Source organism: Stenotrophomonas sp. TWI273 (assembly GCF_039674765.1).
GTDB lineage: Bacteria > Pseudomonadota > Gammaproteobacteria > Xanthomonadales > Xanthomonadaceae > Stenotrophomonas.
This window is the reverse complement of record NZ_JBDJOA010000005.1, coordinates 112,814-168,074: the sequence shown is the minus strand read 5'-3', so window position 1 is coordinate 168,074 and position 55,261 is coordinate 112,814. Positions and strand designations below refer to the sequence as shown.

52 protein-coding genes (2 of these 52 cut by a window edge) are annotated in these 55,261 nt (G+C 67.7%); 33 read left to right on the top strand and 19 right to left on the bottom strand.

Going from position 1 to position 55,261, the window contains the following annotated elements; all coding sequences use genetic code 11:
* The 5 genes from ABE571_RS08980 to ABE571_RS08960 form a co-directional block, all read left to right on the top strand.
* Positions 1–404, top strand: the 3' portion of a protein-coding gene (locus tag ABE571_RS08980; RefSeq protein WP_346482596.1) for a hypothetical protein. It extends 1 nt beyond the left edge of the window; 404 of the gene's 405 nt are visible here — the last part of the coding sequence; only part of the start codon is in view: it crosses the left edge, with 2 bases visible at positions 1–2; it ends in the stop codon at positions 402–404.
* An 83-nt stretch (positions 405–487) separates the two neighbouring features.
* Positions 488–1,546, top strand: a complete 1,059-nt coding sequence (locus tag ABE571_RS08975) for an ATP-binding protein (protein ID WP_313211225.1) — start codon at positions 488–490, stop codon at positions 1,544–1,546.
* Positions 1,539–2,990, top strand: a complete 1,452-nt coding sequence (ntrC, locus tag ABE571_RS08970) for a nitrogen regulation protein NR(I) (protein WP_346465363.1) — start codon at positions 1,539–1,541, stop codon at positions 2,988–2,990. The genes ABE571_RS08975 and ntrC overlap by 8 nt, the downstream gene beginning before the upstream one ends.
* 93 nt (positions 2,991–3,083) lie before the next feature.
* Positions 3,084–3,650 carry a superoxide dismutase family protein gene (locus tag ABE571_RS08965; protein WP_346493577.1) on the top strand — a complete coding sequence of 189 codons (567 nt, stop codon included), beginning with the start codon at positions 3,084–3,086 and terminating at the stop codon, positions 3,648–3,650.
* A gap of 53 nt (positions 3,651–3,703) precedes the next feature.
* Positions 3,704–4,339: a superoxide dismutase family protein gene (locus ABE571_RS08960; protein ID WP_102788809.1), complete on the top strand. Its 636-nt coding sequence runs from the start codon at positions 3,704–3,706 to the stop codon at positions 4,337–4,339.
* A 134-nt stretch (positions 4,340–4,473) separates the two neighbouring features.
* On the opposite strand, the gene ABE571_RS08955 is transcribed toward ABE571_RS08960, so the two are convergent.
* On the bottom strand, positions 4,474–5,361 hold the full coding sequence (locus ABE571_RS08955; protein ID WP_070472014.1) for a hypothetical protein: 888 nt from the start codon (positions 5,359–5,361) through the stop codon (positions 4,474–4,476).
* Between the two features lie 92 nt (positions 5,362–5,453).
* Here ABE571_RS08955 and ABE571_RS08950 point away from each other — a divergent pair, with 92 nt between their 5' ends.
* Positions 5,454–6,749 (top strand): acetyl-CoA C-acetyltransferase, encoded by a 1,296-nt coding sequence (locus ABE571_RS08950; RefSeq protein WP_346493576.1) that lies wholly within the window; start codon positions 5,454–5,456, stop codon positions 6,747–6,749.
* 177 nt (positions 6,750–6,926) lie between these two features.
* Here the strand turns inward: ABE571_RS08950 and ABE571_RS08945 are convergent, their stop codons facing one another.
* The 3 genes from ABE571_RS08945 to ABE571_RS08935 all read right to left on the bottom strand — a co-directional run bounded on the left by ABE571_RS08945 (position 6,927) and on the right by ABE571_RS08935 (position 10,158).
* Positions 6,927–8,291 carry a heme biosynthesis HemY N-terminal domain-containing protein gene (locus ABE571_RS08945; RefSeq protein ID WP_346493575.1) on the bottom strand — a complete coding sequence of 455 codons (1,365 nt, stop codon included), beginning with the start codon at positions 8,289–8,291 and terminating at the stop codon, positions 6,927–6,929.
* A gap of 3 nt (positions 8,292–8,294) precedes the next feature.
* Positions 8,295–9,272 carry a hypothetical protein gene (locus tag ABE571_RS08940; RefSeq protein ID WP_346493574.1) on the bottom strand — a complete coding sequence of 326 codons (978 nt, stop codon included), beginning with the start codon at positions 9,270–9,272 and terminating at the stop codon, positions 8,295–8,297.
* A 109-nt stretch (positions 9,273–9,381) separates the two neighbouring features.
* Positions 9,382–10,158, bottom strand: coding sequence for a uroporphyrinogen-III synthase (locus ABE571_RS08935; protein ID WP_346462732.1), 777 nt, complete (start codon positions 10,156–10,158; stop codon positions 9,382–9,384).
* A 43-nt stretch (positions 10,159–10,201) separates the two neighbouring features.
* On the opposite strand from ABE571_RS08935, the gene ABE571_RS08930 reads away from it, so the two are divergent.
* From ABE571_RS08930 to ABE571_RS08910, 5 genes are all read left to right on the top strand, one after another.
* Positions 10,202–10,672 carry a YiiD C-terminal domain-containing protein gene (locus ABE571_RS08930; RefSeq protein ID WP_026070058.1) on the top strand — a complete coding sequence of 157 codons (471 nt, stop codon included), beginning with the start codon at positions 10,202–10,204 and terminating at the stop codon, positions 10,670–10,672.
* A gap of 30 nt (positions 10,673–10,702) precedes the next feature.
* Complete coding sequence (locus ABE571_RS08925) at positions 10,703–11,137, top strand: hypothetical protein (RefSeq protein WP_121044462.1); 435 nt, start codon at positions 10,703–10,705, stop codon at positions 11,135–11,137.
* 78 nt (positions 11,138–11,215) lie between these two features.
* The gene (locus ABE571_RS08920; RefSeq protein WP_121044459.1) at positions 11,216–11,653 is read left to right on the top strand and encodes a rhodanese-like domain-containing protein; all 438 of its coding nucleotides are present in this window, start codon (positions 11,216–11,218) and stop codon (positions 11,651–11,653) included.
* A gap of 105 nt (positions 11,654–11,758) precedes the next feature.
* Positions 11,759–12,274 carry a protein-export chaperone SecB gene (secB, locus tag ABE571_RS08915; RefSeq protein ID WP_019184891.1) on the top strand — a complete coding sequence of 172 codons (516 nt, stop codon included), beginning with the start codon at positions 11,759–11,761 and terminating at the stop codon, positions 12,272–12,274.
* Between the two features lie 17 nt (positions 12,275–12,291).
* The gene (locus ABE571_RS08910) at positions 12,292–13,317 is read left to right on the top strand and encodes an NAD(P)H-dependent glycerol-3-phosphate dehydrogenase (protein WP_121044455.1); all 1,026 of its coding nucleotides are present in this window, start codon (positions 12,292–12,294) and stop codon (positions 13,315–13,317) included.
* A 342-nt stretch (positions 13,318–13,659) separates the two neighbouring features.
* On the opposite strand, the gene ABE571_RS08905 is transcribed toward ABE571_RS08910, so the two are convergent.
* Together ABE571_RS08905 and ABE571_RS08900 are read right to left on the bottom strand one after the other, a co-directional pair.
* The gene (locus ABE571_RS08905) at positions 13,660–14,232 is read right to left on the bottom strand and encodes an Ax21 family protein (protein WP_346493573.1); all 573 of its coding nucleotides are present in this window, start codon (positions 14,230–14,232) and stop codon (positions 13,660–13,662) included.
* A gap of 259 nt (positions 14,233–14,491) precedes the next feature.
* Positions 14,492–15,130 (bottom strand): response regulator transcription factor, encoded by a 639-nt coding sequence (locus tag ABE571_RS08900; protein ID WP_313212641.1) that lies wholly within the window; start codon positions 15,128–15,130, stop codon positions 14,492–14,494.
* Positions 15,131–15,204: 74 nt separating this feature from the next.
* Between ABE571_RS08900 and ABE571_RS08895 the strand changes: the two genes are divergently transcribed.
* Positions 15,205–18,777, top strand: coding sequence for a transporter substrate-binding domain-containing protein (locus tag ABE571_RS08895; RefSeq protein WP_346493572.1), 3,573 nt, complete (start codon positions 15,205–15,207; stop codon positions 18,775–18,777).
* A gap of 15 nt (positions 18,778–18,792) precedes the next feature.
* Here the strand turns inward: ABE571_RS08895 and ABE571_RS08890 are convergent, their stop codons facing one another.
* Together ABE571_RS08890 and ABE571_RS08885 are read right to left on the bottom strand one after the other, a co-directional pair.
* The gene (locus ABE571_RS08890; protein WP_313212639.1) at positions 18,793–19,182 is read right to left on the bottom strand and encodes a c-type cytochrome; all 390 of its coding nucleotides are present in this window, start codon (positions 19,180–19,182) and stop codon (positions 18,793–18,795) included.
* Positions 19,183–19,280: 98 nt separating this feature from the next.
* Positions 19,281–20,957 carry an electron transfer flavoprotein-ubiquinone oxidoreductase gene (locus tag ABE571_RS08885; RefSeq protein ID WP_346493571.1) on the bottom strand — a complete coding sequence of 559 codons (1,677 nt, stop codon included), beginning with the start codon at positions 20,955–20,957 and terminating at the stop codon, positions 19,281–19,283.
* 273 nt (positions 20,958–21,230) lie between these two features.
* On the opposite strand from ABE571_RS08885, the gene ABE571_RS08880 reads away from it, so the two are divergent.
* Positions 21,231–22,394 (top strand): acyl-CoA dehydrogenase family protein, encoded by a 1,164-nt coding sequence (locus tag ABE571_RS08880; RefSeq protein ID WP_313212637.1) that lies wholly within the window; start codon positions 21,231–21,233, stop codon positions 22,392–22,394.
* 123 nt (positions 22,395–22,517) lie between these two features.
* Here the strand turns inward: ABE571_RS08880 and trmL are convergent, their stop codons facing one another.
* Positions 22,518–22,997 (bottom strand): tRNA (uridine(34)/cytosine(34)/5-carboxymethylaminomethyluridine(34)-2'-O)-methyltransferase TrmL, encoded by a 480-nt coding sequence (trmL, locus tag ABE571_RS08875; protein ID WP_346481118.1) that lies wholly within the window; start codon positions 22,995–22,997, stop codon positions 22,518–22,520.
* 43 nt (positions 22,998–23,040) lie between these two features.
* Positions 23,041–23,520, bottom strand: coding sequence for a hypothetical protein (locus ABE571_RS08870; protein WP_313212635.1), 480 nt, complete (start codon positions 23,518–23,520; stop codon positions 23,041–23,043).
* A 344-nt stretch (positions 23,521–23,864) separates the two neighbouring features.
* Between ABE571_RS08870 and ABE571_RS08865 the strand changes: the two genes are divergently transcribed.
* From ABE571_RS08865 to ABE571_RS08850, 4 genes are all read left to right on the top strand, one after another.
* A complete protein-coding gene (locus ABE571_RS08865; protein WP_346493570.1) occupies positions 23,865–26,765 on the top strand; it encodes a pitrilysin family protein in 2,901 nt (966 codons plus the stop codon).
* A gap of 127 nt (positions 26,766–26,892) precedes the next feature.
* The gene (locus ABE571_RS08860) at positions 26,893–27,210 is read left to right on the top strand and encodes a DUF4156 domain-containing protein (RefSeq protein WP_046272272.1); all 318 of its coding nucleotides are present in this window, start codon (positions 26,893–26,895) and stop codon (positions 27,208–27,210) included.
* Positions 27,211–27,322: 112 nt separating this feature from the next.
* Positions 27,323–28,339: a 3-oxoacyl-ACP synthase III gene (locus ABE571_RS08855; protein ID WP_019184878.1), complete on the top strand. Its 1,017-nt coding sequence runs from the start codon at positions 27,323–27,325 to the stop codon at positions 28,337–28,339.
* Between the two features lie 81 nt (positions 28,340–28,420).
* On the top strand, positions 28,421–29,311 hold the full coding sequence (locus ABE571_RS08850) for an alpha/beta fold hydrolase (protein ID WP_346462726.1): 891 nt from the start codon (positions 28,421–28,423) through the stop codon (positions 29,309–29,311).
* Positions 29,312–29,425: 114 nt separating this feature from the next.
* Here ABE571_RS08850 and ABE571_RS08845 read toward each other — a convergent pair whose 3' ends face one another.
* Positions 29,426–29,854 (bottom strand): YkgJ family cysteine cluster protein, encoded by a 429-nt coding sequence (locus tag ABE571_RS08845; RefSeq protein ID WP_152154128.1) that lies wholly within the window; start codon positions 29,852–29,854, stop codon positions 29,426–29,428.
* 118 nt (positions 29,855–29,972) lie between these two features.
* Between ABE571_RS08845 and oleC the strand changes: the two genes are divergently transcribed.
* From oleC to ABE571_RS08830, 3 genes are all read left to right on the top strand, one after another.
* On the top strand, positions 29,973–31,628 hold the full coding sequence (gene oleC / locus ABE571_RS08840; RefSeq protein WP_346462725.1) for an olefin beta-lactone synthetase: 1,656 nt from the start codon (positions 29,973–29,975) through the stop codon (positions 31,626–31,628).
* The gene (gene oleD / locus ABE571_RS08835) at positions 31,625–32,635 is read left to right on the top strand and encodes a 2-alkyl-3-oxoalkanoate reductase (RefSeq protein ID WP_346465397.1); all 1,011 of its coding nucleotides are present in this window, start codon (positions 31,625–31,627) and stop codon (positions 32,633–32,635) included. The genes oleC and oleD overlap by 4 nt, the downstream gene beginning before the upstream one ends.
* Before the next feature lie 63 nt (positions 32,636–32,698).
* Positions 32,699–32,854, top strand: a complete 156-nt coding sequence (locus ABE571_RS08830) for a DUF1328 domain-containing protein (RefSeq protein WP_019184873.1) — start codon at positions 32,699–32,701, stop codon at positions 32,852–32,854.
* Between the two features lie 81 nt (positions 32,855–32,935).
* On the opposite strand, the gene ddlA is transcribed toward ABE571_RS08830, so the two are convergent.
* Positions 32,936–34,042 carry a D-alanine--D-alanine ligase gene (gene ddlA / locus ABE571_RS08825; RefSeq protein ID WP_313208913.1) on the bottom strand — a complete coding sequence of 369 codons (1,107 nt, stop codon included), beginning with the start codon at positions 34,040–34,042 and terminating at the stop codon, positions 32,936–32,938.
* Positions 34,043–34,168: 126 nt separating this feature from the next.
* Between ddlA and ABE571_RS08820 the strand changes: the two genes are divergently transcribed.
* Genes ABE571_RS08820 through ABE571_RS08810 form a run of 3 tightly spaced genes read left to right on the top strand, consistent with a single transcriptional unit; the run spans position 34,169 to position 37,208 of the window.
* The gene (locus tag ABE571_RS08820) at positions 34,169–34,810 is read left to right on the top strand and encodes an SCP2 sterol-binding domain-containing protein (RefSeq protein ID WP_019184871.1); all 642 of its coding nucleotides are present in this window, start codon (positions 34,169–34,171) and stop codon (positions 34,808–34,810) included.
* On the top strand, positions 34,807–36,465 hold the full coding sequence (ubiB, locus tag ABE571_RS08815) for a ubiquinone biosynthesis regulatory protein kinase UbiB (protein ID WP_259260576.1): 1,659 nt from the start codon (positions 34,807–34,809) through the stop codon (positions 36,463–36,465). The genes ABE571_RS08820 and ubiB overlap by 4 nt, the downstream gene beginning before the upstream one ends.
* The gene (locus tag ABE571_RS08810) at positions 36,462–37,208 is read left to right on the top strand and encodes a pseudouridine synthase (protein WP_313208912.1); all 747 of its coding nucleotides are present in this window, start codon (positions 36,462–36,464) and stop codon (positions 37,206–37,208) included. Before ubiB ends, ABE571_RS08810 begins: the two co-directional genes overlap by 4 nt.
* Positions 37,209–37,263: 55 nt before the next feature.
* Here the strand turns inward: ABE571_RS08810 and ABE571_RS08805 are convergent, their stop codons facing one another.
* Positions 37,264–37,812 (bottom strand): DUF2059 domain-containing protein, encoded by a 549-nt coding sequence (locus ABE571_RS08805; RefSeq protein ID WP_346462722.1) that lies wholly within the window; start codon positions 37,810–37,812, stop codon positions 37,264–37,266.
* Between the two features lie 137 nt (positions 37,813–37,949).
* Between ABE571_RS08805 and arfB the strand changes: the two genes are divergently transcribed.
* The 3 genes from arfB to dcp all read left to right on the top strand — a co-directional run bounded on the left by arfB (position 37,950) and on the right by dcp (position 41,291).
* Positions 37,950–38,381, top strand: a complete 432-nt coding sequence (gene arfB, locus ABE571_RS08800) for an alternative ribosome rescue aminoacyl-tRNA hydrolase ArfB (RefSeq protein ID WP_121044396.1) — start codon at positions 37,950–37,952, stop codon at positions 38,379–38,381.
* Between the two features lie 46 nt (positions 38,382–38,427).
* A complete protein-coding gene (locus ABE571_RS08795; RefSeq protein ID WP_313208918.1) occupies positions 38,428–38,988 on the top strand; it encodes a lysophospholipid acyltransferase family protein in 561 nt (186 codons plus the stop codon).
* Between the two features lie 146 nt (positions 38,989–39,134).
* The gene (dcp, locus tag ABE571_RS08790) at positions 39,135–41,291 is read left to right on the top strand and encodes a peptidyl-dipeptidase Dcp (RefSeq protein ID WP_346493569.1); all 2,157 of its coding nucleotides are present in this window, start codon (positions 39,135–39,137) and stop codon (positions 41,289–41,291) included.
* Between the two features lie 260 nt (positions 41,292–41,551).
* Here dcp and ABE571_RS08785 read toward each other — a convergent pair whose 3' ends face one another.
* Together ABE571_RS08785 and ABE571_RS08780 are read right to left on the bottom strand one after the other, a co-directional pair.
* Entirely contained in the window at positions 41,552–42,001 is a 450-nt protein-coding gene (locus tag ABE571_RS08785) for a 3-dehydroquinate dehydratase (RefSeq protein ID WP_346465407.1), read from the bottom strand.
* Positions 42,002–42,004: 3 nt separating this feature from the next.
* Positions 42,005–42,415 (bottom strand): hypothetical protein, encoded by a 411-nt coding sequence (locus tag ABE571_RS08780; protein ID WP_346493568.1) that lies wholly within the window; start codon positions 42,413–42,415, stop codon positions 42,005–42,007.
* Positions 42,416–42,593: 178 nt separating this feature from the next.
* Here ABE571_RS08780 and lepB point away from each other — a divergent pair, with 178 nt between their 5' ends.
* Positions 42,594–43,223, top strand: a complete 630-nt coding sequence (lepB, locus tag ABE571_RS08775; protein WP_346493567.1) for a signal peptidase I — start codon at positions 42,594–42,596, stop codon at positions 43,221–43,223.
* Between the two features lie 132 nt (positions 43,224–43,355).
* The gene (locus ABE571_RS08770) at positions 43,356–44,627 is read left to right on the top strand and encodes an MFS transporter (protein ID WP_346493566.1); all 1,272 of its coding nucleotides are present in this window, start codon (positions 43,356–43,358) and stop codon (positions 44,625–44,627) included.
* Here ABE571_RS08770 and ABE571_RS08765 read toward each other — a convergent pair.
* Positions 44,617–45,519, bottom strand: coding sequence for a LysR substrate-binding domain-containing protein (locus ABE571_RS08765; protein ID WP_123731080.1), 903 nt, complete (start codon positions 45,517–45,519; stop codon positions 44,617–44,619). The two genes, ABE571_RS08770 and ABE571_RS08765, sit on opposite strands and share 11 nt — an antisense overlap.
* A gap of 10 nt (positions 45,520–45,529) precedes the next feature.
* Entirely contained in the window at positions 45,530–46,495 is a 966-nt protein-coding gene (locus ABE571_RS08760) for a LysR substrate-binding domain-containing protein (RefSeq protein WP_121044373.1), read from the bottom strand.
* Between the two features lie 108 nt (positions 46,496–46,603).
* Between ABE571_RS08760 and aceB the strand changes: the two genes are divergently transcribed.
* The 4 genes from aceB (at position 46,604) to ABE571_RS08740 (ending at position 53,371) form a co-directional block, all read left to right on the top strand.
* On the top strand, positions 46,604–48,250 hold the full coding sequence (gene aceB / locus ABE571_RS08755; protein WP_319624785.1) for a malate synthase A: 1,647 nt from the start codon (positions 46,604–46,606) through the stop codon (positions 48,248–48,250).
* Positions 48,251–48,306: 56 nt separating this feature from the next.
* A complete protein-coding gene (aceA, locus tag ABE571_RS08750) occupies positions 48,307–49,599 on the top strand; it encodes an isocitrate lyase (protein WP_284128539.1) in 1,293 nt (430 codons plus the stop codon).
* A 222-nt stretch (positions 49,600–49,821) separates the two neighbouring features.
* The gene (locus tag ABE571_RS08745) at positions 49,822–50,868 is read left to right on the top strand and encodes a GGDEF domain-containing protein (RefSeq protein WP_313208905.1); all 1,047 of its coding nucleotides are present in this window, start codon (positions 49,822–49,824) and stop codon (positions 50,866–50,868) included.
* Between the two features lie 13 nt (positions 50,869–50,881).
* The gene (locus ABE571_RS08740) at positions 50,882–53,371 is read left to right on the top strand and encodes a putative peptide modification system cyclase (RefSeq protein ID WP_346462715.1); all 2,490 of its coding nucleotides are present in this window, start codon (positions 50,882–50,884) and stop codon (positions 53,369–53,371) included.
* 10 nt (positions 53,372–53,381) lie between these two features.
* On the opposite strand, the gene ABE571_RS08735 is transcribed toward ABE571_RS08740, so the two are convergent.
* Positions 53,382–53,690, bottom strand: a complete 309-nt coding sequence (locus ABE571_RS08735) for an NHLP-related RiPP peptide (protein WP_346493565.1) — start codon at positions 53,688–53,690, stop codon at positions 53,382–53,384.
* A gap of 112 nt (positions 53,691–53,802) precedes the next feature.
* On the opposite strand from ABE571_RS08735, the gene ABE571_RS08730 reads away from it, so the two are divergent.
* Positions 53,803–55,071 carry a putative peptide maturation dehydrogenase gene (locus ABE571_RS08730; protein ID WP_313219874.1) on the top strand — a complete coding sequence of 423 codons (1,269 nt, stop codon included), beginning with the start codon at positions 53,803–53,805 and terminating at the stop codon, positions 55,069–55,071.
* Between the two features lies 1 nt (position 55,072).
* Here ABE571_RS08730 and ABE571_RS08725 read toward each other — a convergent pair whose 3' ends face one another.
* Positions 55,073–55,261: the 3' end of an acetyl/propionyl/methylcrotonyl-CoA carboxylase subunit alpha gene (locus ABE571_RS08725; RefSeq protein ID WP_346493564.1), read on the bottom strand. Its footprint extends 1,794 nt past the window's final position; 189 of the gene's 1,983 nt are visible here — the last part of the coding sequence; the start codon falls outside the window, past its right edge; the stop codon is at positions 55,073–55,075.

Below are 55,261 nucleotides of genomic sequence, written 5' to 3'. Positions count from 1 at the left end.
TGGGCGTGCTGGATGAGGAGGCCAGCCGGGAATGGGCGTACGCCCGGATCGAAGCACGCGATACGCCGGCCATCGAGATCATCGAAATCGCCACCGCGTATGACCGCAATGCAGCTCTGGATGCGCTGCAAGCCGTTACGGCCCATGCCGATTGGCCAGCCGCCGGCCGCTGGCTGCTGGAGGACTTGCTGGCGCAGTTCCAGTCCGGTCAGCGCTCGGCGTTGGACACGTGCCGGACTGCCATGCAGGTGGCGCGTGCGACGCAGCTTCCGGAGGATGTCTACTATGCGTTCGATGGTCTCGAAGACGAGTTGGTGCTTTTGGCCAATGGGATCTACGGAACAGTTGCCGGGCTCGAGGCGGACTTGGTAGACGCACTGAAGCAGCACTCCGGCACCGTTTGATTTGACCTGAATCTCTCGGCGATCTACTCCGTCCACAGTCCTCCTACGCTCAACCCACCTTCGTTTTGCACTACATTGGTGCAATGACCACCACGCTCCCGCCTCCCGCCCTCGACGCCCTCGGCACTCCGGTCGCCTGGGCCGACGCCAGCGGCCGTGTGGTGGGCTGCAATCCGGCCTTCGCCCGCTGGCTGGGCGTGAGCGTGCGCCGCCTGCTGGGCCAGCCGCTGGCTTCGCTGGAGGCCCAGGGCGACGCCTTGGCCCACTTCCTGGCCCGCGATGAGCGCGACACCCTGCGCCTGCACCGGCTGGCCCTGGCGCTGCCGGGCGATGCGCCGCGCTTTGCCGAGGGGTGGCTCAGCCGCTGGGACGAGGGCGGCTGGCTGCTGGAGGCGCATCCGGTCGATGAATTCCCGGGGTTGGACCCCACCCAGGCGCTGCCCAGCGCGCTCAGTGCCGCGCTCAAGGGCCTGGCGCATGAGCTGCGCAACCCGCTGGCGGGATTGAAGGGCGCGGCCCAGCTGCTGGCACGCCGCAACGCGCAACGCGATCCGGACGAGCGTGAACTGATCGAGCTGATCGGCTCGGAGATCGAACGCCTGAACGGCCTGCTCGAGCAACTGCTGTCACCCGCGCCGGCCGCGCCGCATGCACCGCTCAACATTCATGCCTCGCTGGAACGCGTCCTGCGCCTGGCCGAGAGCGAGGGTGGCTGGGCGGTCCGGATCCAGCGCGATTACGACCCCAGCATTCCCGAATTCGATGGCGATGCGGACCGCCTCACCCAGGCCGTGTGGAACCTGGTCCGCAATGCGATCCAGGCCGGTGCGGGCACCGTGACGCTGCGCACGCGCGTGGAGCACGGCGTGCGCATCACCGATCAACTGCATCCGCTGGCGCTGCGGCTGGAAATCGCCGATGACGGCCGTGGCGTGCCCGAAGACCTGGCCGAGCATCTGTTCCTGCCGCTGGTCAGCGGCCGCGCCGAAGGCACCGGGCTGGGCCTGGCGTTGGCGCAGCAGGTCGCGCGCGAGCATCGCGGCACCCTGACCTACCGCTCGCGCCCGGGCCATACCGTTTTCACCGTGCTGCTGCCGATCGGGCAGGGCACCCCCGCCGAGGACACTGCCGCCCATGGCTGACCAGGTCGACACCACCGCCCAGCGCGTCTGGGTGGTCGACGATGACCGCGCGGTGCGCTTCGTGCTGTGCACCGCGCTGCGCGAGGCTGGCTACCGTGTCGAAGGGTTCGACGGTGCGGCTGCCGCGCTGGCGATGCTCGCCGAGCAGGCGCCGCCGGATCTGCTGTTCACCGATGTCCGCATGCCCGGCGATGATGGGCTGGTGTTGCTCGACAAGCTCAAGGCAGCGCATCCGCAGCTGCCGGTGATCGTGATGTCGGCCTATACCGATGTGGCCAGCACCGCAGGTGCCTTCCGCGGCGGTGCACAGGAGTTCCTGTCCAAGCCATTCGATCTGGACGATGCGGTCGCCCTGGCGCAGCGCGTCCTGCCGGCCCCGGATGTCACCTTGGCCGAGCCGAGCGAGACCGCCAGCACGACACCGCCCGATCAGCGTCCGCAGCTGGTCGGCGATACGCCGGCGATGCGCGCGTTGTTCCGCGCGATCGGCCGCTTGGCGCAGGCGCCGCTGTCGGTGTTGATCAATGGCGAAACCGGCACCGGCAAGGAGCTGGTCGCGCATGCGCTGCACCACGAGTCGCCGCGCGTGCAGGGGCCGTTCGTCGCCCTCAATACCGCGGCGATTCCGTCCGAACTGCTGGAGAGCGAGTTGTTCGGCCACGAGGCGGGTGCGTTCACCGGTGCACAGCGTCGCCATATCGGCCGCTTCGAGCAGGCCAATGGCGGCACCTTGTTCCTCGATGAAATCGGCGACATGCCGTTGCCGCTGCAGACGCGCCTGCTGCGCGTGCTGGCCGAGGGCGAGTTCTTCCGCGTCGGCGGGCGCGAGTTGATCCGGGTCGATGTGCGTGTGATCGCCGCGACCCATCAGGATCTGGAAACGCTGGTCGCGCAGGGGCGCTTCCGCGCCGATCTGCTGCACCGGCTGGATGTGGTGCGGTTGCGATTGCCACCGCTGCGTGAGCGTCGCGACGATGTCGCGCAACTGGCCGAGACCTTCCTGGCCGCGGCCGCGCGCAAACTGGATACGCCACCCAAGCGGCTGACCGCGGCGGCGCTGCAGGCGCTGCGCGAACACGATTGGCCCGGCAACGTGCGTGAGCTGGAGAACGTGTGCTGGCGCATGGCGGCGCTTGCCGCGGCCGACAGCATCGGCGTGGCCGATGTGGACAGCGCACTGCACCGCGGTGCCGGCGCACCGCGCTCGCGCAGTGCCGGCGATCCGGGGCAGTGGGAAACGTTGCTTTCGGCATGGGCGCGCCAGCGTCTGGCCGAAGGGGCTGAAGGTCTGCACGCGCAGGTGCGCGACCGGGTCGACCAGGCGCTGCTCGAAGCGGCCCTGCAGATCACCCATGGCCGCCGTGCCGAGGCCGCCGCGCGGCTGGGCATGGGCCGCAACACCCTCACCCGCAAGCTCGGCGCCGGCCGCCGTCGCGGCGGATGAACCGCATGTCCACACCGCGTGTGCGCGATGTCCGGGCCGCTTTCATGGCCCGTGGACGAGCACACGGTTAGTTTGCAACCAAGGAGTCTTCCCATGCGCAGTTCCCAAGTCGTCCTCGCTGCGGTGATCGCGGTCGGTCTGGCCGCCTGCGGCACCACACCGCCGCCGCGCCCCGTCGCCCCCGTCGTACCGGTGGTCAGCACCGCGCAGATGGCCGAATCCAATCTGTCGCCGGCCTCGGCCAGTCTGGTCAGTGGACGCCTGGCGCTGGTGCCGGACGCCCGTGGCGTGCACATCACCGGGGTCATCGGTGGCCTGCAGCCGCTGCAGGTAGCCGGGTTCCACGTGCATGAGCGCGGCGACTGCAGTGCGGTCGACGCGAGCAGCGCTGGCGCGCATTTCAATCCCGCCGGTCAGCCGCACGGCCGCAACAGTGCCGGTGCGCATCACGCCGGTGACATGGACAACCTGCGCGCCGATGCGCAGGGTCGCGTCAACGTCGACATCCGCCTGCCAGCGGTTACGCTTGGCGGCGGCGCAGCCTCCGATATCGCCGGGCGTGCACTGATCGTGCACGCCAACGCCGACGATTACCGCAGCCAGCCGGCCGGCAACGCCGGCGCCCGCATTGCCTGCGGCGTCATCCGGGTCGTGCGCTGATCGCGCCCTCCCACGACGTCGTTTCTTCCAACGCTACCCGCAAGGAGATCCACATGCGCCTGATCCACACCACGCTGTTCGCTGCCATCGCCGCGCTCGGCCTGACCGCCTGCAACAAGCCGGCCGACACTACCCCGGAAGCCACCCCGGCCGCCGAAGCCACTGCCGCCCAGCCGACCGCTGAAGCGACCCCCGAGGCACCGCCGGCGATGACCAGCGAAGCCCATGCCAACCACACCGCCAGTGCCGATCTCGCGGCCACCCAGGGCAATGACGTCAAAGGCACCGTGACCTTCAGCGTCGTTGACGGCAAGGTGCACGTGAAAGGCCAGGTCAGCGGCCTGAAGCCGAACAGCGAGCACGGCTTCCACATCCATGAGAAGGGCGACTGCAGCGCGCCGGACGGCGCCAGCGCTGGCGGCCACTTCAACCCGGGCCAGGAAGACCATGGCAGCGTGGCCAGCGAACCGCATCACGGCGGCGACATGCCCAACATCAAGGCCGACGCCCAGGGCAACGCCGTGGTCGACGCCCCGGTGTCGACCAACGTCAACATCGGCAAGGGGGATGGCTTTGACATCATCGGCCGCGGCCTGATCGTCCATGCCGACGCGGATGACTACAAGACCCAGCCGACCGGCAATGCCGGTGCGCGCCTGGCCTGTGCGGTGATCAAAGCGGCCCCGTAATCCGGGCCGTGTTTGACGAAAAACGCCGGCGAAAGCCGGCGTTTTTTTTGAACGTTGGTAGAGCCACGCCATGCGTGGCTGCAATGAGCGATATCGATTTTCCCGAGGGAGCCGGCCAGCGGCCGGCACTACCGTCAACGCGCCAGCAGCTCGCGCGCGTCCTGTCCGGCCTCGCAATGCACGAACAGCACCGGCAGGCCATGCGCTTCGAGCACGGCGGCCATCTGCCGCTGGCGGATCAGGTACTGGTCGTAGATGCCCTGCAGGCGATCGCAGTCGCCGGTGCCGTGGTTGTAGTACGCACACCAGCCGGCGGGATCGAACAGCGCCATACGCACTTCGCCATCAGCGTATCGAAGCAGCGGCTCCGGCGCGGCATCCAGCCACTCTTCCACGTGCGGTGCCATCAGCGCGGTTTCGATCAGCGGCCACAGAATCGCCAGGCCCTGGTTGTCGTACTGCATCGACATCATCGCGGCGAGATCATTCACCGTGAAATAGCGGGCATGCTCGATCTGCGCGCCGAAGGCGTTCTGCGCCTGCAGCGCGGTATCGGCCTGCGCCATGCCCTGGGCCAGCAGCACCTCTTCCAGTGCTTCGGCCACGGCCTGGGTCTGGACGACTTCGGTGCCGGTCAGCAGGAACGGGACGACCCGCAGGCCACCACCGGTCAGGCTGGCATCGGCCTGGAACGGCAACGGCACATCGCCGTCGGCGCCGGCACCAAAGGCCAGCACGCGCGGGCCCTGGTTGCGGCCCGGGGCGCGCATCTGCAGTTCTTCCAGGCGCCGGTGCACCGGCCAGCCCGGGCGCAGGATTTCCGCCGGATCGAAATGGGCGCCGGCGAACACGAAGTCCAGCCCGCTGACGCCGGGCACCAGCTTGGCCAGATCGCGGCCGACGCGCTCGGCCAGTTCACCAGCCTGTTCGGAGGACAGCGCGGCATGGCGCGGGGCGTCGCCGCCGGCCAGTTCCAATGCCAGTACGCCAATGGCATTCATGCCGTGGTCGGGTTTGCTCATGGTTTCACGGTTGGCCCATCACAGGGCGGCAGCTACACTTGGCCCCATTATGCCTGCTCCTTCGTGCAGGCCATGTTGCAGACACCCCTCCCATGCCAGGTATCTCCATGCCCAACGCCCGTCCCGTCGCCATCCTCGGCGGCGTCCGCATTCCGTTCTGTCGCCAGAACACGGCTTATTCGGACGTCGGCAACCTCGGTATGTCGGTGCGCACCCTCGGTGCGCTGGTCGAACGCTTCGGCCTGCACGGCCAGCAGCTCGGCGAAGTGGCGATGGGCGCGGTGATCAAGCATTCCAGCGACTGGAACCTGGGCCGCGAAGCCACGCTGTCCTCGGGCCTGTCTCCGCTGACGCCCGGCATCACCATGCAGCGCGCCTGCGGCACCTCGCTGGACACCATCATCGCGGTGGCCAACAAGATCGCGCTGGGCCAGATCGACTCGGGCATCGGCGGCGGCTCGGACACCACCTCCGACGTGCCGATCGTGTACGGCAAGAAGCTGCGTGCGCGCCTGCTGGCGGCCAACCGCGCCAAGAGCACCGGCGACAAGCTCAAGGCGCTGACCCGCGGCTTCAAGCTCAGCGAGCTCAAGCCCGAATTCCCCGGCGTGGCCGAGCCGCGTACCGGCAAGAGCATGGGCGACCACTGCGAAGACATGGCCAAGGAGTGGAACATCTCCCGCGACTCGCAGGACGAGTGGGCAGTGTCCTCGCACAAGAAGCTGGCCGCTGCCTATGAGCGCGGGTTCTTCACCGATCTGATCGCGCCGTTCCGCGGCGTGGAGCGCGACAACATCCTGCGCGCCGATACCTCGCTGGAAAAGCTGGCCACGCTGAAGCCGGCGTTCGACAAGGTCTCCGGCCGCGGCACGCTGACCGCCGCCAACTCCACCCCGCTCACCGACGGCGCCTCGTCGGTGCTGCTGGCCAGCGAGGAATGGGCGCGCGCGCGCGGCCACGAACCGCTGGCCTACCTGCGTGATTCGCAGGTGGCGGCCGTTGATTTCGTGCACGGCGAAGGCCTGTTGATGGCGCCGACCATCGCCGTGCCGGAGATGCTCAAGCGCAACGGCCTGACCCTGCAGGATTTCGACCTTTACGAAATCCACGAAGCGTTCGCCGCCCAGGTGCTGTGCACGCTGCGCGCGTGGGAAAGCGAAGACTACTGCCGCAACCGCCTCGGCCTGGATGCGCCGCTGGGCAAGATCGACCCGGCCAAGATCAATCCGCTGGGTTCCTCGCTGGCCACCGGCCACCCGTTCGCCGCCACCGGCGCCCGCGTGATCGCCACGGCGGCCAAGCAGCTGGCCGAACGCGGCGGTGGTCGCGCGCTGGTCTCGATCTGCACCGCCGGTGGCATGGGCGTGGTGGCGATCGTCGAGCGCTGATCGCCGGCTGCATTGAACGAAGAAGGCCGCCCCGGGGCGGCCTTCTTTTTTTGTATCTGGCGGAGATGTGCACCATTGGGCTCTGGTAGTGCCGGCCGCTGGCCGGCTCCTCCACACCGTCTCAGAGGCCCCGCATTGCCGGCCAGCGGCCGGCACTACCGGGTGCCGCGTCGCCCTTTACGGCAGGCGCGGATTGCCGAACTCGTCGCGTTCCACGTGCAGGCGATCTTCTTCGACGTGCACGCGCCCCTGTTCCACGTGCAGGCGATCCTGCACCGGGGCCGGTTCGCCCATCAGTGATTGCTCTTCGATGGTGGCGCGCTCGGGCACGATCGGATCCAGCGGAGGGGTGGCCGATGCACGGGCCAGCGCCACGCTGTCGTCGCCGCGCTGCTGGCGCAGGGCATTGGCGAAGCACTGCGAGGCCAGTGCGGTCTCGCCGCGATCCAGGAACACCTCGCCCAACGCTTCCCACGCGGCCGGGCCGGCGCCGGCGGCGATCGCGCGGTGCAGGTAATCCTCGGCCAGCGTGTGCTGGCGCTGACGGGCGGCAATGCGGCCCAGCGCCAGCAGCAGTGCGGGGCTGGAGGGCTGCGTGGTCAACCAGCGTTGCAGATTGGCTTGGCGCGTGGCCAGCTTTTCCACCGGCATCTGGCCGTAAAGCGTCACCACCGATTCGTCCCAGCGCGTGTCCAGTGCCTGTTCGAGGTTGAGCAGGGCCGGTTCGTCCCAGTCCAGTGCCACTGCGCGCAGCGCATAGGCGGAGACGACATCGGGATCGCTGCGCAGGGCCTTTGGCGTGGCTTCCCACTGTGCGGCCAGCGCGTTGACGTCACCGGCTTCCAGCAGCGACTGTGCGGCCAGGCGGACTTCCAGTTCGGCCACGGCTGCATCCGGCAGGACCTTCTGCTTGCGCAGTGCGCCCAGCTGGCCATAGGCCTCATGCGCGCGATCGGCACGTGCCAGCGCTTCGGTGCGCAGCCACAGGCCACGCGGCGGCAGCGGCTGGATCGCGGCAACGTCCAGCACGTTGATCGCATCGACCGGGCGTTCCTGCACCAGCAGGCGCTCGGCCAGCAGCAGGGCATGGCTGGTGGCATCTTCGGTGGCCAGGCGCTGCAGGTACTGATTGACCGCAGCGTCGTCATCGCGCGCCTGCGCACTGCGCACTGCGGTCACCATGGCGACAGCGCTCACTTCCTTGTCTTCAGCCGCATTGGTCAGCAGTTTTTCCGCACGCTGCCAGTGGCCGTGTTCATGCGCCTGCAGGCCTTCGGTCAGGCGCGCGCGGCCCTGCTTGCGGCGGTAGCGGCCCCAGGCGCGGAACGGCGAGGCCAGCAGACTCCACAACAGCCACAGCACCAGCAGCCCGACCAGCACCATCAGGGCAACCTGGGGCACGGTGGAGCGGTAGTCGGTGCCGCCGTAGCGGTAGATCACTTCGCCGAACTGGCGCAGCTGTTCGGTGCCGAGCCACTGTGAGGCGATCACGCCCAAGGCCACGGCCAGGAGCAGGACCACCAGAGATTGAAAGGGCTTCATCGATTATCTCCCGTTACGCATCGAGCGCAGTTGCTGCAGGGTGCTGCCCAGTTCGGGCAGCGATGGACGCAGCTCGCAGGCGCGTAGTTGCTGCAGTTCAGCACGTTGCTCGCGCAGAGCAGGTGAATCCGGCCACAGCCGCGGCAGCCACAGGGCAACGCGGTCCAGCGCCTGGAGATAGCCCGGCTGATCGCCGCGCTCCACCGCTGCCCGCGCCAAGGTCAGTTCCAGCTGCAGCGAATCCCACGCGGCCACGCGGTCGGCTTCGGTCAGCGGGCCCTGCAGGCGGGTGGGGGTGATGGTCACGAACGGCGCCAGCACCTGGTGCCACCAGGGCGTGGCGCCAGCGGTATCGGCGGGGGCGTCGATCTGTTCGGGCAGGGTGGTCAGGGCCTGGGCGAACCGGGCCAACCGTGCCTGGGTCTGCGCGCGCACCCCGGGGCCGAGCGCGTCCACCGCATTGCGCTCCTGCATCAATGCCTGCCGCAGGTTCAGATACTCGTTCCCCTGCACATCGTCCAGCGAGGCGGCCGCCAACGCGTACAGGCGCTTGGCGCCTTCTGCGTCATCGGCATAGGCCAGCCGCTGGCCGGCCTGGCTCAACAACAGTTCGGCTTCTTCCAGCTGCAGTGCCTGCGCGCCGTGGCGGGTGCTGTCGGCCAGCTTGGCCAGGTTCTCTTCAAGCAGCGCATTGCGCTGGCTCAGGCCGAGCATTTCATCGCGCAGCACGCGGTTGGTGGCGGCGGCGTCCTGCACGCGCTGGGAGGTCGAACGCTGGTCGCGGCGCAGTGCTTCCACGCTGTCCAGCAGGCCCTGCACCTGCAGCTGGTCGTTCTCTTGCCGCAGTCGTTCCTGCGCCTGTCGCGATTGCCACTGCGTCCAGCCCCAGGCGCCGCCGCCGGCCAACACGACAAGCGCCGTGATCGGCACGATCCAGCGCAGGGGGCGGCTCGGAGAGGGGGGCGAAACAGGGTCATTCATACGGGCATCCTTGTCGCGCGCGCCGGGCAATCCGCTTGGCTGGCGAGCGACGTGGCACACAGCATCGCCCGCCGCCCAAGGCCCCTGCAAGACCGCCCCGGCTCCCTGTTCAGGAAGATGCGGGCGGGATGAGCGCGGCGTGTGCAGCCGCAACCAACTGTGCCGGCATCGGCCCGGCGGCGACCCGCACCTGCCCGAAGCCTGCGGCGCGCGCCTGTGCGGCCAGCCGCTCGCTGGCGGCCACCACGGTGGCCGCGCGCAGCGGTGCCTGCAGATCGTCGGGCAACTGCGCCAGCAACAGCGCCAGGGCCTCGCCGCTGCTCAGCGCCAGCACCCAGGGCATGGCCGCACGGCGCAGGCGCTGCAGGGCGCGCGGGGCCAGCGGCAGCGGCTGGCGCGCATAGACGTTGGCGCGCAGCAGTTGGGCACCACGTTGCTCAAGGGTCTGCGCGATCACCCCGCGGCCGCCGGGGGCGGTGACCAGGCCCGCGCGCAGGCCGCGCAGGTCAGCCAATGCCGGCAACGCAAGCAGGCCCTCGCTGTCCATCCGTGCCGGTGCGGCGATGTCCTGCGCGCCCTGGCGGTGCAGCGCCGCCGCCGTGCCGGCGCCCACGGCAAGCCACTGCCCCGGGTGGGGTGCGGCCAGATCCACCAGGCGCGCGGCGGCCTGCACCGCGGCGGGACTGCTGAAGACCACCCGCTCGGCCGCCAGCGCGGCGGTGAGGTCGGCGTGGGTGGCAGTATCGCGCTGGGCCTGCAGCGCCCACGGCGACAGCGCGATGAGGTGGGCACCCGCCGCCTTCGCCGCACGCCGCAGTGGCGCATGCTGGCCGCGCGGGCGCAGCGAGATCAGGGTCCAGGGCGCGACTTTCGTTTCGGTGTTCATTGCGGGCATTATGCGAGCCCTTCGATGTGACGTGATCAGCCAGATGTCCGCAACCGATTCCCTGCCGGCGCAGTTGTCCGCGCTGCAGCATGTCCTGGATGCCATGCCGCCGGTGGCGGCCATGCAGATCCGGGTCCACGACTACCGCGATGGCGTCCTGCACATCCACGCTCCGCTGGCGGCCAACGTCAACGACAAGGGCAATGCCTTCGGTGGCAGCCTGGCCTCGGCCCTGACCCTGTCCGGGTGGGCGCTGGTGACCCTGCGCCTGCGCCTGGCCGGGTTCGATGCGGATGTCTACGTCGCCGACAGCCATATCCGCTACCTCGCCCCGGTCTATGGCGATCTGCACGCACAGGCCCAGGCCGATGCGGAAACCGACTGGGACAGCTTCCTGGCCACCTTCGCCCAGCGCGGCAAGGCCCGCATCAGCCTCACCGCCCGCCAGCCGGGCGAGGGCGACAAGGCCGCGGCGGAACTGAGCGGCCGTTTCGTGGCCTTCGCCAGGCGGTAGGATGGGCGCCTTGCCTATTGGGGAATTCGCATGCGCCGTACGCTTCAGATCCTGCTGATCGCCTTGTTCGCGCTGACCAGCGTGAGCGCACTGGCTGCCGAGCAGAAGACCACCAGGAAGCAGCGCAAGGAACTGGAGGAGACCCAGGTCAAGTACGACGCCACGATGCGCTGGGGCACCGTCGAGGACGCGCTGCCGTACCTGGATCCCGACTATGCCCGTGCCCACCCGATGACCGACCTGGAACTGCGCCGCTTCGAGCAGGTGAAGATCTCCAGCTATCGCGCCGGCGACAACGTGCCGCTGCCCGATGGCCGGGTCGGGCGCAACGCCGAGGTGCGGGTGATCAACAACAACACCCAGTCCGAGCGGACGGTACGGGTCCGGGAGATCTGGCGCTGGGACGCCGAGGGCAAGCGCTGGCTCCAGGCCAACGGCCTGCCGGACCTCTGGCAGGAACGCTGACCCCCGCCCGCACGGGGCTGGACGCCGATTCGCCCGCATGTGCGACAATCGGCGCCCGCTTATCGACCCGTGATCTTAGTGAATTACGAAGAGTTGCTGGCCTTTGCCGGCCGAAACCCGATGTTGTCGATGGCCCTGGTCGGCCTGACCGTGGCCATCATCGTGACCGAAGTCCGCCGCCTGTTCCGCGGCTTCAAGTCGCTCAAGCCGGCGGAACTGACCCAGCTGATGAATGCCGGTGGCGCCATCGTGGTCGATCTGTCTTCGAGCAGCGATTTCGAGAAGGGCCATATCGCGGGCAGCCGCAACGTGCAGCCGGCGCAGTTCGGTCCGGAGCACAAGCTGGTCGCCAAGGCCCAGCAGAGCCCGGTGGTGCTGGTGTGCCGCAGTGGCAATGCCTCCGAGACGGCCGCCAAGGCGCTCAAGAAGGCCGGTTTCACCCAGGTCAACGTGCTCGACGGTGGCATCCCGGCGTGGCAGCAGGCCGAGTTGCCGCTGGTCAAGGGCCGCAACTGATCCCCATCGGATTGCAGCGCACGCCTTGTACGCGGCGCACAGCGCCCCCATCGCAGGGCATGTAACAATCCGTTTTTACAGCATTCATTTTTGGAGCAACAGGAAATGTCCGAAGAGAACACCAACGGCGCTGTCGCGCCGGTCGACGCCGCAACCGGTCCCTCGTTCACCGTCGAGAAGATCTACGTCAAGGACGTTTCGTTCGAATCGCCGAACGCTCCGGCCGTCTTCAATGACGCCGTGCAGCCGGAACTGCAGCTCAACCTGAACCAGCGCGTGCAGCGCCTGGGCGAGAGCGCCTTCGAAGTCGTGCTGGCCGTGACCCTGACCTGCAAGGCCGGCGAGAAGACCGCCTACGTGGCCGAAGTGCAGCAGGCCGGCGTGTTCGGCCTGGTCGGCCTGGACCCGCAGTCGATCGACGTGCTGCTCGGCACCCAGTGCCCGAACATCCTGTTCCCGTACGTGCGTTCGCTGGTGAGCGAGCTGATCCAGGCCGGCGGCTTCCCGCCGTTCTTCCTGCAGCCGATCAACTTCGAAGGCCTGTACGCCGAAACCCTGCGCCAGCGCCAGGAACAGGGCGAAACCTCGCTCGCCGATTCCGAGCCGGCCGGCAACGCCTGATCGGCGCTGCAGTACGGATGAGCAACCACGCAGACAAAATCGCGGTTCTCGGCGCCGGCTCCTGGGGTACTGCCCTGGCGAGCCTGCTCGCGCGGCACGGTCATCCGACCGTGCTGTGGGGGCGCGATGCGGCGATGGTCGAGGCCATCGACCAGCGCCACGAGAACACCCGTTATCTGCCGGGCATTCCGCTGCCCGAGTCGCTGCGCGCGACCACCGATCTGGCCGCTGCCGTCAAGGACGCTGCCTGGATCCTGGTGGTGGTGCCCTCGCACGCCTTCGGTGAAACCGTGCGTGCGCTGGCACCGTTGCGGCCGGCCGATGCCGGCGTGGCCTGGGCGACGAAGGGCTTCGAGCCCGGCTCCGGTCGGTTCCTGCACGAAGTGGCACGTGAGGTCCTCGGGCCGGACGTGCCGCTGGCGGTGGTGACCGGTCCGTCGTTCGCCAAGGAGGTCACCCAGGGTCTGCCGACCGCGATCACCGTGCACGGTGACGCGCCGGACTTCGCCCAGCAGGTGGCCGATGCCATGCACGGTCCGGCGTTCCGCGCCTACACCGGCGATGACATGGTCGGTGCCGAGCTCGGCGGTGCGATGAAGAACGTGCTGGCCGTGGCCACCGGCGTCGCCGATGGCATGCAGCTGGGCCTCAACGCCCGTGCCGGCCTGATCACCCGTGGCCTCAACGAAATGCTGCGGCTGGCCGCGGCGATCGGTGCCAAGCCGGAGACCCTGATGGGGTTGGCCGGGCTGGGCGATCTGGTGCTGACCTGCACCGGCGATCTGTCACGCAACCGTCGCCTGGGCCTGGCCTTGGGCCGTGGCCAGACGTTGACCGATGCGGTCCGTGAGATCGGCCAGGTGGTCGAGTCGGTGCAGACCGCTGATGAGGTGATGCGCCAGGCGCGCCGTCACGGCATCGACCTGCCCATCTCCGACCGCGTGCGCGCGGTGCTGCACGGTGAGCAGACGCCGGAAGAAGGATTGCGTGCGCTGTTGGCACGCGAGCAGAAGCCGGAGTATCCGGACACGCTGTTCAAGTGAGGCACGAAAAACCCCGGCAGACGCCGGGGTTTTTTTTGGGTTCTTCTTCCATCCGCGTTGCAGGCATGAAGCGCGCTCTGAGTCCCTTCAGGCGCGACGGCGGATGGGTCGGGCGCTGGGCCACGCCAGAACGAAACAACCCGGCACGTGGCCGGGTTGTTTCGTGGCGTACCGACGAGGGTGTCGCCATGCCAACCGCAAAAAAACCGCGACGGCCGTGCAGGTAGAGCCGACCGTTGGTCGGCTGCTGTAAAAGTGAAGCCCGGCGTGAGCCGGGCTTCATGGCGCAGGGGAGAGAGACCGCGCCATCCAACAACGTACCGCGGTGTTGCGTATCGCGTATTACCAGGTGAAGCGCGGACCGACGAACCATTCCTTGTCGCCGCCCTTGGCCAGCTTCACTTCGCCGGCCAGGCCCCAGTTCTGGTTGAGCTTGGCCTGGGCGCCGACGCGGCCGTAGAACTCGCCGTCCGGGTTGATGCCGTGCTTCTTGCTGTAATCCTCGTAACCGGCCATCACGTAGCCTTCGAAGTTCGGGGTGAACGCGCTGCGCACGCCGACTTCGGTCGAGTAGCCGTTGAAGTCCAGGCCGTGCTTCGGATCGAACTTCTGGTAGGCAACGCGGGCGACCAGATCGGTGGTCGGGGCGATGCCGTAGTTGTAGCCGACACCGACCTTCCACTGGTCCACATCGTTGCTGCCGCGCTTGGTTTCCTGCGCGTTGTAGTCACCGAAGATGTGGAAGTTCGGCGCCACGGCGACCGAGCCCTTCACCGCCCAACCATCAGCGCCGCCGCCCTTGGCATCGGTGTTCACGTAGCCGCCTTCAACATAGTTGTACGACAGACCGTCGGTTGCCGACGCAGCGAACGGCAGTGCAGCCAGCAGACCCAGAGCAAGCAGGGAAGTCTTCATTTTCGGGGACACCTTTGTATTTTTTGGTTTTGTCCGCCAGCAGAGGGGAGGGGAAATCGCTGCTGGCGACAGGTGTGAATTATCCGTTAGTCACCCCAATTAGCCCTGAATATCAAACTGAGCAGTACATAAATACAAGGGCATTCCGGGGAACTTTGCCGACGCGATCTGCTATGCACGCGCGCACTGCATCGCGACGATGACGGTGCATCGCCGGCGCAGAAAAATGAGAAACGCGCCCGCTATCGGGCGTCTGGGATCAGCGTTCGCCGTCGCGCAGGTAATCGAACAACTCGGCGTCGCCTTTCAGACCGAGCTTCAACATCGCATCGCCTTTCTGGCGGCTGATGGTGCTCACGCTCTTGTGCAGATGGATGGCGATCTCTTTGACCGTCATGCCGCTGCCGAGCAGACGCAGCACTTCCACTTCGCGCGGTGACAGGGGACGGGCTTCGCCTTCCTCGACACTCTCCGTGCCGATTGCGTCAATGCGTTCCTTCAGCGACAGGCTGACGTAGGACATGCCACGCTGCACCGTCTGGATCGCCAGCGGCAGTTCGTCCATCGACGAGGTCTTGTCGACCAGCCCCAGCACGCCGGTAGCGACGACCATGCGCAGGATCGCCAGATTGTTGGACACGCTGAGCATCAGCACCGGCAGCTCGGGAAAACGACGGCGGATCATGGCGATCATCGCGAAGCCATCGGCCTGCGCGCCGCCGGGCATGGAGTAGTCGGTGACCAGGACATCGCACTCGTGGTCGCCCAGTGCGGTCATCAGCTCGGCCACGGTGCTGGCCTCGGCCACCACCTGGCCAACGCCGCTGGATTCGATCACGGCCTTCGTGCCGATCCGTACGACTGGATGGTCATCGGCAATGATAATGCGCAGGGTCATGGACTAGTATTGCCTGTGAGGCAGCCGTCGGGCCGTGCCGGGATGGGAATGTCATTCTACGGAGATCAGGCAGCATGCGTACCCACGTCGTTCGCTGGCTGGTTCTGTTCGTGCTCGCGATGGCGATGGGCATGCAGGCATCCGCTGCTTCGTCGCCTCCCTTGCCCGCCCACCAGAGCGAGTGGCTTGGCAGGCACCCTACCATCATCCTGGGTATGTACGACAGCGGCTGGCCGCCATTCGAGTCCATGCGCGACGGCACGCCGGTCGGCCTCGGCTACGACTATCTCAGCCTGCTGACCCGGCAGTTGGGGGTGCAGGTGCAGGTGCGGATGTATCGCGACTGGACCGACGTCCTGGAGGCGGCATGTCGGGGCGAAGTCGATGTGGTGATGAACATCACCCTCACCGCTGATCGCACGCGCTGCATGGTCTACACCCGCCCCTATGCCCATGCGCCACTGGCGCTGGTGGGCCGCCCCGGCGAAACCCGGGCATCGTCTGATCCTGACCTGCGCGGCCTGCGCGTGGTCACCGAGCGCGAGTTCGTCACCAGCGACGAAGTGCGCGCGCGCTTTCCCGAAGCCCGGCGCGTGACCGCGGCCAGCACCGCCGCCGCATTGGCCATGGTCGGCAGGGGCGAGGCCGATGTCTACATCGGCAACGCTTATGTGGCCACGACCCTGATCGCCGAGCGACGGCTGACCGATGTCAGCCTGCTGCGCCCCAGCGACCTGCCACCGGAGCGGCTGCATTTCGGTGTGCCCAACGCCAAGCAGCCCTTGGCTGAAGCGCTGGACATGGGCCTGGCCGCGCTCGCCGAGCGCGAGCGCGAGCGCCTGGAACGGCGCTGGCTCCCGACGCCGCGATGGTCGGTGCAGTCGCAGGTGATCCTGGGCAACGCGGAGCGGCGTGTCCTGGAAACGCCGCTGCGCCTTGCTTTCGCGCCGAACGCGGCACCGCTGGCCTTCATCGACAGTGCCGACCGGCCCAGCGGTGTCTCGGCCGAGTACCTGCGCCTGCTGCGCACGGTGGGGGCGCAGCTCACGCGGGTGCCGGCGCACGACTGGTTCGATGTGCGCGAGCAGCTGCGCCGTGGCGAGGTCGACGCGATCATGGGCATCCCCAACGATTCGAACTACCTGGGCGACGGCTGGGTGTTCAGCCAGCCCTTCATCACCGTTCCCAACGTCGTGGTGACAGCCAGTGGCAGTGCATCGGTGCTGGGCGTGCCCGATCTGGATGGCCGCAGCATCCTGCTGTCCGATCCGGAGCGGTTGCGCGGGTATGTCCTGCAGCAGGCCCCCAATGCGCGCATCGTGCCCGCGCGCAGCGCCGAACTGGCGCTGGCACGGCTGGCCAAGGGAGACGCCGATGCCTACATCGGAAACCTGGCCGTCATCGATCGGATCGTGCGTGATCACTATCCCGCGCAGCTGCAGGTGGCAGCGCCGGCAGGATTCAGCGATCGCCTGTCGTTGGCGGTCAAACGCCAGTACGCGCCGCTGGCCACCACGTTCGACCGCCTGCTGTTGAACATGAGCGCGCGCGAGCACGAAGCGATCCGCAGCGACTGGTTGTCGGCCGAGTACCGCAGCGATCTGGACTGGCGCAGGATCGCGCGCTGGGCGGTGCCGCTGGCCCTGGTGCTGCTGACCGCACTGCTCGTCCATGGGTGGGGCCACTGGCGCCTGCGCCGTGAAGTGGCGATGCGCCGCCGTGCCGAGCAGCGCCTGGCCGACGTCACCGACAACCTGCCGGCGATCGTCTACCAGGGCCGTCGCGAACGGGATGGCCGGCTGTCGCTGCCGTATATCGCCGGTGACACCGAAGCGCTGTTCGGGCTGACTGCGGCCGAGGCGATGGCCGATGAAAGCGCGCTGATGGCGCGCATCGACGAGCGTGATCGCGCCAGTGTGCGCCAGGCCATGGAAAGCGCCGCGCGTGACTTCGCCCCGTTGGACATGGAATTCCGCACCCGCCCAAGTGGCATGCTGCGCTGGGTACGTTCGCGCGCGCTGCCCTACGACGCCGAGGACGGGGTGCTGCTGTGGAGCGGCTATTGGATCGATGTGACCGATGCGCGCGCCCAGGCCGACGCGCTGGCGCTGGCCAAGGCGGCCGCCGAGCGCGCCACCGCCGCCAAATCCGAATTCCTGGCCACGATGAGCCACGAGATCCGCACGCCGATGTCCGGCGTGCTGGGCATGGTGGAGGTGCTCTCGCATACCTCGCTGGATGGCGAGCAGCGCCGCATCATCAGCGTGATCGAGGACTCGGCGCAGATGCTGCGGCAGATCCTCGATGACCTGCTGGACTACTCCAAGATCGAGGCCGGCGCGCTGTCGCTGCAACCGCATCCGGTCGCGCTGCGCGCATTGCTTGGCAATGTGCAGCAGCTGCTTGCCCCACAGGCGGTGGCCAAGGGACTGGACCTGCAGATCCAGATCGACGACGCGCTCGCGGCCATGCACCTGATCGATGGCATGCGCCTGCGGCAGATCGCATTCAACCTGCTCAGCAATGCCATCAAGTTCACGCGTGCCGGCGAGGTCGGCATCGCGCTGGCGGTGCTCGACGGTGAGGCCGACGGCGCGCAGCGGCTGCGCCTGACCGTTCGCGATACAGGCATCGGCATTTCGCCCGAGCAGCGCGAACGGCTGTTCGCGCCGTTCGTACAGGCCGACGCGGCGACCAGCCGCCAGTACGGTGGCACCGGGCTGGGGCTGAGCATCTGCCAGCGCCTGGTGGCGATGATGCATGGCACGCTGACGCTGCACAGCGTGCCCGGTGAGGGCACGCGCGTGGAGGTGCTGCTGACCGTACCGGTGGTGCCGGTGGACGAACAGCCCGGCGCCGCGGAAGAACACACGCAGGCGGTGCCGTTGCCTACCGCAGTGCAGCAGCGGCGCATCCTGATCGTGGAGGACCATCCCACCAACCAGGCGCTGATGGGGTGGCGCATGCAACAGCTGGGCCTGCCACACGTGCTGGCCGAGAACGGCGAACAGGCACTGGCGCTGCTGGCGCGTACCCGTTTCGACCTGGTCCTTACCGACTGCCGGATGCCGGTCATGGACGGCTATGCCATGACCCGCCGCATCCGCGAGCAGGAGCGCGACCGCGGCAGCGCCCGGCTGCCGGTGATCGCGCTGACCGCCAGCGCGATGGAGGACGATCTGCAGCGCTGCCGCGAGGCCGGCATGGACGATCTGCTGGCCAAGCCGGTCGCACTGGGCGCCTTGCGCCAGGCACTGGTGCAGTGGCTGCCGGACGGGGATCGCCCGCCGTCCGGCGCGGTGCAGGCATCGGGTACGGATGACGCACCGCCGGACCGGGCCGCGCTCGTGCGCCGGTTTGGTTCGGAGCACGTGGCTGGCGTGCTGATCGAGAGCCTGTGCACGGCCTCGGCCGAGGATCTGGTGAAGCTGCAGGCAGCCCTGGATGCGCAGGCCGGGCCCGCGCTGGTGAATGTGCTGCACCGGCTGGTGGGGGCCGTGGCAACGCTGGGGGCCGATGCGCTGGCGCTACAGGCGCGCAGCCTGATGGAACGCGTCGACGACGAAGGCGTGGCGGCGCACGCCGAGGCGGTCAGCGCATTCGATGCGGCGTTGCGCGCTTATCTGGTGCAGCTGCAGGCGTCCTGACCGGCGCCCTGCCGATCATCGCTGCTGCTGCAGGTATTCGATCACCTGCCGCCGGCGCTCCGGGTCGGCGGTGGTGTTGACCATGCGGGTGCCCGGCACCACGTGGGTCGGCGAGCGCAGGAACGCATCCAGGGTCTGCTCGTTCCAGGTCAGCCCGGCCTCGCGCATGGCGGTGGAGTACGGGTAGCCGGTGACACTGCCGGCGCGCCGGCCGATCACCCCGTGCAGGTTCGGGCCGAAGCGGTGCACGCCCCCGGGGCTGACCGTGTGGCAGCCGGCGCAGATCGCGAACGCGCGCTGCAGATCCTGCTGATGGGCCTGCTCCGGCGTTTGCGGGGTGCGCGAACACGCTGCCAGCAGCAGGCAGGCCAGTAACGCCAATGTCGATCGGAAAGCAGGGGCCATGGCGCAACGGTCAGGTCCAACAGGACGCTCAGGATAGCGAGCGCGGTGGCGCCTGCCGCATCCGATGACCTGCGACCGGTGGTCGCAGGTCGGGCCGGTCACATCCCCGAGTAGTTCGGGCCGCCGCCGCCCTGCGGGGTCACCCAGACGATGTTCTGGGTCGGATCCTTGATGTCGCAGGTCTTGCAGTGCACGCAGTTCTGCGCATTGATCTGCAACTGCTCATGACCATCGCTGCCGACGAACTCGTACACGCCCGCCGGGCAGTAACGCGCTTCCGGCCCGGCGTATTCGTTCAGGTTGATCCGCACCGGCACACTGGCGTCCTTGAGCGTCAGGTGGCTGGGCTGGTCTTCGGCGTGGTTGGTGCTGCTCAGGAACACCGAGCTGAGGCGGTCGAAGGTGAGCACGCCATCGGGCTTGGGATAAGTGATCTTCGCGTGCTTCGACGCCGGCTCCAGGCACGCGTGGTCCGGCGTGCTGTGGCGCAGCGTCCACGGCGGGTTGCGGATGCCCAGCTTGGGCAGCAGCCACTGCTCGATGCCGGTCATCAGCGTGGCCACGGTCTGGCCCTTCTTGAACCACTGTTTGAAGTTCTTGGCCTGCTGCAGCTCGGCATGCAGCCAGCTGCTCTCGAACGCCTTCGGATAGGCGCTCAACTCGTCGTGCTGGCGATCAGCGGCGAGCGCATCGAAGGCCGCATCGGCGGCGAGCATGCCGGTCTTGATCGCGGCGTGGCTGCCCTTGATCCGGCTGACGTTGAGGTAGCCGGCCTCGCAGCCGACCAGCGCGCCACCGGGGAACACCGTCTTGGGCAGCGACATCAGGCCGCCGGCGGTGATCGCGCGCGCGCCGTAGCCGATGCGCTTGCCCCCTTCCAGGTGCTTGCGGATGTCCGGGTGCGTCTTGAAGCGCTGGAACTCTTCGAACGGGCTCAGCCACGGATTCCTGTAGTCCAGGCCGACCACATAGCCGATCGACACCTTGCCACCCTCGGCGTGGTACAGGAACGCGCCACCGTAGGTGGCGTTGTCCAGCGGCCAGCCGGCGGCGTGCACCACCAGGCCCGGTTCGTGCTTGGCCGGATCGATCTGCCACAGTTCCTTGATGCCGATGCCGTAGGCCTGCGGATCCTTGCCGGCATCGAGCTGGAAGCGGGCGATCAGCTGGCGGCCGAGATGGCCGCGCGAGCCTTCGGCGAAGATCGTGTACTTGGCGTGCAGCGCCATGCCGCGCTCGAACGCCGGGCCGGGCTGACCGTTCTTCTCGATGCCCATGTCGCCGGTGGCCACGCCGATCACCGCGCCGTCGTCGCTGTACAGCACTTCCGCCGCCGGGAAGCCGGGGAAGATCGCCACCTCCAGCGCTTCGGCCTGCTGCGCCAGCCAGCGGGTGACCTCGCCCAGGCTGACGATGTAGTTGCCTTCGTTGTGGAAGCACTCCGGCAGCAACGCGTTGGGCGTGCTGCGCGACCCCGTTTCATTGAGGAACAGGAATTCGTCGCGGGTGACCTTCTGCTTCAGCGGTGCGCCGCGCTCGGCCCAGTCCGGGAACAGTTCGGTCAACGCGCGTGGGTCCATCACCGCGCCGGACAGGATGTGCGCGCCGGGTTCGGAGCCCTTCTCCAGGATGCAGACCGACAGCTCGCGGCCAGCCTCGATGGCGCGCTGGCGCAGCCGGATCGCCGTGGCCAGGCCAGCAGGGCCGCCACCGACGATCACCACATCGAATTCCATCACTTCACGCGGGGGCAGGACGTTGATTTCTTCGCTCATGGGGCTGCGTAACTCTTGGGTAGTGCCGCGGGTTGAACGGCGGCGGTTGCCTGGGAATCGCGCGTGTCACACCACGGCGAAACGGTGGATCAGTGCGCCAGAGTACCGGCACGGCGCATGTAAGCCTAGATCGCCGACGATGAGAGCGGTGTCGGCGCGTGCTGGATACCGGGATGCTGCGGCGCAGCAACCGCGCTGCGGCGCCGTCCCTTGGCCGCTTCCTGCACAACGACCACAATGGGGGCCTGTTCCACCGCCACCTGCCGGGATGCCATGTCACTCAATCCGTTCGATCTGTTCGATATCCGTTCGCTGCTGAGCGAGGAGGAGCGCGCGGTGCAGGCGACAGTGGCGCGCTTCACTGATACCCGGGTGCTGCCGATCATCGGTGATGCATTTGATGAAGGCCGCTTTCCGGACGAACTGATCCCCGAGATCGCTGCACTGGGTCTGCTCGGCTCCAGCCTGCCCGAGCAGTACGGCGGCGGCGGACTGAACGCGGTGAGTTACGGCTTGATCTGCCAGGAACTGGAGCGTGGCGATTCGGGCCTGCGCAGTTTCGTCTCGGTGCAGAGCTCGCTGTGCATGTACCCGATCTACGCCTACGGCAGCGAAGAACAGCGCCTGCGCTGGTTGCCGGACATGGCCACCGGCAAGGTGATCGGCTGCTTCGGCCTGACCGAGGCGCATGGCGGCTCCGATCCGGCGGCGATGAAGACCCGCGCGGTGCGCGATGGCAGTGACTGGCTGATCAACGGCAGCAAGATGTGGATCACCAGCGGGCCGGTGGCGGACATCGCCATCGTCTGGGCACACACCGAAGACGGCATCCAGGGCTTCGTGCTCGAGAAGGGCATGGCCGGCTACAGCACGCAGGAGATCAAGCACAAGATGAGCCTGCGTGCCTCGCTCACCGGCGCGCTGTTTTTCGACAATGTGCGCGTGCCCGACCGTAACCGCCTGCCCAACGTGCAGGGCCTCAAAGGCCCGCTGGGCTGTTTGAACCAGGCGCGTTATGGCATCAGCTGGGGCCCGATCGGTGCCGCGGTGGCCTGCCTGGATGAAGCGCTGGCTTACACCAAGCAGCGCGTGCTGTTTGGCCGGCCGGTAGCGGCCACGCAGAGTGCGCAGATCAAGCTGGCCGACATGGCGCGGCGGATCACCACCGCGCAGCTGCTGGCCTTGCAGCTGGGGCGCCTGAAGGACGCCGGGCAGCTGCAGCCGCAGCAGGTGAGCCTGGCCAAGTGGAACAACTGCCGCATGGCCATCGACATCGCGCGCGAGTGCCGCGACCTGCTCGGTGGCGCCGGCATCACCACCGAGCATGTGGCGATCCGGCATGCACTCAATCTGGAATCGGTGATCACCTACGAGGGCACCGAGACCGTGCACCAGCTGGTGATCGGGCGCGAGCTGACCGGGATCAATGCGTTCTGAGGTCACCTGACCAACGGTCAGGTGCTACACCAACGGTCAGGTGCTACACCAACGGTCAGGTGCTACGCGGCCGGCAGGTGCCTGTGTCACCGGTAGGTGCCGACCGGTGGTCGGCACGGCATCTTATTCCCCGCCGGCAAACCCGTTCTGGCGCCACGCCTCGTACATCACCACCGCGACCGTGTTGGACAGATTGAGGCTGCGGTTGCCCGGTTGCATCGGCAGGCGCAGGCGGCGGCCGTGGGGCAGGCTGTCGAGCAGGTCCTGGGGCAGGCCGCGGGTTTCCGGGCCGAACAGGAAGGCATCGCCATCTTCAAACTGCTGGGTGTCGTAACGCACGCTGCCGCGGGTACTCAGCGCGAACAGGCGCTTGGGCGCAATCACCTGCAGGGCGGTCTCAAGATCTGGATGGACCTGCAGTCGGGCGTATTCGTGATAGTCCAGGCCGGCGCGCTTGAGCTGCTTGTCGCTCAGGTCGAAACCGAGCGGCTCGATCAGGTGCAGCCGCGCGCCGGTGTTGGCGCAGAGGCGGATCACATTGCCGGTGTTCGGCGGGATTTCGGGTTGGAACAGAACGACATGGAACGTGGGCGTGGCAGTCATCGGCGAAGTGTACGCCGTGGCTGCGGGGGACCGCAGCTACGGCTTACTGGCGGATCAGGGTCGAGGCGGCGGCAGCGGCGGTTTCCAGGGCCAGGGCCTGCAGATCGGCAGCCGACGGACGCACCTGCAGGGTCGGCAGGTTGATGATCACTTCGTTGGCGACGGCGGTGGCGGCAGCGGTGAAGGTGGCGACGTAGCCGCGGTCACGGGTCTGCTCGGCAGCCAGGGCCTGGCGCTGTTCGGCGGTCGGGCGCACTTCAACGGCGGCCAGCGTGGTGACGCGGCGGTTGGCGGCCAGTTCGGCGCGGTAATCGGCGATCAGGCCGGCAGTCGGGCGCACTTCCACGACGGCCAGGGTCGGGATGCTGCTGGTGCGCTCAACCTCGGCCTGGGCGATCTGGTCGGCCGACGGGCGGACCTGCACGGTGTCCAGGGTGACGATGGCGGGAGCGGCCTGCACCGACGAAGCAAATGCGGAGCCGGCGGCGAGGGCGATGGCGATGGCGAGCGTCTTGGTGTTCATGGCGAGGTCCTGTTTAGTGTTGGTGAGCAGTGGTGTGGTAGTAAGGTAGTACACCGATTCGGGGGCTTGCAAGAACAATTTGGTCTTTCTTGTTTTTGTTCAGCGCCCAGTCAGTTTCGGTTTGATCCCTGTTTCCTTCGCCCAGTACCACGCAGGACGCGTGCCAACTTTTCAACGTTGATTTCAAAGGATTTTTCGGGGGAATGGGGGTGTCCGCCGTCCGGACAGGTGTCCGCTGGCAGGCGTGTGCGCTGTCCGTTTCCCCCCCAATGACTGTTGGCCGATGCCTTTTGCCCGGACGGCGCGCTAGCATCCGGCTTCACTTTCATGACCAAGGAACCGGAATGGCCGTCCAACTTCGACCGCGTGCCGCGCTGCTGGCTGTAGCGCTCTCCGCCGCACTGGGCTCACTCGCGCCGGCACCGGTCCTGGCCAAGCCGGCCACGGTGGCCAAGGTCGATATTCCGTTCGAGCAGTTCACCCTGCCCAATGGCCTGCGCGTGGTGGTGCACACCGACCGCAAGGCGCCGATCGTGGCCGTCAACATCTGGTACCACGTGGGCAGCAAGGACGAACCGGCCGGCCGCACCGGCTTTGCGCACCTGTTTGAACACCTGATGTTCCAGGGCAGCGAGAACCACGACGGCGAGTATTTCGAGCCCTTCAAGCAGGTGGGTGTCACCGGCCAGAACGGCACCACCAACACCGATCGCACCAATTACTTCGAGAACGTGCCGACCACCGCGCTGGACATGGCGCTGTGGATGGAGTCCGACCGCATGGGCCATCTGCTCGGCGCGATCGACCAGGCGGCCCTGGACGAACAGCGTGGCGTGGTCCAGAACGAGAAGCGCCAGGGCGAGAACCAGCCGTATGGACAGGTCTGGGAAAAGCTGACCCGCGCGATGTATCCGGAAGGCCATCCGTATCACCACAGCGTGATCGGCTCGATGAACGATCTCAACGCGGCCTCGCTGGACGACGTGAAAACGTGGTTCCGCACCTGGTACGGCCCCAACAATGCCGTGCTGGTGCTGGCCGGTGACATCGACGTGGCCACCGCGAAAGAAAAGGTCGCCAGGTACTTCGGCGACATCCCGGCCGGCCCGAGCATGGCCCAGCCCAAGGTGGACGTGGCCAAGCGCGAGAAGAGCACGCGCGAAGTGATGACCGACAAGGTGCCGCAGGCGCGCATCTATCGCGCGTGGAACGTCGCCCAGGTCGGCACCACCGACATCGACCAGCTGCAGTTGTTCGCGCAGGTCCTCGGCGGTGCGAAGTCCTCGCGTCTGGATCAGCGCCTGCTGCACCAGGACAAGCTGGTGGACAACATCAGCGCCGGCGCCTACAGCTCGCAGCTGGGCTCCAACTTCGTGATCATGGCCAGCGTGAAGCAGGGCGTGGACCCGGCCAAGGTCGAGGCGATCATCGATGAAGAGGTGAAGCGCCTGACCAGGGACGGTCCGACCGCCGATGAGCTCAGCCGTGGCAAGACCGCCTTCCGCGCCGGGTTCATCCGCGGCATCGAGCGCATCGGTGGCTTCGGCGGCAAGGCCGACGCGCTGGCCGAGTGCACCGTGTACGAAGGCGACCCGGGCTGCTTCCGCACGTCGCTGGCCACCATCGATGGGGCCACTGCCGCGCAGGTGCGCGATGTCGGTGCCAAGTGGCTGGGCGCCGGCGACCACACCATCGTGGTCGAGCCGGGCGCGCGCGTTGCGCTGGCCGAACTGCCTTCGGAAACGCCCAAGCCGTTCACCGTGCCCGCCGTGGACCCCAGCTTCACGACCCTGGCCAAGCAGGTCGACCGCAGCACCGGCGTGCCGCAGACCAAGACCTTCCCGGATCTGAAATTCCCGGAACTGCACCGCGCCACGCTGAAGAACGGCACCCAGGTGATCGTGGCCGAGCGTCACGACATCCCGGTCGTGCAGTTCAGTTATGAGTTCCCGGGTGGCTTCACCGCCGACCAGGGCCGCAAGTCCGGCACCGCCAACTTCACCATGGGGCTGCTCACCGAGGGCGCCGGCAAGCTCGGCGCGCTGCCGTTCGCCGATGCCGCCGATGCACTGGGTGCCAAGCTCGATGCCTCCGCCTCGCTGGACAGCACCAGCGTGTACCTGTCCGCGCTGAAGGAAAACCTGGCCCCGTCGCTGGCCCTGTATGCGGACATGCTGCGCCAGCCGCGCTTCGACCAGGCCGAGATCGATCGCGTCAAGGCCACCTGGATCGCCGGCATCCAGCAGGAGAAGGTCAACCCCAGCGCGGTTGCGATGCGCGTGATGCCGACCCTGCTGTACGGCGCCGGTCATCCGTATGCGATCCCGTTCACCGGCAGCGGCAATGAAGTGGACATCCAGTCCATGACCCGCGAAGACCTGGTCGATTTCCACCGCGATTGGCTGCGCCCGGAGCAGGGCACCCTGATCGTGGTCGGCGATACCACGTTGAAGGAAATCGTGCCCTTGCTGGAACGCCAGCTCGGCAATTGGAAGGCCGAGGGTCCGGCGCCGCAGGTCAAGGCCCCGGTGGACGTGGCACGGCCGACCCAGGCCCGGGTGTACCTGATCGACCAGCCGGGCGCGGTGCAGGCCAACCTGTTCGCCAGCCAGGTGGTGCCCTCGTCCAAGGACCCGGGTTCGACCCGCTTCGACATCGCCAATGGCGTGCTCGGCGGGGACTTCACCTCGCGCCTGAACATGAACCTGCGTGAGCAGAAGCACTGGTCCTACGGTGCCGGCAGCAGCGCCAGCAACACCCTGGGCCAGCGCCCGTGGGGCGCCCGCGCACCGGTGCAGATCGACAAGACCGCCGAGGCGATGCAGGAGATGCGCAAGGAGATCGCCGAGTTCGCCAGCGGTACCAAGCCGGCCACCCCGGCCGAAGTGGCGCGCATCCGCAACATCCAGAACCTGAGCCTGCCCGGCGCCTACGAGACCGCCAGCGCGGTGATGGGGACCATCAGCGGGATCGTGCGTTACCAGCGCCCGGACGACTATGTGGTCCAGCGCAAGGCCGAGATCGAGGCGATGACCCCGGCCCAGGTGCAGCAGGCCGCGGCCACGCTGGACCCGAACGCGCTGACCTGGGTGGTGGTCGGTGACCTCAAGCAGACCGAGGCACCGGTGCGTGCGCTCAACCTCGGCCAGGTGCAGGTGATCGATGCCGAAGGCAAGGTGGTGGCTCCGGCTGCTCCGGCTGCTCCGGCGGCGGCGGCCCCGGCCGCGGCCCCCAAGGCCCGGTGATGCCGACAGCGGGTCAGCCATCGCGCTGGCCCGCCCCTCAGGTGCCGGGAACCCTCCCGGCCCCTGATCACCCCCGATTCAGTTGTTTCCCGCACACTCCCTTACGTATTCCAGCCAGGCCTTGTCCATGCGCATTCTGCTTCTGTCCGCCCTGATCCTCAGCGTTTCCGCCTGCACCTGGGTGCCGATCGAGTCCTCCGGCAAGACGGTCCGCGTGCTGCCGGCCGGTGCGGTTCCCAGCGGCTGCCAGAGCAAGGGCGAGGTGGTGGTGACCGTGAAGAGCAAGGTCGGCTTCTACAACCGCAACCCGCTGCGCGTGCAGGAGGAGCTGGAAACCCTGGCCCGCAACGAGGCGCCCAGCGCCGGTGCCAACGCCGTGCAGGCCTCGGGCCTGCCCGCCGATGGCAGCCAGCGTTTCCTGGCCTTCCAGTGCCCGCCACGCTGAACCCTTCACCCCGCGCCCGGACCATACGCCCGGGCGTGAATTCGTAAAGGTGCGGTGAAAGCCGTGCCGGCTTACAATAGCGCCCCCTTTGCCTGAGCCTTGGCGCTAACTGATGCTCTTCAAGAATGTATCGATCGCCGGCTTGGCGCACATCGACGCGCCGCACACGCTGACGTCCAAGGAAATCAACGAACGGCTGAAGCCGACGCTGGATCGCCTTGGCATCCGTACCGATGTGCTCGGCGATATCGCGGGCATCCACGCCCGCCGCCTGTGGGATGCCGACATGCTGGCCTCCGACGCCGCCACGCTGGCCGCCCGCAAAGCACTGGAAGACGCCGGGATCGGCGCCGACAAGATCGGCCTGCTGGTCAACACCTCGGTCAGCCGCGACTACCTGGAGCCGTCCACGGCCAGCATCGTCTCGGGCAACCTGGGGGTCGGCGATGAATGCATGACCTTCGACGTCGCCAATGCCTGCCTGGCCTTCATCAACGGCATGGACATCGCCGCCCGCATGCTCGAACGCGGCGAGATCGACTACGCGCTGATCGTCGACGGTGAAACCGCCAACCTGGTGTACGAGAAGACCCTCGAGCGCATGGCCCTGCCGGGCGTGACCGCCGATGACTTCCGCAACGAGATGGCCGCGCTGACCCTGGGCTGCGGTGCCGCGGCGATGGTCATGGCGCGCACCGAGCTGGTGCCCGATGCCCCGCGTTACCGCGGTGGCGTGACCCGCTCGGCCACCGAGTGGAACCAGCTGTGCCGGGGCAACCTGGACCGCATGGTCACCGACACCCGCATGCTGCTGATCGAAGGCATCAAGCTTGCACAGAAGACCTTCGTGGCCGCCCGTGAAGCGCTGGGCTGGGCCGTGGAGGAACTGGACCAGTTCGTCATCCACCAGGTCAGCCAGCCGCACACCGCCGCCTTCATCAAGAACTTCGGCATCGACCCGAAGAAGGTGATGACGATCTTCGGCGAGCACGGCAACATCGGCCCGGCTTCGGTGCCGATCGTGCTGAGCAAGCTCAAGCAGCTGGGCAAGCTGAAGAAGGGTGATCGCATCGCGCTGCTCGGCATCGGCTCGGGCCTGAACTGCTCGATGGCCGAAGTGGTCTGGTAAACCAGTCGCCGCAGGCTGCTGCGGCGTTGGAATTGAACATCAAGGGCCGGTTCTGCCGGCCCTTTTCACAGGTGCGTTTGCATGCCCCAGCTGCCCGGTTACCCCGCCCATCCGCACCGCTTCGAGGTGCGCCCCGGCCTGTCGATGAACTATCTCGACGAAGGCCCGCGCGATGGCGAGGTGGTGGTGATGGTCCACGGCAATCCGTCGTGGAGCTATTACTGGCGCACCCTGGTGGCCGGGTTGTCGGACAGATACCGCTGCATCGTGCCGGACCATATCGGCATGGGCCTGTCGGACAAGCCCGATGACGCGCACTACGACTACACCCTGCAGTCGCGCGTGGATGACCTCGACGCGCTGCTCGCGCACCTGGGCATCACCGGCCCGGTGACCCTGGCCGTGCACGACTGGGGCGGCATGATCGGCTTCGGCTGGGCGCTGTCGCACCACGCGCAGGTCAAGCGCCTGGTGGTGCTCAACACCGCCGCCTTCCCGATGCCGGCCGCGAAGAAAATGCCGTGGCAGATCGCGCTGGGCCGCCACTGGACGGTGGGTGAGTGGATCATCCGCACCTTCAACGCCTTCTCGTCCGGTGCCTCGTGGCTGGGCGTGGAGCGGAAGATGCCGGCCGAGGTGCGCCGCGCCTACGTGTCGCCGTACAACAGCTACGCCAACCGCATCAGCACCATCCGCTTCATGCAGGACATCCCGCTGTCACCGGCCGACAAGGCCTGGTCGCTGCTGGCGCGCGCCGGTGAGGCGCTTCCTTCGTTCGCCGACCGCCCGGCCTTCATCGGCTGGGGCCTGCGTGACTTCGTGTTCGACCACCACTTCCTGGCCGGCTTCCAGGCCGCACTGCCGCAGGCGCAGGTGCATGCCTTCGAGGATGCCGGGCATTACGTGCTGGAAGACAAGCACGAGGTGCTGGTGCCGAAGATCCGCGCGTTTCTGGACGCGAACCCGATCTGAGCCGTTGGTATTGACGCTGGGTCGCATCCGACCCCGTCGGTAGAGCCGACCGTTGGTCGGCTGCTTTCTGGTCGGCTGCTTCTGCCCCGGCGTCATAACACCCGGCGCCCCCAACTACGCTGCGATCGGTGCCTGCGGCGGTGCCGGGGAATTGCCGTTGTCATCGGGATGATCATCGTCATTGTCCGCCTCGTCCCGCCAGCGCCAATCGGCCAGGGTCAGCGCCGGCATGCCGTGCGCCACGCGCGCCTTGTCGCACTGGGGGCTGGCCTTGCCGTACTCCCACGAGGCATCCACCTCACGGCAGACGCTGGGGCGGTTGGGGTGGATGCTGCAGCGCGAGTACACGCCGATCTCTGCATCCAGCGCCACGCAGTACACCGGCTTGGACAGCGTGCCGCGCATGCACAGCCGGTGCGGGTCCAGCACCTGGGTGAGCTCGTGCGGGACGCCACCGGGGGTGACCTCGTCCGATTCCATCCAGTGGAAGGCCACACGGTATTGGGTGCAGCAGGCGCCGCAGGTGAGGCAGGGATGGGGCATGGGGGCACCGGCTGGAGACGCGTAGATCCACGCCATGCGTGGATGGGTGGGAAGGCCGCGAATTTTCCACGCCCTCGGCCGGCGCGCAAGATTTTTCTGCAGCGGCGACAATGAACGGATGAACAGCGCCATCAATATCGCCGCGCGCCTGCCCGAGCTGGCCCGTGAACGCCCCGACCAGATCGCCATCCGCTGCCCCGGCAAGCCCGGGCCCGGCGGCATGGCGCGTTATGACGTCACCCTGGATTACCGCACCCTCAACGCCCGCAGCGATGCGATGGCGGCCGGGCTGGCCGCGCACGGCATCGGCCGCGGCGTGCGCGCGGTGGTGATGGTGCGGCCCTCGCCGGAATTCTTCCTGCTGATGTTCGCGCTGTTCAAGAACGGCGCGGTCCCGGTGCTGGTCGACCCGGGCATCGACAAGCGCGCGCTGAAGCAATGTCTGGACGAGGCCCAGCCGGAGGCCTTCATCGGCATCGGCCTGGCCCACATGGCGCGCCTGGTGCTGCGCTGGTGCCGCTCTGCGCGCCTGCTGGTGACCGTCGGCCGTCGCTGGGGCTGGGGTGGCACCACCCTGGCCCGGCTGGAAGCCCAAGGCGCCACGGCGGCACCTGCGCTGGCCCCGACCGATGGCGAGGATGTCGCGGCGATCCTGTTCACCAGCGGCTCCACCGGCGTGCCCAAGGGCGTGGTCTACCGCCACCGTCATTTCGTCGGCCAGGTCGAGCTGCTGCGCGCCGCCTTCGGGATGGCGCCGGGCGGGGTGGACCTGCCGACCTTCCCGCCGTTCGCGCTGTTCGATCCGGCGCTGGGGCTGACCTCGGTGATCCCGGACATGGACCCGACCCGCCCGGCCCAGGCCGATCCGCGCAAGCTGCATGACGCCATCAACCGCTTCGGCGTCACCCAGCTGTTCGGCTCGCCGGCGCTGATGCGGGTGCTGGCCGATCACGGCCAGCCGCTGCCGAGCGTGCGCCGGGTGACCTCGGCCGGTGCGCCGGTGCCGCCCGACGTGGTCGCGCGCATCCGCCGCCTGCTGCCCGATGACGCCCAGTTCTGGACCCCCTACGGCGCCACCGAGTGCCTGCCGGTGGCCGTGATCGAAGGCCGCGAGCTGGAGAACACCCGCCAGGCCACCGAGGCCGGCGCGGGCACCTGTGTCGGCCGCGTGGTCGCGCCGAACGAGGTGCGCATCATCGCCATCGATGACGCGCCGCTGCCGGGCTGGTCGCAGGCGCGCGTGCTGGCCGCCGGCGAGGTGGGCGAGATCACCGTGGCCGGCCCGACCGCCACCGACAGCTACTTCAACCGCCCGCAGGCCACCGCGGCGGCGAAGATCACCGAAACCCTGGCCGATGGCAGCACGCGTGTCGTGCACCGGATGGGCGATGTCGGCTACTTCGATGCGCAGGGCCGGCTGTGGTTCTGTGGGCGCAAGACCCAGCGCGTGGAAACCGCGCAGGGCCCGCTCTACACCGAGCAGGTCGAGCCGGTGTTCAACGCGCTCGATGGCCTCGCCCGCACCGCGCTGGTCGGCGTGGGTGCACCGGGCCGGCAGGTGCCGGTGCTGTGCTACGAGCTGCTGCCCGGTACCGTCGATTCCCCCGCGCTGGTCGAGCGGCTGCGCCGCGAGGCCGCCGCGCACGCGCATACCGCGCGCATCGAGCGCTTCCTGCTCCACCCGGGCTTCCCGGTCGACATCCGCCACAACGCAAAGATCGGCCGCGAGAAGCTCGCGGTCTGGGCCACCGCGCAACTGGAGCAGCACGCATGAAGATCCTCGTGACCGGTGGCGGCGGCTTCCTCGGCCAGGCCCTGTGCAAGGGGCTGATCGAGCGCGGTCACCAGGTACTGGCGTTCAACCGCGGCCATTACCCCGCGCTGCAGGCGATGGGCGTGGGCCAGATCCGCGGTGATCTGGCCGATGCGCAGGCAGTAATGCATGCGGTGGCCGGGGTCGATGCGGTCCTCCACAACGGGGCCAAGGCCGGTGCGTGGGGCAGCTATGACAGCTACCACCAGGCCAACGTGGTCGGCACCGACAACGTCATCGCGGCCTGCCGCGCGCACGGCGTGGGCAAGCTGGTCTACACCTCCACGCCCAGCGTGACCCATCGCGCCACCCATCCGGTCGAGGGCCTGGGTGCGGACGAGGTGCCGTATGGCGAAAACTTCCAGGCACCGTATGCGGCCACCAAGGCCATCGCCGAGCAGCGCGTGCTGGCCGCCAACGATGCGCAGCTGGCCACCGTCGCGTTGCGGCCCCGGCTGATCTGGGGCCCGGGTGACCAGCAGCTGGTGCCGCGCCTGGCCGAGCGCGCCCGGGCCGGCCGCCTGCGCTTTGTCGGTGATGGGCAGAACAAGGTCGATACCACCTACATCGACAACGCCGCACTCGCCCACTTCCTGGCTCTGGAACACCTGGCCCCGGGCGCGGCCTGCGCCGGCAAGGCGTACTTCATTTCCAACGGCGAGCCGCTGCCGATGCGCGAGCTGCTCAACAAGCTGCTGGCCGCCGTGGAGGCCCCGCCGGTGACGAAGTCGATCAGCTTCAAGGCGGCCTACCGGATCGGCGCGGTCTGCGAGCGGCTGTGGCCGCTGCTGCGCCTGCGCGGCGAACCGCCGATGACGCGCTTCCTGGCCGAGCAGCTGTGCACCCCGCACTGGTACAGCATGGAACCGGCGCGCCGCGACTTCGGCTATGTGCCCCGGGTCAGCATCGAAGAAGGGCTGGCCCGGCTGGCATCTTCATCGAACGCACAGGATTCCATCACTCCCTGAACACCGCAGGTTGGTGAACATGGCCCCACGCCAACTCCGGCACGCATCAACGCGAGGGTCGACATGCTGCATTACGCCGTCATCTTTTTTGTCATCGCCATCATCGCGGCGGTACTGGGTTTCTCGGGCATTGCCGGCGCTGCCAGCAACGTTGCCTGGATCCTGTTCGTCGTCTTCCTGATCCTGGCGGTGGTGTCGATGTTCCGCAAGCGGACCTAGTGTCCGGCGCGTCCCGCGCCACCTCTCTCCGGCGTGGGACGCGCTGCGGAAATCACGACGGCCTGACATCGGCAACGATGTTCAGGCCGTCGTTGCGATGGAGCTGCGCAGATCGCGCTCGTGCGCGTGCCGCGCCATCGCCAGTTCCAGCAGCCGCGTGATCAGCGCGGTGTAATCCAGCCCACTGGCCGCCCACAACTTCGGGTACATGCTGATCCGGGTGAAGCCGGGCAGCGTGTTGATCTCGTTGATCACCACCTCGCCAGCCGAGGTCAGGAACACATCCACGCGTGCCAGGCCGGCACAATCCAGTGCCTGGTAGGCCTGCACGGCGATTTCCCGGATACGGGACTGCTCCGCATCGGTGATGGCCGCCGGCACCACGATGTCCGCACCGCTTTCGCTGATGTACTTGGTGTCGTAGGAATAGAAATCATCGTGCACGACCACCTCGCCACAGACGCTGGCTTCGGGGTGCTCGTTGCCCAGCACCGCGCATTCGATCTCGCGGCCGTCGATCGCCGATTCCACCAGCGCCTTGTGATCGAACGAGAGTGCCAGCGCGAGCGCGGCATGGAATTCCGCTTCAGTGCGCACCTTGCTCACGCCCACCGAGGAGCCCTGGTTGGCCGGCTTCACGAACAATGGCGTGCCCAGCGCGGCGACCAGCGCGGGGTAATCGGCCCGGGCCGCCGTGACCCGGTTGAAGCAGGCGAACGGCGCCACCGCCAGCCCGGCATCGCGCAGCAGGCGCTTGGCCACGTCCTTGTCCATCGCCACCGCCGAGCCGAGCACGCCCGAGCCCACGAAGGGCAGGTTGGCCATGCGCAGCAGGCCCTGCAGCGAGCCATCCTCGCCCAGCGTGCCGTGCACGATCGGGAACACCACGTCGATCTGCTCCAGCGCGGTGGCCGGATCGGTCGGGACCAGCTGCTGGCGCTCCAGGCCCGGCCGCACCGCCACCGCATTGCCCGAGCGGTGCAGCGCGATCCGTGCCGGGTCGCTGGCATTGAGCAGGAAGTCGCGCGGGTCGCTGACGTGCCACTGGCCCTGCTTGTCGATGCCGATCAGGCTGACCTCGAAGCGGTCCTTGTCCAGTGCATCGAGGATGTTCTTCGCCGATTGCAGCGAGACCTCGTGCTCGGCCGAACGGCCGCCGAAGATGATGCCTACCCGGGTCTTGCCCATGCCTGTTGCCGCTCCTGCCTCTTCTGGAACCACACAGGATGGACCGGCGCGCGGTGCATGGCAAAACGCGCAACGCGTGATGCCCGCGGACGCCCGCCGTTCAAGGGGGCACGGTAGAATGCGGTGATGGCCCGTTCCCTGCTCTCTTCCCTCAAGCCGCTGGCTGGCAATGCGCTGCAGCTCACGCTCAACCGCGCGCTGGCGCTGGACCCGGACACCCGCAGCGCGCTGGCCGCGCTGGATGGCCGCCACATCGCCCTGACCCTGGAATCGCCTGCGTTGGCGATGCGGATCGGGGTGGACGGTGAGCGGCTCACGGTCGGCCCGGTCGATCCGCAGCAGGAGCCGGACCTGGCCGTGCGCAGCACGCTGGGCGGGGTGCTGGCCCAGCTGCCGTTCCTGGCCAATGCACGCCGTGGCGGTGATGCGCCGGCCGGGCGGGTCAAGGTCTCCGGCGATGCCGAGCTGGCCCGCCGCCTGCAGCAGCTGGCGACCCGTTTCGATCCGGACTGGCAGCAGCCGTTCGTGCGCGTGTTCGGCGAGGTCATGGGCGTGCAGATCGCCAATACCCTGCGCTCGGCACTGCAGCACGCCCGCCGCGGCGCGTCCGACCTGGCGCACAGCGCCGCTGAATTTGTCACCGAGGAGTCGCGCGACGTGGTACCCCGAGCAGAACTGGATGCCTTCCACGACGATGTGGACGTGATGCGCGACGACGTTGAACGCATGGCCGTGCGCGTCCAGCGCCTGCGGCAGGTGGGCGCATGAAGGCGATCTTCCGGGCCAGCCGCATCGGCCGCATCATCCTGCGCTACCGCCTCGACGATCTGCTCCAGGGCACCCCGGCCGAACGCTGGCTGCGCCTGGCCAAGCCGTTCGTGCCACGCGCCTCGGCCGACATCGCCGCACAGTCGCGCGGTGCGCGCCTGCGCCTGGCGCTGCAGGACCTGGGCCCGATCTTCGTCAAGTTCGGCCAGATCCTCTCCACCCGCCGTGACCTGATCCCGGCCGATGTCGCCAACGAACTCACCCTGCTGCAGGACCGGGTCAAACCGTTTGATGGCGCCGCCGCGCAGGCCATCGTCGAGCGTGCGCTCGGGCGCCCGGTCAGCGAAGCGTTCGCCAGCTTCGATCTGCAGCCGCTGGCCTCGGCCTCGATCGCGCAGGTGCACGCGGCCACGCTCGCCGATGGGCGCCAGGTGGTGGTCAAGGTGCTGCGCCCGGACATCGAAAAGCAGATCGACGCCGACATCGCGCTGCTCAAGTCGGCCGCCGCGCTGATCGAGCGCGCGCACCCGCGCGCCGACAAGATCCGCCCGCGCGAGGTGGTCGCCGAAGTCGAAAACACCCTGGCCGCCGAGCTGGACCTGCAGCGCGAAGGCGCCAATGCCAGCGTGCTGCGCCGCAACTGGATCGACTCGGACGATCTGTACGTACCGGAAGTGATCTGGAGCCATACCGCCGAGCGCGCGCTGACCCTGGAGCGCGTGTGGGGCATTCCCTCGGACGACATCGTCGCGCTGGACAAGGCCGGCATCGACCGCAAGGCGCTGGCCGCCAAGGGCGTGCGGGTGTTCTACACCCAGGTGTTCCGCGACAACTTCTTCCACGCCGATGCGCACGCCGGCAATATCTGGGTCGACACCGATCCGGCGCGCCGCGACAACCCGCGCTTCATCGCGCTGGATTTCGGCATCATGGGCCAGCTGTCCGAAGAAGATCAGTACTACCTGGCCGAGAACTTCATGGCCATCTTCAACAAGGATTACCGGCGCATGGCCGCGCTGCATGTCGAGGCCGGCTGGATGCCCAACAACGTGCGCATCGATGAACTCGAAGCGGCCGCGCGTTCGGTGTGCGAACCCTATTTCACCCGCCCGCTGTCGCAGATCTCGCTGGCCGAGGTGCTGATCAAGCTGTTCCGCGTGGCCCAGCGCTACGAGCTCACGCTGCAGCCGCAGCTGATCCTGCTGCAGAAGACACTGCTCAACATCGAAGGTGTCGGCCGTCAGCTCGATCCGGAACTGGACATCTGGGCGGTCGCGCGGCCGGTGCTGGAACGCATCCTGCGCGAGCGTTACAGCCCGCGCCGCGTGCTCAAGGAAGTGCGCAAGCGCCTGCCTGAAATCATGACGCATACGCCGGACATGCCGCGCCTGGTCCACGCCTGGCTGCGCCAGCAGGTGGAAGGCGACCACGAATTGTCGATGCGCTCGCGCGATCTGGCGGCGCTGAACGTCAGCGTGCAGAAGCTGCAGAAGCGCGCGGTGGCCGCGATCGCCGGCGTCGGCCTGATGATCGTCGCTGCGGTGCTGTATGGCCTGCAGCCAGGTGGCTGGTACTTCGGCGATGCCCCGGTGTGGAGCTGGGTGACCGGCGCGGCGGGCGTGTTCTCGCTGGCCAGTGCCTGGTGGCGCCGATGAGCGCGATCGAGCTGCAGGCAGAGGCCATCGCCGAGGCGCCTGTTGCGCTTCCGCCCCTGCAACTGCTGCACCTGGACGACCAGCTTGCCGTGGTCAACAAGCCCGCCGGGCTGATGGTCCACGACAGCAAGCTCGCCCGGGGCGAAGACGACTTCCTCGCCGACCGCCTGCGCGAACAGCTCGGCAAGCCGATCTTCCTCGTCCATCGCCTGGACCGCGCCACCAGCGGCTGCCTGCTGCTCGCCTTTGATCGCGAAAGCGCCAGCGTGCTCGGCAAATCGCTGATGGGCGGCGACGTCACCAAGGATTACCTCGCGATCTGCCGCGGCTGGCCGGCCGACGAGGCCTTTACCGTCGACCACGACCTGGATGGCGGCCCCGGCAAGCCGGTCAAGAAGCAGGCGATCACCCACTTCCAGCGCGTCGCCGTGGGCGAGATCGCCATTCCGATGGGCGAGTTCGAGACCTCACGTTACGCCCTGCTGCGCTGCCAGCCGCAGACCGGCCGGTTCCGTCAGATCCGCCGCCACCTCAAGCACCTCTCGCATCACCTGATCGGCGACACCAGCCACGGCGACGGTCGCCACAACCGCAGCTTCCGCATGCAGGGCATCCACCGCATGCTCCTGCACGCCGAGCGCCTGCGCTTCCCGCACCCGGACGGCACGCCGATGGACATCAGCGCGCCCGTGGACGGCGAATTCCGCAAGGCGATGGATCTGTTTGGTTGGGTCGTGCGATAGCCGACCAACGGTCGGCTCTACTTCACGACAGCCGACCAACGGTCGGCTCTACCGGTTATTTCTTCGCCGGCGCGGCCGCCGGCGCCGGCTCATTGACGATCGCTTCCAGGTCCTTCTGCAGATCCACGAACAGCGGCTGCATCTTGGCCTGGATCGCCACCATCACGTTCTGCATCAGTGCCGGCGTCTTGTCCAGCAGGCTCTGCCCCGCCGAGCTCTCATAGAACTCCGCCATCGCCAGCACGTCTTCCTTGCTGAAGGTCTGCTTGTACAGATCCACGTACATCGGCCGCAGCTCCTTCCAGGACAGCGCCTGACGCACGGTCTGGCTGGTCCGCTGCTCGATCCGCTGCAGCTGGGCCTGCTGTGTCGCATCCAGCTGACGCTGCTGCGCCACCTGCTGGAACTGCTGGCGCTGCATCGCCTCGATCTGCGGCAGCATCGTATCGAGCATGCTCTGCGCGCGCGAGGCGGCCAGCAGGCGGTTGATGTCGGCATCCGACGGCGGCGCGGCCAAGGCCGGCGCGATCGCGGCCAGGCCCAGCGCCAGGGCCAGAGTGAGGCGGGTCAGGCCGCGGCGGGCCAACGGGCGGATCAGGGACATGGCGGAGCATCCTGCGTTGCGTGGACTCCGGAGAATACCTGCGATGGCGTCATCAGGCCGTAATTGAGGACGTTATCGGCGACATCCACGCACGTTGCAGTCACCCGACCGGCGGTCCTCCCCTTACAATGCCGCCCATGGGCAACGGGCCAGTCACCATCAGCGCGCACCTGACGATTCCGGATACGGAACTCGTCGAGCGGTTCGTGCGCGCCAGCGGCGCCGGTGGCCAGAACGTCAACAAGGTCTCCACCGCCGTCGAGCTGCGCTTCGACGTGGCCGGCTCGCCTTCGTTGCCCGAGCCGTTGCGCGCGCGCCTGCTGGCCCGCCGCGACCGGCGCATGACCGGCGAAGGCGTGCTGGTCATCGATGCACAGCGTTTCCGTACCCAGGACCGTAACCGCGAGGACGCGCGCGATCGACTGGCCGCCTTCATCCAGGCGGGGCTGAGCGTGCCCAAGGCACGCGTGGCCACCAAGCCGACCTACGGGTCGAAACTGCGTCGTCTGGACGCCAAAAAGGGGCGCGCGCAGATCAAGCGCGGGCGCACCACACGCAATTGGGAGTGATTGCTTGAACAACCGAAGTCCGTTGTTGCCGGTGGTTCCGCCGAACATGCCGCAGGTCAAACCGAACCGCTTCCTCCGCTGGCTGGCCCGCTGCACGCTGCGCCTGGGCGGCTGGAAAGTGACCGGCACCCTGCCCGATGTGCCCAAAGTGGTGTTCATCATCGCCCCGCATTCGTCCAACTGGGATGGCTTCTGGGGCATGGCCGCGAAGATCGCGCTGGGCATGCAGGTCAAGGTGCTGGGCAAGGCCTCGCTGTTCTGGTGGCCGCTGGGGCCGCTGCTGCGCAAGCTCGGCGTCATCCCGCTGGACCGCAGCTCGCCGCAGGGCACCGTGGAGCAGGCGGTCAGCCTGATCCGGGGCTCGGACCGCCTGTGGTACGCGATCACCCCGGAAGGCACGCGCAAGGCGGTGCAGCACTGGAAGGCCGGCTTCCTCAAGATCGCGCGCATGGCCGATGTGCCGGTGCTGGCCGCGTACTTCCACTACCCGGAAAAGACCATCGGCATCGGCCCGTTGTTCCATCCCACCGGCAACGACGTGGCCGACATGGCCGCGATCCGCGCGTACTACCGCCCCTGGCAGGGCAAGACCCGCGGCACCGTCTGAGCGCCGCCGGGCGGGTCGGGCGGGGTAGCCCCCACGGCCCGCACAGCCACGCGCCACGACCGGCACATGCCGCCTGCGGGCTTTGGGAGTAGGGTGACCGGCTGTGGGATTTTCCGTCCCGCGCCCTCATCCAAGGAGCCCGTTTCATGTCGCGTACCGTAGTTTTGGCCGCTGCCATCAGCCTGGCGCTGGCGGCCTGTTCCGGCAAGGAGTCCACCCCCGTGACCGATACCCAGCCCGCCCCGACCCAGCAGCCGGCCGATGCGTCCGCCAACCCGCTGTTGAGCGCCAGCACGCTGCCGTTCCAGGCGCCGCCGTTCGACAAGATCAAGGACAGTGACTACCTGCCGGCCTTCAACGAAGGCATGAAGCAGCACCTGGCCGAAGTCCGCAAGATCGCCGGCAACCCCGAGCCGGCCACCTTCGACAACACCATCGAAGCGCTGGAGCGCAGCGGCGAGACCCTGACCCGCGTGTCGCGCATCTTCTTCGGCCTGGTCCAGGCCGACACCAACGATGCACGCCAGAAGGTGCAGGAAGAAGTCGCCCCGAAGCTGGCCGAGCACCAGGACGAGATCAACCTCGACCCGAAGCTGTTCGCCCGCATCAAGACCATCTACGACCAGCGCGATGCGCTGGGTCTGGACCCGGTGCAGAAGCGCCTGGTCGAGCGTGACTACCAGGAATTCGTGCGCGCCGGCGCGCAGTTGAACGATGCCGACAAGGCCTCGCTGCGCAAGCTCAACGTGGAAGAAACCACACTGGCCACGCAGTTCCACACCCGTCTGGTGGCCGCGACCGCCGCCGGTGCCGTGGTGGTCGATGACAAGGCCAAGCTGGCCGGCCTGGACGAGGATGCGATCAACACCGCCGCCGCCGATGCCAAGGCCCGCAACCTCGATGGCAAGTACCTGCTGCCGCTGCAGAACACCACCCAGCAGCCGGTGCTCGGCTCGCTGAGCGACCGCGAGCAGCGCGCCGCCGTGCTCAAGGCGTCGGAAACCCGTGCTGAAAAGGGCGACGCCAACGACACGCGCGAGACCATCCAGCGCCTGGCCCAGCTGCGCGCGCAGAAGGCCAAACTGCTCGGCTTCGAGAACTACGCCGCCTACAGCCTGGCCGACCAGATGGCCAAGACCCCGGCCGCCGCGCTCAAGCTGCTGACCGACACCGTGCCGGCCGCGACCGCCAAGGCGCGTGGCGAGATCAGCGAAATGCAGAAGGTGATCGACGCACAGAAGGGCGGTTTCAAGCTTGCTGCCTCCGATTGGGACTTCTACGCCGAACAGGTGCGCAAGGCGCAGTACGACCTGGACGAATCGCAGATCAAGCCGTACTTCGAGATGGACAACGTGCTGCAGAACGGCGTCTTCTACGCCGCCACGCAGCTGTACGGCATTACCTTCAAGCCGCGTACCGATATCCCCACCTACCATCCGGACATGAAGGTCTATGAAGTGTTCGACAAGGACGGCACCTCGCTGGCCCTGTTCTACACCGACTACTTCAAGCGTGACAGCAAGTCCGGCGGTGCCTGGATGGACGTGTTCGTCGAACAGGACGGCCTGACCGGTGCCAAGCCGGTGGTCTACAACGTGTGCAACTTCACCAAGCCCGCCGCCGGCCAGCCCGCGCTGCTGAGCTTCGATGACGTGACCACGATGTTCCATGAGTTCGGCCATGCGCTGCACGGCATGTTCTCGAAGGTGAAGTACCCGTCCATCGCCGGTACCAGCACCTCGCGCGACTTCGTCGAGTTCCCCTCGCAGTTCAACGAGCATTGGGCGCTGGACCCGAAGGTCTTCGCCAACTACGCCAAGAACTACAAGACCGGCGAGCCGATGCCGCAGGCGCTGGTCGACAAGATCCTCAAGGCCCGCACTTTCAACCAGGGCTATGCGACCACCGAGTACCTCTCGGCGGCCCTGCTCGACCTGGCCTGGCACACCCAGCCGGCCGACGCCAAGCTGCAGGACGTGGCGCCGTTTGAAGCGGCCGCGCTGAAGAAATTCAAGGTCGACCTGCCGCAGGTGCCGCCGCGCTACCGCACCAGCTACTTCGATCACATCTGGGGTGGCGGGTATTCGTCCGGCTACTACGCCTACTTCTGGGCCGAAGTGCTCGACCACGACGCCTTCGAGTGGTTCAAGGAGAACGGCGGCCTGACCCCGGAGAACGGCCAGGTGTTCCGCGACAAGATCCTCTCGCGCGGCAACAGCGTGGAGCTGGCGGATCTGTACCGCGAGTTCCGCGGCAAGGATCCGTCGGTGGAACCGCTGCTGGTCAATCGTGGCCTGAAGTAATCGCGGCATCCCGGTAGGTACCGACCGTTGGTCGGTACGCCGGTGACTGGCCGATACGCCTGCCACCGGTACACGCTGAAACGAAAACGGCAGGGGAAACCCTGCCGTTTTTTTTGGTTGCGGCTCCGCTGGGCCGGGCGCTGGGCCCCTATGCCCTTTCCGGCGAATGTCCTCCGGCGTCGGCCTGCGGCCGCCCCCTCCCCCTTTATTTCGCCTCCAAGGGCATAGGGGCCCAGCACCCGCCCCACCGACCCCGCGCATCACGTCCCCACGTGCACGCCCTCGGCGATCTCACTGCACCCCAGGTGATCCAGCGCGATCTCCAGCGCGTGCATGTAACTCTGCGCGCAGTAGCCGCGCGCCACGCCGATGCGCTGGCCCACCTCCGCTGGCAAGCACGCTTCCGGTGCGCGCGCATCGTCGTCGTGCACTTCCACGTAGGCGTTGTGCAGATGCGGCAGCAGGCGCTGCAGGCGCGCGCTGTCCACGCACGCACCCGGATCGAGCAGGGTGACTTCGCCGCGGCTGTGATCGGCCACGCGCAGGGCGTCCAGCAACTCCTGCTCCGAGCCGCACGCGCGGATCGCCACCGTGGTGCCCGCATCGATCGCACGGTGCACCAGGGATTTGAGAACGAGCGGCGGCAACGGCTGCGCGGTACGGATCAGCTGCCCGGCCGCTTCCGGCCCGCGGATGATGAAGATCGACATGGTTCAGCCCTCCACGGCCTGCAGGCGATGGGCAGCGATCGCCAACGACAGGCGGCACGCGTCCTGGCGGCCGCTGCTGCACACCACCCGCGCGGCCGGAGCATGCTGCGGATGCAGGTGCTCGTCCAGCGCGTCGTCGTCGTTGCTGGCCATCTCGATGTACGGCGCCGGCAGGTCCTCCAGCGCGGTGCGCAGCGCCTGGCCATAACGGGCCCACTGCGGCGCATCGACCGCCGCGGTGGCGATCAGGACCAGTGCCGGGCGGCTGCGCTGGGCACGCTGCAGGCAGCGTACCAAGGTCGGCAGGGAGTCGCAGTCGCGGCAGGCCAGGCGGTGCCCGGCGACCCGCGCAGGCAGCGGCGACGCGTCCGGCACGGCGTTCGACGGTGTGTGCCGGATCAGCAGGATGGTCATGGAACGTCTCTTCGAAGCGCCCTTCGGCGCGGTGTCGCCACGATGCGGCCGCGCCCCGTAAAACCGCGATGCCGACCGGACGGCCCCTGCGTAAACAGTGCGTAGCTTTTTCAGCGCGGGGCAGGGAACTTGCCCGCCGTCCATCCGGTCACAGCCACACACTTCCTGGAGCGCCCGTATGGACACCCCCGCCGCCGCCGCCGCCACCGACCATCGCCTGCTGCGCTGGCTGAGGAAGGAAGCCCTGCCGCTGCTGGTGATGCTCGGCCTGCTCGCCGCGGCGCGCGACACCTTGGCCAATCACTACCAGGTGCCCAGCGGCTCGATGCAGCACACGCTGATGCCGGGCGACCGGGTGGTGGTGGACATGCGTGCCTACGGCGTGCGCCTGCCGTTCACCTCGATGGAGCTGCTGCACACCGGCCAGCCGCAGCGGGGTGACGTGGCGGTGTTCGATTCACCGCAGGACGGCACCCGCCTGATCAAGCGCATCGCGGCGGTCGGCGGGGATCGGGTCGAGCTGCACGATGGTCACCTGAGCATCAATGGCCATCCGCTGGCCCAGGCCGGCGTCGGCGAGATCGAAGACTTCGGCCAGCATCTGGCGCAGCTGGATCTGGGCCAGGGCGGCGGGCCCGATATCACCGGGCTGACCGTCCCGGCGGGCGAGGTGCTGATGCTCGGCGACCACCGCGGCAACAGCGCCGACGGCCGCTTCTTCGGCCTGGTCCAGGCCAGCGCGCTGTATGGCAAGGCGTCGCACGTCTACTACCGCCGTGGGGAAGGCCTGACCTGGCAGGCGCTGTAATCCCGGCCACGATCTAAATCGATATCTGGATCGTCTCGATTCAGATCTATCAGGTTATGGATCGACCTGCCGGCGCTGCCTATCCTGAGCGCTGACTCCTCGCTCCGGCCCGTCCACGCGGGCCTTACCGGCATGAATGGCGACACCGCAGCGGTCCCCGATCGCAGCTCCCCGGCCACCGCAGCGGCGGACGGCGATCAGATCCAGCAGGGCACCCCGGCCTTCCGGCGCACGGCGGCCGCGCTGTTCCTGGCCGGCTTCTCCACCTTCGGGCTGCTCTACACGGTGCAGCCGCTGCTGCCCGAATTCAGTCGCCACTTCGGCGTCTCCGCAGCCAACAGTGCGCTGACCCTGTCGCTGACCACCGGTCTGCTGGCGGTCTCGATGCTGATCGCGGGATTGATCTCCGACCGCATCGGGCGCCGCAGCGTGATGGTCGCGGCGTTGCTGGCGTCCAGCGTGTTGTCTGTCGCCACCGCGATGGTGGATGACTGGACTACGCTGCTGGTGCTGCGCACGCTGCTCGGCATCGCGCTCAGTGGCGTACCGGCGGTGGGCATGACCTACCTCGCCGAAGAAATGGACAGCCGCGCGCTGGGCCTGGCGATGGGCCTGTACATCGGCGGCAACGCGATCGGTGGCATGAGCGGTCGTCTCATCGCGGGCATCGTCGCCGACCATTGGGGCTGGCGCTGGGGCATTGGCGTGGTCTCGTTGATCGCGCTGCTCAGTACCGTGCTGCTATGGATCCAGCTGCCGCCGTCACGCCACTTCCAGAGCCGTCGCGGGGGACTGCGCGAACTGCCTTCCCGCTGGCGCAGCCTGTTCGGCGATCCCGGCTTGCCGTGGTTGTTCGCCACCGCCTTCGTGTTGATGGGTGTGTTCGTCACCCTCTACAACTACCTCGGCTTCCACCTGCTCGCGCCGCCGTATGGCCTCAGCCAGACCGTGGTCGGCCTGATCTTCAGCGTGTATCTGGTCGGCACCTTCAGCTCGGCGTGGATGGGGCAGCAGGCCAACCGCCATGGCCGCAGCCGCGTGCTGGCGATCTGCTATGGGCTGATTGCACTGGGCATCGTGCTGCTGGCGATGCCGTGGCTGGGCTGCATGGCGGCCGGCATCGCGCTGGTGACGTTCGGCTTCTTCGGCGGCCACTCGGTGGCCAGCAGCTGGGTCGGCAGCCGCGCCGGTGCGATGCGCGCCGAAGCGTCCGCCCTCTATCTGTTCGCCTACTACCTGGGCTCCAGCGTGGCCGGGGTGCTTGGCGGCGTGTTCTACACCCACTGGGACTGGCTGGGCGTATGTGGTTTCATGGGGGTACTGACCGTGGCCGGTGGCGTGATCGCGTGGCGTCTCGGCCAGCGCGTGCAACCGGCCGCCGCCGCGCTTGCGCTCAGCCGCTGACGCCCTGCAGGAGCCGGGTGAAGTGACCGATCAACGGCGAAGCTGTGCCGCGGCGGCAAGCCACGTGCACTTCCGAACTGGCCGCTCGATCACTGAGTGCGACGAAGCGCGCGCCGTCCACCTGGATATGGCTGCACGAGGCGGGTAGCACCGTTACCCCCAACCCTGAGGCCGCGAGGCTGATCAGTGTCGAGGCTTCCCCGGCTTCCTGCACGATGCGCGGCGTGAAGCCGGCGCCCCGGCACAACGCGATGAAGTGATCGTGGATGCCCGCGCCGACCTCGCGCAGGAACCCGACGAACGGCTCATGCGCGAACAGCCGCAGCGCCACCGCCGCATCGGCCGGCAACTCACGTACCAGCGGATGCTGGTCGTGCACCACCAGCGCGAGCGGATCACTGAACAGTTTGCGTGACATCAGCGGCGCGGGCAGGGCACGTTTGCGGATCAACCCGACATCCAGTTCGCCGGCCATCAGCGCATCGATCTGCTGCAGGGTGTTCATCTCGCGCAGCTTCAACTGCACCTGCGGAAACTGCTGGCGGTAGGCGAAGATCGCGCGCGGAATCTGCGTGGACAGCGGGGTGGCCCGGGTCAGACCGATGCGCAGTTCGCCGGTTTCCCCGCGCTGCGCGCGCTGGGTCAGATCGATCGCGGTATCCACCCGCGCCAGCACCTCGCGCGCCTGCTCCTGCAGCACGCGACCGGCGTCGGTCAGTTCCACGCGGCGGTTCGCACGCAGGAACAACCGCGCGCCGAGCAGCGTTTCCAGCTGACGGATCTGCTGGCTGAGCGGCGGCTGCGACATCCCCAGTCGCTCGGCGGCACGGCCGAAGTGCAGTGTCTCGGCGACGGCCAGGAAGTAGCGCAGGTGGCGGAGTTCGATGGACATGGGGCGTGCGTCAGCGCTCGGAATGACCACTTTCATCATAGCTGCGCGGACTGAACAGGTCCGGCTGGATCAGCTCGATGAACGCCCGCGCCTGCGGTGACAGAAAACGTCCACGCCGCACGATCACCCCGTAACTGCGCTCCGGGAACCACGCACTCATCGAGCGCGTCACCAGTTTCTCGCGGTCGGCATCGTGGAGGCAGAGCGCCGGCACGATCGAGATGCCCATGCCCATCGCGACGTACTGCTTGATCACTTCCCAGCCACCCACCTCCAGCGCCACGGTGTAGGGCAGCCGATGCCGCTGGAACACCTGGTCCACCAGCCGGTACGTGATCTGGCGTTTGGGCGGCAGCACCAGGGGGTACTGCGAGATCGCCTCCAGGCTCAGTTCGCCATGCGCCAGCGGATGATCGGGCGGGGCGATCAGCACCTGCTCGAAGCGGTAGGCCGGGGCGTAGCTGAGGTCGGCCGGCACGTCGGTCATCGAGCCCACCGCCAGGTCCGCCGCATCGCTGCGCAGCAGATCGGTGCCGTCGGCGCTGATCGCGTTGTGCAGGGTCAGGCGGACATCCGGGTGGCGCTGGCGGAAGCGCTCCACGATGCGCGGCAGCAGGTACAGGATGGTCGAGCTGTTGGCCGCGATGTTGAGTTCTCCGGCGTCCAGCCCTTTGACCTTGTCACGGAAGCTGGCCTCCAGCCCGTCCAGGTTCTCCACCAGCGGCAGCGCCATCTCATACAGCAGCTGGCCTTCACGGCTGGGCACCAGGCGGCGGCCGCTGCGCTCGAACAGGTTGACCCCGAGTTCGCGCTCCAGGGCCTGCAACTGCTGGCTGATGGCCGGCTGGCTGACGAACAAAGCCTCAGCTGCCCGTGAGACTGAGCCCAGGCGGACCGTCTGGCAGAACGCCCGCAGCGGCTTGAGCCGGTCGGATTTATAGGAAAACCGGGGGCTTGGCGTGCGCGGCGTGGTCATGGCGTCATGAGTATAAGCACACCTTATGTAAGCCATTGCAATAACTGCTTTGTCAAATATCGGCGCGGCGGCGCACGGTGGAGCTCAACCGCACCGCAGGAGCCCGCCATGTCCGCCGTCGCTTACGCCACCGCCCAGCCCACCCCCGCCGATGCACCGGCCACCCCCGGCATTGCCCTGACCACCCAGCTGGCCGGCCAGTCCGCGCTGCTGCCAGCGGGGGTACTGGCGCTGCTGGTGTCGCTGCACCGGGCGGTGGAGCCGGAGCGTCAGCGCCGGCTGCAGGCACGGGTGGCCCGCCAGGCCTTCTTCGATGGCGGCGGCCTGCCGGACTTCCGTGCCGATACCGCCGAGATCCGTGCCAGCGACTGGCACGTCGCCCCGCTGCCGGAGGCGCTGCAGGACCGCCGGGTGGAGATCACCGGCCCGACCGACCCGAAGATGGTCATCAACGCGCTGAACTCCGGCGCCAAGGTGTTCATGGCCGACTTCGAGGATTCCACCGCCCCGGCCTGGCGCAACCTGCTGGCCGGCCAGCAGGCGCTGATCGGCGCGGTGCGTGGCGATCTGACCCACACCGGCCCGTCCGTCGATGGGAAGCCGGGCAAGCAGTACACGCTGCGTCCGTTCAACGAGCAGGCCGTGCTGATCGTGCGTCCGCGTGGCTGGCACCTGGATGAGAAGCACGTGCGCATCGATGGCCAGCCGATCGCCGGTGGCCTGTTCGATGCGGCGGTGTTCGCCTTCCACAATGCCCGCACCCTGATGTGCAAGCAGCGTGGGCCGTACTTCTACCTGCCCAAGCTGCAGAGCATGGAAGAGGCGGCGCTGTGGGAGACCGCCCTGTCGCACATCGAGGGCATGCTCGGCCTGCCGCACGGCCAGATCAAGGTCACGGTGCTGATCGAAACGCTGCCGGCAGTGTTCGAGATGGACGAGATCCTGCACGCGCTGCGCGATCGCATCGTCGGCCTGAACTGTGGCCGCTGGGATTACATCTTTTCCTACATCAAGACCTTCCGCCGGCACGCCGACAAGGTGCTGCCCGAGCGCGGCCAGGTGACGATGACCCAGCCGTTCCTGAAGGCGTATTCGGAGCTGCTGATCCGCACCTGCCATCGCCGTGGCGCGCATGCGATGGGTGGCATGGCCGCGCAGATTCCGATCAACCATGACGCGGCCGCCAACGAGCAGGCGATGGCGCGGGTGCGGGCGGACAAGCTGCGCGAAGTCACCGCCGGCCATGACGGCACCTGGGTCGCGCACCCCGCGCTGATCCCGGTCGCGCAGGCGATCTTCGACGAACACATGCCCGGACCGAACCAGCACCGCGTGCTGCGCAACGATGTGCAGGTGGGCCGCGATGATCTGATCGCCGCGCCCACCGGCACCATCACCCGCGCCGGTTTCGAGGGCAACGTCGAGGTCTGTGTGCGCTACCTGGCCGCCTGGCTGGACGGCAACGGCTGCGTGCCGATCCACCACCTGATGGAAGACGCGGCCACCGCCGAGATCAGCCGCAGCCAGCTGTGGCAGTGGCTGCATACCGCCGGCCAGCACCTGGACGACGGCACCGCCATCGACCTGGCCCTGCTCGACGCCACCCTGGCCCAGCTGCCGGCGCGGCTGGGCGATACCGCCGCGCTGCCCGGCAGCGCCCGCATCCCCGAGTCCATCGCGCTGCTGGCCGCGCTCAGCCGCCGCGATGAGCTCACCGACTTCCTGACCCTGCCCGCCTACGACCGTCTCGACTGAGCGCCATCCATCCATCCACCTGCCGTAACCGCATTCGTTCCCTTTGGAGATTCGACATGAGCACCCTGCAGACCGCCGAACAGATCCAGCACGCTTGGAACACCGACCCGCGCTGGGCCGGGATCACCCGCAACTACACCGCCGCCGATGTGGTGCGCCTGCGTGGCACCGTGCACGTGGAGCACTCGCTGGCGCGGCTGGGCGCGGAGAAGCTGTGGACGTACCTGCAGGAAAAGGACTTCGTCAACGCGCTCGGCGCGCTGACCGGCAACCAGGCCATGCAGCAGGTCAAGGCCGGCTTGAACGCGATCTACCTGTCCGGTTGGCAGGTTGCCGCCGATGCCAACCTGGCCGGCCAGATGTACCCGGACCAGTCGCTGTACCCGGCCGATTCGGTGCCGGCGGTGGTCAAGCGCATCAACAACACCCTGCTGCGTGCTGATCAGCTGCACCATGCCGAGGGCAAGGATGACATCGACTTCCTGCAGCCGATCGTGGCCGATGCCGAAGCCGGTTTCGGTGGCGTGCTCAACGCCTTCGAACTGATGAAGGCGATGATCGAGGCCGGCGCGGCCGGCGTGCACTTCGAGGATCAGCTGGCCTCGGTGAAGAAGTGCGGGCACATGGGCGGCAAGGTGCTGGTGCCGACCCGCGAGGCGATCGAGAAGCTCAACGCCGCCCGCCTGGCCGCCGACGTGATGGGCGTGCCGACCCTGCTGGTGGCGCGTACCGATGCCGAGGCCGCCGACCTGCTGACCAGCGATGTGGATGGCAACGACCAGCCGTTCACCACCGGCGAGCGCACCGTGGAAGGCTTCTACAAGACCCGCAACGGCCTGGACCAGGCCATCAGCCGCGGCCTGGCTTACGCCCCCTACGCCGACCTGATCTGGTGCGAGACCGGCAAGCCGGACCTGGAGTTCGCCCGCAAGTTCGCCGAAGCGATCCACGCCAAGTTCCCGGGCAAGCTGCTGGCCTATAACTGCTCGCCCAGCTTCAACTGGAAGAAGAACCTGGACGACGCCACCATCGCGACCTTCCAGAAGGAGATCGCCAAATATGGCTACAAGTTCCAGTTCATCACCCTGGCCGGCTTCCACGCCCTGAACTACTCGATGTTCAACCTGGCCCACGGCTACGCCCGCCGCCAGATGAGCGCCTTCGTGGAGCTGCAGGAAGCCGAGTTCGCCGCCGCCGACCGCGGCTTCACGGCGGTCAAGCACCAGCGCGAGGTCGGCACCGGCTACTTCGACGCGGTGACCCAGGCGATCCAGCAGGGCCAGTCCTCGACCACCGCCCTGAGCGGGTCCACCGAGGAAGAGCAGTTCAACGCCGAACGGGCGGCCTGATCCAGGAAGGGCGGCCAAGGAAGGCCCACAGGGCGGCCGGTCGGGGATCGGCCGCCCTGCGTCGTCTCGGGACCCGCCTCTTCACATCGTCACACGCGGTAGAACACGCGTGTTTTCACGATCTTGGGGGGTAAAAGTCGGAAATGGGATAGGGCGCACAGTTTTGAGGAGTGCTATCCTCCATCGCTCACCAGGGGGACGCTGAAAAGCGGGTGTTCGGAAATGACCGGCAAGGGTGCGGCGGCGATCATGTGCGAACAGGAACCAGACATCGACCGCAAGGCGATGGCTGAGATCGTGCACGCCATCCTGAGCAACGGCGAGTCCGCATTGTTCTCCGAATTCGGCCGGCAGCGCAAGCTGCCCTCAGGCACCCATCTGTTCCATCGCGGCCACGCCGGCAACACGATGTACGTGATCGTCAGCGGCTGCATCGAACTGGACTTTGGCGAAGACCTCGTCGTGAAGTCACTCGGTCCCAATGAATTCTTCGGCGAGCTGGGCCTGCTGATCGGCGACCACCAGCGCACGGCCGGCGCGCGTGCGGTCGAGGACAGCATCGTGCTGGAACTGGACCACGACGATTTCCAGCGTCTGGTCGACCGCGACCCTGGTCTGCTGGCCTACTTCCTGCGCCGCACGATCATGCGGGTGGTGAGCAACGAGCAGGTGTTGATCCGCCAGCTGCGCCGCCGCAACCACGATCTCGAAACCGCGCTGGACAACCTCTACGTCACCACTCACCAGCTCACCCACACGCGCGAGCTGGTGCGCACCGACGAGCTGACCGGCCTGCACAACCGGCGTGGCCTCGCGCTCTACCTGCAGGACTGCCGTGCGCAGGAAAACAGCGCGCCGCAGGGCCTGCTGCTGATCGACTGCGACCAGTTCAAGCAGGTCAACGATGTGCACGGCCACCAGGCCGGCGACCGCGTGCTGCAGAGCGTGGCCAACATCCTGCGCTCGGTGGCCACCGAGCCGGACGTGGCCTGCCGGCTGGGCGGCGACGAATTCTGCCTGCTGCTGCGCAGCGCCGACCAGGACAGCCTGCAGCACGCCGCCGAGTTCATTCTCAGCGCGGTGCATGGCCTGATCGGCCGTGCGCATGGCGTGCCGCATGTGTGCCCGGTCAGCATCGGGGTCTGTCTGATCGACCCGCAGACCGACTGGAGCGAGTGGTACGCCCGCGCCGACAATGCGCTGTACCAGGCCAAACGGCTGGGCGGCAACCGATTGCACTGGTCGCGATCAGCGACCGCCACACCCTGATCGGGAGATCGGCATGAACGGCGACAACGGAACGTCGACCCAGGCCCCGCAGATGCGGGCGCTGCTGTTCACCGATCTGTGCGACTCGTTGATCCTGGTGGAGCGGATTGGCGACGCGGCGGCGGCGGAGCTGTTCCAGGCGCATGACCGGCTGGTGCTGGTGTTGCAGCAACAGTGGAATGGTCGCCTGATCGATCGTTCCGATGGCCTGCTGCTGTTGTTCGAGCGCGCCATCGATGGTCTCGGCTTTGCGCTGGATTACCAGCGCGGCCTGCAGGAGATCGGCAAGCAACGCAACATCGTGCTGCGCGCACGCGCGGGCCTGCACGTCGGCGAAGTGCTGACCTGGGAAAACAGCCCCGAGGCGATCAAGGTTGGGGCCAAATCGCTGGAGGTCGAGGGCCTGGCCAAGCCGATGGCCGCGCGCCTGATGGCCCTTGCCCGGCCCGGGCAGATCCTGCTCTCGGCCGTGGCCGAATCGCTGACCCATCGCGCGGTGGGCGAGCTGGGGGAGCGTGGCGAGCGACTGGTGTGGAAATCGCACGGCGGCTGGCGGTTCAAGGGCATGCCCGGTCGCCAGGACATCCATGAAGTGGGCGAACCGGAGTTTGCGCCGCTGCGTGCCCCACGCGGCAGCCCCAAGGCCCGCCGTGCCGTGCCGCTGTGGCGCCGGCCGATGACACTGCTGGCCGAGGTGGCGCTGGTGGCAGGCATGGTCTTCGGCACCTGGGCCTTTCTACGCCCGACGCCGGCCATTGCCTTCGGCGAACGGGATTGGGTGGTACTGGGCAACCTCCATAACCTGACCGGCAATGCACTGCTGGACGACAGTCTTCAACAGGCGTTCCGCATTTCTCTGGAGCAGTCGCGTTACGTCAATGTGCTCAGCGACATGAAGGTGCAGGAAACGCTGGAGCGGATGCGTCGCGAAGGTGGAGCGCTGGACCGCGACGCGGCGATCGAGGTCGCGCTGCGTGAGGGTGCCAGAGCCGTGATCGTACCCACCGTGGCCGAAGTGCATGGGCGGCTGCGTGTTTCACTGGAACTGATCGATCCCAACACCGGCAATACGGCGTGGTCCGACCATGCCGATGGCCGCGGCATGGAATCCCTGCTGGGATCCACCGATGACGTCGTGGCTCAGATGCGCGTGGAGCTCGGCGAGGCCATGCATGACATCTCGCGGGACTCGATGCCGCTGCCCAAGGTGGCGACGGCCAGCCTGGATGCGCTGCATGCCTACGCGATGGGCGTCAAAGCATACGGCGATGGACGCTATGACGACGCGCAGCGGTTTTTCGGGCAGGCGGTGCGTTTCGATCCGGACTTCGCGTTCGCCTACCTGGCACAGCTGCGCATCCAGTGGGGCCGGGGCAATCCCGAAGGGGCCCGGCAATCGCTGGCCGCGGCAAAACGCGCTGCCGGTCGCTTGTCAGGGCGGGATCGGCTGTACATGGACGCCTGGGATGCCGATCTCAACGGCGCCGGAACACTCGCCACGGCCGAAAAGTGGAAGCTCTTGGGCGATCTCTATCCCGATTACCACGGCGCCCATGCCAACTACGCCTGGTCCATGCTGAGCGTGGGGCGGTATAGCGAGTCCGAGCAGGCTGCACGCAAGGCCGCTGTCGCACAGAACCCGTTGCAGGCCATGGCGTTGCAGGCGCTCGGTCGCGCCGAGCTGGCGCAGAATCACGCCGATGCGGCACTGCGCAGCTATCGTCAATCCGCACGGATCGGTCAATGGTCAGTGAACCGCCACATGGTCGCCGCGCTCGCCGCTCATGGCGACCTAGTGGGCGCCCAGCGCATGCTTGCCGCCGCTCGGGAGGATGATCTTGCCATGCACCTGGAGGGCACCGCCGTCGCGTTGGACGCAGGCGAGCCGGCGGCGGCACTGCGGGCCAATGCAGGTGCGCTGCGCCACTGTGGTGACAATGCGCGGATCTGCGGAATGTTCCAGGCGCAGTCGCTTTCGCTGGCCAGCATTGCCGTGCGAAAGGCCGGCGCACACGAATATGAGCAGCTTATCGCCACCATGATCGCGCAGGCGGCCGATCCTGCGGCAGGCGAGCGGGGAGAGTGGCTGTACATGGCCGCTGCCTCGGCCTATCTCGCGCAACGCGCCGAGCTCTATGACGTGGCACGTCGCCAGTTGCCGCATCTGCAGCGACTTGCCAAGGCACTGGATGACCCGCGTGGAACGCAGATGGTGGCGGTGCTGGTGGCCAACCAGGATCGCGTGGATGGCCGGGCTGCGCAATCGGTGCAGCGCTTGCGCGCGCTCATCGACGGCAGCGAGTTGTTCCAGGTCCACGTCGCCCTGCAGGACAGCCTGGTGGCCGCCGGGGACCAGGTGGCTGCCGCCGCCGAGCAACGCTGGCTGGCGACACAACGCGGCAGGGCCTACGCGGAGAACGCCGGTTCCTATCTCCTGCAGGCGCTGAATGTCCATGACAGCCGGGCCGCACAACGACGTCTGGACGCGACGTCGTTGCAGTAACCGCCAGACCTCAGGGCTGCGGCTTGCGCTGCAGTTGTGAGTCGATGTCACCGCTGACGAAACAGTGCGGAAAGCTGAAGGAGCTGGTAGCGGTCAGGTGGGCGAGCAGGCGCGTGCGAGCGGCCAGGAATTCTTCCTTGCTGGCCAGCGGACCACCCGATTCGCACTCGGCCGATGCTGCGCCCGCCTCGGCGCTGATGGTCGCCAGCGCGGCAGCGGGATCGGCCTGGAACAGGGTACGGAACGCATCGTCGCTGCTGAGCAGATCCAGCAGCTGTACGGCATCGTTGGAGGAAAGCGGCGGAGAAGTGCTGGTCATGTGGGATGTCTCGGAGATAGCGGAGGGAAGGAGGGGGCGTACGCGCAGGCCGGGGTGTGACGTTACAGCCGCGATCGATAGCGGCCGGCGCGTGAAGCGCTTGAGTCGCCCGATGATCATCGGCCTTCATCTTTGGCGATCCCGGCCGACACACTGGAACACGCGATGCTTCCCTTTCTGGCTGCCCATGCACGATACCCTCCACCTGCGCCGATGCCGCACCCTCTACCTCGAGCCCCGACAGCAGACCTCCTTCGATCTGCGCGCGCTGGTATCCGGTGGTACGGGCATGACCCTGCGCAGTGTCTGGACGGCGCTGGCACCGCACCTGCCGGCGCCGGTCGAGCTCAATGAGTCACAGGTGCTGCTGCTGGGACGTCTCGACCCGGAGCGATGGGAGCCACGGCCCGCCGGGGAAGATGACAGCGATCTGCGCTACCTGCTGGCGCACGGGCTGGTCCAGGCACAGGGCGCAGATCGCGACGCGTTGGCTGAACGTGAAGCGCAGCTGCGGCAGGTGCCGTGGTGGGGACCGGCCGCGATGCTCCATTGGCAGGGCCGCTGGCAGGGCCAGGACAGCGTGAAAGCCCTGGAATCGGCGGGACTGCACACCGCGGCGGGGCTGCGTGCACACCTTGGGCCGCCACCGCCCGCGTTGGCTCCCCACGCAGGAGAACCTCGTCGCCTGCCACGCCAGCCCGAGGAGGCGTTCGACCGCAGCCTGCGCGAGCGCAGCACCTGCCGCAACTTCGATACGGCGCAGCCACTGCCGCTGGCCGAGCTATCACGACTGCTGCAGCGCACCCTGGCTGAAACTGGACGGCAGGTGGTCGAAGAAGACGCGGTGTTTCTCAAAAAGAACGTACCGTCCGCCGGGGGCCTGCATCCCACCGAAGCGTATCTGCTGGTGCAGCATGTCGAGGGTCTCCAGGCGGGTCTGTATCACTACGATCCTGCCTCGCACGGCGTGTCCGCCCTGCCTTCCGATGCGCGGTCCATGGCAGAGCTGGCGGCGTTGTTCACCGCAGGCCAACACTGGTTTGCCGATGCGCCGGTGCTGATCGTGCTGGCCCCCCGGTTCGCGCGCACCTACTGGAAGTACCGCCACCATCCCAAGGCCTACCGCGCGGTGATCCTGGATGTTGGCCACATCTCGCAGCTGCTGCTGACCTGCGCGACCGAACAGGGCCTGGGGGCCTTTGTTACGGCCGCGATCAACGAACAGGATATCGAGCAGGTGCTCGGCATGGATCCCATGCAGCTCAGCCCGCTCGCCGTGTGTGGCGTAGGCTGGCGCGCACAGCAGATGTCGACCTCTGAGTTCGACCCCGGCGGCCAGGTGTGGACGCCGGTACTCACTGCCGAGCCGCCAACCGGGTGACTCACCCCGCCTCGAAATCCACCAGCACCGCCCCATCGCCCACCTGGTCTCCGGCTTTCACCCGGTAGCCCTGCACGGTGCCATCGGCGGGTGCCTGCAGCGTGTGCTCCATCTTCATCGCTTCCAGCACCAGCAGCGGCGCGCCGCGTTTGACCGCCGTGCCCGGTGACACGAGTGTGGCGACGATACG

Excerpts from the sequence above, each read along its gene's own strand:
- ABE571_RS08975 (WP_313211225.1), top strand. The coding sequence starts at position 488 with ATGACCACCACGCTCCCGCCTCCCGCCCTCGACGCCCTCGGCACTCCG.
- ntrC (WP_346465363.1), top strand. The coding sequence starts at position 1,539 with ATGGCTGACCAGGTCGACACCACCGCCCAGCGCGTCTGGGTGGTCGAC.
- ABE571_RS08965 (WP_346493577.1), top strand. The coding sequence starts at position 3,084 with ATGCGCAGTTCCCAAGTCGTCCTCGCTGCGGTGATCGCGGTCGGTCTG.
- ABE571_RS08960 (WP_102788809.1), top strand. The coding sequence starts at position 3,704 with ATGCGCCTGATCCACACCACGCTGTTCGCTGCCATCGCCGCGCTCGGC.
- ABE571_RS08955 (WP_070472014.1), bottom strand. The coding sequence starts at position 5,361 with ATGAGCAAACCCGACCACGGCATGAATGCCATTGGCGTACTGGCATTG.
- ABE571_RS08950 (WP_346493576.1), top strand. The coding sequence starts at position 5,454 with ATGCCAGGTATCTCCATGCCCAACGCCCGTCCCGTCGCCATCCTCGGC.
- ABE571_RS08945 (WP_346493575.1), bottom strand. The coding sequence starts at position 8,291 with ATGAAGCCCTTTCAATCTCTGGTGGTCCTGCTCCTGGCCGTGGCCTTG.
- ABE571_RS08940 (WP_346493574.1), bottom strand. The coding sequence starts at position 9,272 with ATGAATGACCCTGTTTCGCCCCCCTCTCCGAGCCGCCCCCTGCGCTGG.
- ABE571_RS08935 (WP_346462732.1), bottom strand. The coding sequence starts at position 10,158 with ATGAACACCGAAACGAAAGTCGCGCCCTGGACCCTGATCTCGCTGCGC.
- ABE571_RS08930 (WP_026070058.1), top strand. The coding sequence starts at position 10,202 with ATGTCCGCAACCGATTCCCTGCCGGCGCAGTTGTCCGCGCTGCAGCAT.
- ABE571_RS08925 (WP_121044462.1), top strand. The coding sequence starts at position 10,703 with ATGCGCCGTACGCTTCAGATCCTGCTGATCGCCTTGTTCGCGCTGACC.
- secB (WP_019184891.1), top strand. The coding sequence starts at position 11,759 with ATGTCCGAAGAGAACACCAACGGCGCTGTCGCGCCGGTCGACGCCGCA.
- ABE571_RS08910 (WP_121044455.1), top strand. The coding sequence starts at position 12,292 with ATGAGCAACCACGCAGACAAAATCGCGGTTCTCGGCGCCGGCTCCTGG.
- ABE571_RS08905 (WP_346493573.1), bottom strand. The coding sequence starts at position 14,232 with ATGAAGACTTCCCTGCTTGCTCTGGGTCTGCTGGCTGCACTGCCGTTC.
- ABE571_RS08900 (WP_313212641.1), bottom strand. The coding sequence starts at position 15,130 with ATGACCCTGCGCATTATCATTGCCGATGACCATCCAGTCGTACGGATC.
- ABE571_RS08895 (WP_346493572.1), top strand. The coding sequence starts at position 15,205 with ATGCGTACCCACGTCGTTCGCTGGCTGGTTCTGTTCGTGCTCGCGATG.
- ABE571_RS08890 (WP_313212639.1), bottom strand. The coding sequence starts at position 19,182 with ATGGCCCCTGCTTTCCGATCGACATTGGCGTTACTGGCCTGCCTGCTG.
- ABE571_RS08885 (WP_346493571.1), bottom strand. The coding sequence starts at position 20,957 with ATGAGCGAAGAAATCAACGTCCTGCCCCCGCGTGAAGTGATGGAATTC.
- ABE571_RS08880 (WP_313212637.1), top strand. The coding sequence starts at position 21,231 with ATGTCACTCAATCCGTTCGATCTGTTCGATATCCGTTCGCTGCTGAGC.
- trmL (WP_346481118.1), bottom strand. The coding sequence starts at position 22,997 with ATGACTGCCACGCCCACGTTCCATGTCGTTCTGTTCCAACCCGAAATC.
- ABE571_RS08870 (WP_313212635.1), bottom strand. The coding sequence starts at position 23,520 with ATGAACACCAAGACGCTCGCCATCGCCATCGCCCTCGCCGCCGGCTCC.
- ABE571_RS08865 (WP_346493570.1), top strand. The coding sequence starts at position 23,865 with ATGGCCGTCCAACTTCGACCGCGTGCCGCGCTGCTGGCTGTAGCGCTC.
- ABE571_RS08860 (WP_046272272.1), top strand. The coding sequence starts at position 26,893 with ATGCGCATTCTGCTTCTGTCCGCCCTGATCCTCAGCGTTTCCGCCTGC.
- ABE571_RS08855 (WP_019184878.1), top strand. The coding sequence starts at position 27,323 with ATGCTCTTCAAGAATGTATCGATCGCCGGCTTGGCGCACATCGACGCG.
- ABE571_RS08850 (WP_346462726.1), top strand. The coding sequence starts at position 28,421 with ATGCCCCAGCTGCCCGGTTACCCCGCCCATCCGCACCGCTTCGAGGTG.
- ABE571_RS08845 (WP_152154128.1), bottom strand. The coding sequence starts at position 29,854 with ATGCCCCATCCCTGCCTCACCTGCGGCGCCTGCTGCACCCAATACCGT.
- oleC (WP_346462725.1), top strand. The coding sequence starts at position 29,973 with ATGAACAGCGCCATCAATATCGCCGCGCGCCTGCCCGAGCTGGCCCGT.
- oleD (WP_346465397.1), top strand. The coding sequence starts at position 31,625 with ATGAAGATCCTCGTGACCGGTGGCGGCGGCTTCCTCGGCCAGGCCCTG.
- ABE571_RS08830 (WP_019184873.1), top strand. The coding sequence starts at position 32,699 with ATGCTGCATTACGCCGTCATCTTTTTTGTCATCGCCATCATCGCGGCG.
- ddlA (WP_313208913.1), bottom strand. The coding sequence starts at position 34,042 with ATGGGCAAGACCCGGGTAGGCATCATCTTCGGCGGCCGTTCGGCCGAG.
- ABE571_RS08820 (WP_019184871.1), top strand. The coding sequence starts at position 34,169 with ATGGCCCGTTCCCTGCTCTCTTCCCTCAAGCCGCTGGCTGGCAATGCG.
- ubiB (WP_259260576.1), top strand. The coding sequence starts at position 34,807 with ATGAAGGCGATCTTCCGGGCCAGCCGCATCGGCCGCATCATCCTGCGC.
- ABE571_RS08810 (WP_313208912.1), top strand. The coding sequence starts at position 36,462 with ATGAGCGCGATCGAGCTGCAGGCAGAGGCCATCGCCGAGGCGCCTGTT.
- ABE571_RS08805 (WP_346462722.1), bottom strand. The coding sequence starts at position 37,812 with ATGTCCCTGATCCGCCCGTTGGCCCGCCGCGGCCTGACCCGCCTCACT.
- arfB (WP_121044396.1), top strand. The coding sequence starts at position 37,950 with ATGGGCAACGGGCCAGTCACCATCAGCGCGCACCTGACGATTCCGGAT.
- ABE571_RS08795 (WP_313208918.1), top strand. The coding sequence starts at position 38,428 with ATGCCGCAGGTCAAACCGAACCGCTTCCTCCGCTGGCTGGCCCGCTGC.
- dcp (WP_346493569.1), top strand. The coding sequence starts at position 39,135 with ATGTCGCGTACCGTAGTTTTGGCCGCTGCCATCAGCCTGGCGCTGGCG.
- ABE571_RS08785 (WP_346465407.1), bottom strand. The coding sequence starts at position 42,001 with ATGTCGATCTTCATCATCCGCGGGCCGGAAGCGGCCGGGCAGCTGATC.
- ABE571_RS08780 (WP_346493568.1), bottom strand. The coding sequence starts at position 42,415 with ATGACCATCCTGCTGATCCGGCACACACCGTCGAACGCCGTGCCGGAC.
- lepB (WP_346493567.1), top strand. The coding sequence starts at position 42,594 with ATGGACACCCCCGCCGCCGCCGCCGCCACCGACCATCGCCTGCTGCGC.
- ABE571_RS08770 (WP_346493566.1), top strand. The coding sequence starts at position 43,356 with ATGAATGGCGACACCGCAGCGGTCCCCGATCGCAGCTCCCCGGCCACC.
- ABE571_RS08765 (WP_123731080.1), bottom strand. The coding sequence starts at position 45,519 with ATGTCCATCGAACTCCGCCACCTGCGCTACTTCCTGGCCGTCGCCGAG.
- ABE571_RS08760 (WP_121044373.1), bottom strand. The coding sequence starts at position 46,495 with ATGACCACGCCGCGCACGCCAAGCCCCCGGTTTTCCTATAAATCCGAC.
- aceB (WP_319624785.1), top strand. The coding sequence starts at position 46,604 with ATGTCCGCCGTCGCTTACGCCACCGCCCAGCCCACCCCCGCCGATGCA.
- aceA (WP_284128539.1), top strand. The coding sequence starts at position 48,307 with ATGAGCACCCTGCAGACCGCCGAACAGATCCAGCACGCTTGGAACACC.
- ABE571_RS08745 (WP_313208905.1), top strand. The coding sequence starts at position 49,822 with ATGACCGGCAAGGGTGCGGCGGCGATCATGTGCGAACAGGAACCAGAC.
- ABE571_RS08740 (WP_346462715.1), top strand. The coding sequence starts at position 50,882 with ATGAACGGCGACAACGGAACGTCGACCCAGGCCCCGCAGATGCGGGCG.
- ABE571_RS08735 (WP_346493565.1), bottom strand. The coding sequence starts at position 53,690 with ATGACCAGCACTTCTCCGCCGCTTTCCTCCAACGATGCCGTACAGCTG.
- ABE571_RS08730 (WP_313219874.1), top strand. The coding sequence starts at position 53,803 with ATGATCATCGGCCTTCATCTTTGGCGATCCCGGCCGACACACTGGAAC.